Genomic DNA, 47,165 nt, shown 5'->3' on the forward strand with positions numbered 1-47,165 from the left:
CACAGATAATGAAAAAGTAATTTTGGATCAGTACATCATGAACGGTGGAAAAACGCTTTGGATGATTGATGCGGTAAATGCTGAAATGGATACTTTGACGAAGTCTAAAAAAGTAATGCCTTTCCCAAAGGTCAATTTTACCTGCTGGAAGAGCAAAGCAACCTGATAGTCATCTCTTCTGCCTGCATGTACTACAATGTATTTCATATAGCTCTTTTTTTTAAAAATTTCGCAACTCAATTTCAAAATAAAGTATTAACAAAAACCAAGCAATCATGCACACTAATTTTCCTATTCCAGAATAAAATTCTGTTATTTTTAATGATATATTATATAAATCAGATAGTAAAAACATCATCGGAAATTTAGAAAATTAAACTTTATTATTTATTAAAACTTTTTGATAAAATTCTACTGTCTTATCTGTCATTAAAGAAATAGAAAACTTTTTTGAGTTCTGAAAAGCATTTTCACTGTAGATTTTCCACCGTTCTGTTTTAAAAACATCGTCAATTTTTTTTGCTAGGCATATAGGATCATCTATCATTATACCAGTAAAATTATTTTCATGTAATTCACTTAATCCCCCTTCAACATTAAAACTAAATATAGGCAACCCAACCGACATGGCTTCTAGTACATTATATCCAAAAGATTCTTTTTGTGAAAGCATCAAAAATCCCTGGGCATTTATAAGATATTTAAAAATTTCATTTTGCCATCCTTCAAAGAAAACTTTATCTGAAAGGTTATATTCTAAAATTTTGCTATTTATTTTTTCTATATATTCCTTATCATCAACATCAGGGGCTCCTACAAATGTCAAAGTATAATTTATATCTGAGTTAGTGTTCAGGTAATTCAAGATTTCAATTGCATAATGCGGTTGTTTATCTTGTGCAAGTCTACTCACCATTATTAAATTTACCGAATCACCTTTGATATAATCTTTTATTTTATGAAGATTATTATTTTGAATACCATTGTAAATAACTTCCCACCAACTTTTATTCAGGAAATTATGGCTTTGCAAATGCGATTTTACTTTTTCACTTACTGCAATAACTCCCTTTATAATTGGTTTATAGAATAAATCATATACAGAAATATAATCCATTTGATGAATTGTATAAACTGTAATAGGCTTTCTGTAAAACATATGAACAATACTTCCTAATAATGGTAATATATTCAAATGTACAATATCAGGTTTAAATTGTCTTAACGTCTTAAAGTATTTGTAAAGCATCATCAAACTTCTTCCATTATTTCCTTTAAGTTCTATTACCTCAATTCCATGAGACTTAAAATCATCTATGTCATTACTTTTTAAGTAAAAGAAAACAAGAATTTTAACTTCAATTTTTTTTTTTGAGAGTTCTATGGCTAAATCGTGTACATACTTCTCTATGCCCCCCATATAATATCTTCCTGTACAAAGTAACACTTTCATAACTAACTAATAATTAATTCGTTAATAAATTTGTTCAATTTTTGAACTATTTTCGGTAATGAAAATAAATCTGATACAGAAGCTCTATCATCATATTTAATTTCTGTATTACGAAGAATTGTAGATTTCATTGCTGAATATAATTCTTCGGAATTATGATGACACTGTATTATCGAGTTTATATCTTTAAATAACAAACGGGATGGACTATTGTTCCCTGTTTCAGAAATAATAATTCTGTCAACCTTCAGATAATTAACTATTTTACTGGAAAGAAAAAGATCATTTTCTATGTCAGCATCAATATCAATCAAGGCAGTTGCCGATTCATAATACGGAAACAAATCTTTTGTAAATGGATAAATTTTAACTTTTTCTAGGGTTTCACTTTTATAGTTTTTTAATAAAGAACTATCGATAGTAGAACCAACAAAAATTAAATTAGATTCAGGAAATTCTAATAGTAGTTTTTCGAACCCTTCAAGTAAATAATTTACCTTTCTTACACCGTAAATTCCACCTGTAAAAACAAAATTATTATTCGGATCTTTTTTCTCTGGAAGATATGTAAAATGATCAATTATTGCAGGCGTATAAATTACACCATTCATAATTTTTTTATTTGTCTTTAATAAGTTCAATTGATATTCCAACATAATCTCATTTGAAGAAAACAGAGCATCAGCTTTACTTAAATATTTATGCATTATTTTTTCTACTGCCCTGAAGTATAGCTTATTTTCTTCCCATCCACGCGGGGGTAAAGCATCTATCGCGTACACAGCTAACTTTGAATTAAAATGAGATGACAAATCAATACCTGCTATTAGAGGGGTATACTGGTGGCTGTGCAAAAAGCTAAAAACGAGATCGTAAGATTTGTTCTTATCCTTAAGATTTTTTTTTGCATTTTGTGTCCAAATAAAATCGATAGGATTAGCATGAAACAGTGAAATAAGCCCCTTTACAATTCTCGGATGAATATATTTTTTTTCACAAACAATAACTTCATGAACTTGATCCATATTATTCAGAGGAGCATAATCATATGTTAAGACATCGATCTCATTATATTGAGATAGTTCTCTAATTATTTTCTCGAATACAAATCCTGATGCATTTCTTCCGACACAGGGTGTTATTACAAGTAACTTCATAAATAACAGTCTTTTATTTTTTTATAAACGGTAATTTTTTATAAATCAATTCCATTAGCTGAATTCGTTCATCTTTATTAGTTCCAAAAAAATAAGTTGTAAGAATTACTAAAAGGACTGATAAGAAAGTAACTATAAAAAATCTTTCTAAAGAATCATGCATTAATGACGATATAAAAAAAGATGCCGAAAAAGAAATAACAGAAACCAATACAACAGGCAGCAAAACCTCTTTAATGAAAATTTTAAAAGGAAATTTTGCTAAAATATTTAGGATTACCACACGCGAGATCATCGCAAAAAAAGATATAAATATTGAGACAATAAAGACAGATTGCGGCTGTAAACCAAGATGTAAAAATAAATAAGCTATAGGCAAATTGAGTAAGAGTATACCACTTACTACAATCTGGTAAATTTTCACTTTACCAGTTGCCTGAACATAGGTGTGAAGAGATCCTGAAAGAGAACAAATTAAAACATCAAGTAATGTTAGCCGCGTAAAAATTACGGAGTAATCAGGAACTATCTTAAGCCAAAGTAATAATACATATTTTGTTTCTACCAAAACTGGTAATGATAGTAATAGTAATAAAAAGAAAGAATATTTTGATGATTTTATTACAAGGGAAAGCACATGCTCTGTATCACGAGCCGCATAAGATTTTGTAATTTGCGGGTTTACTGCAACCTGAAAATTTGAAACAAATGCATTGACTGAACCCTGAATTTGAAATGCAATTCCTCTTGCAGCATTTACTGTAGGACCAAAAAATATATTTAGTAAAACACTCACTCCTTGATTAAGCCCTAGTCCAGCAAAGACACCAATAAGATTCCACGAAGCAAAACTAGACATTTTAGAAAATTCTTCCTTATCCATCAAAAAACGATAATTACATTCTTTAAAGTTTTTAATGCAGTATATTGTATAAAAAAGACTAACGATTGTGGTAACAAAAAAGATAAGGAATGCATAAGTAATTAGTTTATCAAATTCTGTCCAGCCTAGAATGAAAACAATAATTAGTTTAAAAATGGCTTCTACAATACTAATGTAAGCATAAATACTCATCCGTTCATGCGCTATTAATATGCTGCTATTTGGAATATTTAGCACAGATACAATAAAACTAAAGACTGAAAACTGATATACCCAATTTGCAGCTATCATTCTGTCTGAAGGAATATTCAATTGTGTATTAAGAAACCAGAGACCAATGGTTTCGGCTAAAATCAATATTAATATAGCAATAATAAAGTGGATTGTAAAGCTGATTCTAAAAACTTTGATGACATTTTGTAAATTGGCTGTACCCATTTCGAAACTGAGAAATCGTAAAGTAGAAGCAGATAATGCACTATTCAAAAATCCCAACATAATGACGATACCCCCTACAACATTATATATTCCAAAATCCACAACACCTAAAGAATTTAATACGATCCGGGAAGTATATAAAGATACTCCCATTGTTAGGATTAAACGGAAATACAGCATCATTGTATTTTTCGCGATAGTTTTATTATTCCGAACTTCTTTCAAAGTATTTTAAATCTTTTTACAATTAAAAAATCAATTATTTTTTACTCAGTTTTTATAAATAAACAATTTTATTATTTCACCAATGAATTTATAAGTAAAATATTTACTCACCGTTTTTTATCTTAAAGTAGATTTATATTTTTCAAGTTGGTTATACACCTTTTTTACATCTTGCGATTTCTCTTTGTGAAGAATCAACAATGCATCTGGTGTATGAACCAAAATAGAATCTTTAAGCCCTACAAAAGCTGTAAAAATCTCTGTTCCGATGACCATATTACCATTTTCGTCGACAGGATGACCTGTAGAACGCAAATAATCATATAAAGATTCGAAAGATCCCAAATCATTCCATCTGAAATGAGCCGGAACAACTTTTATTTTCTTTGATCTTTCCATCACAGCATAATCAATACTGATGGAAGGTATCTGAAGTGATGCATCAATATTCAGACATTGATTTTCTGATGTTTGCCATACTTCATTACATTTATCAAATATTTCAGACTGATAATTTTTCAATTCTTCTAAAAGCACGCCCGCTTTAAAGCAAAACATACCAGAATTCCAAAGGAAAGTTCCTCTTTCTAAAAATTCCTGAGCAGTCTCAGTATTTGGTTTTTCCCTGAATGAAAGTACATCTTTACCTTCGTATTCAATGTAACCATATCCTGTTTCCGGTTTTGAAGGCACTACTCCAAAAGTTACCAAAAAATCTTTTTTTGCTAATTCAACAGCTTCTTTTATTGCTTTTTCATAAGCATCCTGATTCTGAATCAAGTGATCTGAAGGTGTAATAATCAATATATCATCGTGATCAACTGCCAAAGCTGAAAATGCAATTGCGGCAGCTGTATTTCGAGCGGCTGTTTCTGTAATAAAAGTTTTTGGCAGAGCAATATCACTTAGAAGCTGTTTACTCCATTCAATATGATCTGTATTGCCCACCACCATAATCTGATCAACAACCTTCTGATTACGTTCAGCAGTTAATTCAAACAATGCTTTACCAGAAAATAATTTCAGAAACTGTTTAGGATGTTGTTTACGTGAAAGAGGCCAAAGTCTGCTTCCTACACCTCCTGATAAAATTACGTTGTATATTTTCATACGAGATGTTTATTTTTTAAGGCCACGTGGAATTGTCCACTATCAATTATGTTAATTTTAAAGTTTACCAATGATAATTGTTTCATGCGCGATTGTAATCATCTTCAACTCTTACAATATCGTCCTCACCAAAGTAAGTTCCATATTGTACTTCTACGAAAATAACCGGTTCATTAGTTTTATTTTCAATACGATGATGTGCACCTAAAGGAATCTGCGCAACTTCACCTGTTGTGTAATCCTTTATTTCATCATTAATTGTAATGGTACCAACACCGGAAACTATAGTCCAAACTTCAGCTCGGTGATGATGGTATTGAAGAGAAAGTCTTCCTCCCGGATTAACCAGAATTCTTTTTACTTTGTGAGTTTCAGTATCTTCCAAAACCCAATATTCTCCCCAAGGTCTTACATCGTGTTCTAACATTCTTTTTCTATTTATGCCTGACCTGCAAATATACCACGATTTCTACAGGAATTATATTAATAAAATTTAATTATAGTCTTTTGTCTACGTCTTCTTTTGAAAACACTCCTTTTACATCATAAACTACCCCATTTTCTTTAATTAACTGATTCAAGTTAAGAGAAAGAAACTCCTGATGAGCAACTGTAACAATTACAGCATCATATTTCTGATCTTCTTGCAATTCATTTAGCAGTAGTTCAGAATAACAATTTATACCATATTCATGAGAAACTTCTGAAGGATTTGCCCAAGGATCAAAAGTTGTTACATCAGCGCCATACTCTTGTAAATTTGTAATAACGTCTATAGCTTTTGAATTTCTAATATCCGTGCAGTTTTCTTTAAAAGTAATTCCTAAGTTTAAAATTTTTGCTCCTTTTACCTTAATGTCTTTTTTGATCATTAGCTTAACAACCTGCGAGGCGACAAATGCTCCCATAGAATCATTCAATCTTCTTGCTGCCAAAATAAGCTCTGAATAATACCCTATTTCCTGTGCTTTCTGAGCCAGGTAAAATGGATCAACCCCTATACAATGACCACCAACCAAGCCTGGTTTAAACTTCAGAAAGTTCCATTTTGTACCTGCTGCTTCCAGCACGTCATGGGTATCTATATCCATCAACGAAAAAATTTTTGCCAGTTCGTTCATGAAGGCTATATTCAGATCTCTTTGAGAATTTTCAATAACCTTAGATGCTTCAGCAACTTTTATAGTTGGTGCTAAGTGAGTTCCTGCTGTGATAACAGATTTATATAAATTATCTACTGTTTTTCCTATTTCCGGTGTAGAACCAGAAGTAACCTTTAATATTTTTTCTACAGTATGTTCTTTATCTCCAGGATTGATTCTTTCCGGTGAATAGCCTACATAAAAATCTTCATTAAATCTGAGTCCTGAAATTTTTTCTAAGACTGGAACACACTCTTCTTCTGTTACCCCTGGATAAACGGTAGATTCATAAATTACAATATCACCTTTTTTCAGAAATTTTGCGACTGTTTCGCTTGATTTATACAACGGAGTTAAATCTGGTCTGTTGTGTCTGTCTATTGGTGTAGGAACAGTGATGATGTAGATATTAGCATCACAAATATCTTTTACGTCCGAAGTACAAAATAAGCCCTTCTTTGTTTCTTGTGAACCTATTAAAGGATTAGAGTCTACAGTAACCTCACTCAAAACGTCACTTTCCAATTCCTGAGTCGTATCAACAGCGTCTTTTAATTCTGAAATTCTTTTTTTATTAATGTCAAAACCAACTACTGCGTATTTTGTTGCAAATAATCTGGCGAGTGGTAACCCCACATATCCCAAGCCAATTACAGAAATTTTATACGTACTATCCATTATTTTTATTCATCTTGAATTTTCAAAGGTCAAACTCAGAAGCATTCAAAATTATTTACTAAAAAGTTTTTTCCAGAAAGATTGATTTTCTTCCGCTGAATATCCGTAACCATATTTATATCCGTAACCATATCCACTGTTCATCTTATCAACATCATTAAGTACCAAACCTACATTTTTAATTTTTTTATCTCTAATCTGTTTATTAATAAAAGTTATCAATTCCTTTTCTGTATAACCAGAACGCGTCACATAAATCGTCATATCTGCCACATCCGAAATTAAGAAAGAATCCGTCACTAACATGAGAGGTGCCGTATCTAAAATTATATAATCATAATCTTCTTTTAGGCTTTCGATAAGCTCTTGATAACGACCGTTAGACAATAATTCAGTAGGATTCGGTGTAATTGCCCCAGAATAAATTACATCACAAAAGGGATTAAACGATGTAGGATGAATAATTTCGGAGGTCTTCATTTCAGAATCATACATAAATTCCGATAATCCGATTAATCCTCTCCTACTCTCATTATATCTTTGCAGCTGTGGATTTCTAATATCCGAACCTATAATTATTACTTTTTTTCGGGGAGTAGCTAATGTAAGAGCTAAATTAACAGATGTAAATGTTTTTCCTTCTCCCTTCACTGTAGAAGTGACAAATAAAACATGCCCTTTTTTATTCTTCGGCAACATGAAATTGATGTTGGTAATCAAAATTCTGAATGCTTCTGCTAAAGGCGACAAATCGTTAACCTGTACAATTTCAGGATCCCCCTTCTGTAGAGAAGGCAATTCACCTATAACTGCCGCACCTTCAGCTAATTTTTCAAGATCATTTTTGGATTTAATTTTATTATTAAATAGTTCAACCAAATATATAATTGCAAAAGGTATTAACAAACCAACTATCATTGCCCCGAGATAAATCATCATTCTTTTGGGTGACACCGGAGATAGATTTGTTAATGCATCATCTACGATTCTGGCTTTTGGGGCTGCAATTGCTAAGGATATTGCTGCCTCTTCTCTTTTTTGTAGTAACAATAAATATAGTTGTTCTTTTATATTTTGCTGTCTCTCAATGCTTCTAAAAAGTTTTTCCTGTAAAGGAACTTTTGCAATCCTGTCAGACAACCTAGTTTGTTCAGATCGAATTGCATTTCTGCTAATCTCTAAAGCTGTTCTGCTTTTGTTTAAACTTTGCTGAACAACGTTGCGCATGCTGTTTATCTGCCTTGTGATATCCTGCACTACAGGATTCGCTGTCGTAGAATTCTCCAGCAAACGCCCTCTTTCAACAACTAATTGATTGTACAACGAAATATTAGAAGAAGTGTCAGAATCTGAAAGCCCTACATTTAAAGGCAGTACTTGATAAACACCTTGTTTATTGACGTAAGTAATTAAGCTATTAATTAAGTCCAATTGAGATTCGTTTTCGACCTGCTTTTGCCGAACTTCCATTACACCTTCCAATGATAATCCTGCTTCAGCTTGAATGTCTGAGATATTATTCTTAAGTTTAAAATCTTCTTTCTCAGTTTCTACCTTACCCAGTTCTGATCCAATTATATTTATTCTATCATTAATAAATGACGCAGTCTTTTGAGCTTCAGAATTTTTGTCTATAATAGCTTCGCGATTATAATTAACTGCTAAACGATTTAATATATCTTCTGCCTTTTCTGGTAAAGGATAATTTAAGCCTAACCTTAAAACAGTAGCATTTTCCTGTACTAAACTCACATTTAATTGAGATAGCAGTGATATTGCTCTATTCATTCCAGACATAAAATTTAGTCCATATATAGCCTTATCATCTGTAACTTTAAAATTATTATTTCTTTGAAACATAATAACTCCAAAAGGCATCTGTAAAGATTTTCCAAAAACAGTTTTTATAGGTTGAGGAAAGCTTTCAGACTCTAGTATAATTTGATTCTTATATATTTTCGCAAAAATTGGCTTATTAGGATATTGACCTTTTATTTTTTCACTGATAACTCTTACTGTAAATGGTGCAGATTCTTTATAAAGCTCTGTATCTTTTAGTTGACCTTTTGAGTATATGTTTGTTTCCAAACCTAATTCCCTAACCACTGAAAGCATTAGTTTTTTAGATTTGAAAATTTCTATTTCATTATCTACAGAGTTAGTACCCATGCCACCAATACCTCCGATCTCAGAAATCACAGACATTTCGGGTTGAGAGGAGGTTGACTTTTTAACTTCTTTAATTAGGACTGTTGACTCTGTTTTGTAAACGGGTACACTATATCGTAAAAAAAACCAAGCACAAAGGAGAGCTATAATTGCTGCTATAATAAACCAGTACCATCTATAAAGATATGGTTTTAGAATTTCTCGTATATTTAAAGACTCTTTCGAAGTGTCATCTTGTTGATTATAATCCATTATTTTGTGATTATTCTAAAGATATTAATTTTTTGTCAGTGCTAAAACTCCAATAACCAATGATGCAATTACTGAAGCGACAGAAATGTACAATCCTGTATTAGGATCAACTCTAGCTGATTTTTCTCTCACGCTATTTGGCTGTACATAAATTATATCGTTTTGTTTTACGTAATAAAAGGGAGAATTGATAAATTGTGCACTCGTGATATCTATTCTCTCTTGTGTAAATTTGCCATCAACATTTCTTACTATTAAAATATTATGTCGAAGACCAAAAGTAGTTAAATCACCTGCTAAACCTAGAGTCTGTAATAAGGTAGCATTTCCGTCCGGAATCACGTATGTTCCCGGTCTTGCAACTTCACCCAAAACAGATACTTTAAAATTAATTAGTTTGACATCAACAATAGGGTTCTTAACATAATCAGAGATAAGAACAACTAATTTATTCTTCAAAGTTTCAATATTTTCACCTTTAGTATCAATGTTACCAATTTGAGGAAAATCAATAGATCCATTTGTATCTATAATATAAGTAGGACCCGACGCTGGTACCGGTTGAAATTGAGAATTTCCTGCAGGCGCTGTGTATTGTGCTACCGTCATAGTAGAAGAGTAATTCTGATTAAAAGGTTTTACTACATCCATATCTTTTGCAGTAACTGTAATAACCAACTGATCTCCTGGCTGCAAAGTGCTACGACTGTTTTTGATTGAATTATCGAGAGAAATATTCTCAATATCCTTCATATAATTAATTTCCTGTCGGGGTGCGCAAGAGAATATCATTATTCCTAATGCTCCACCCATCATATATTTCTTAAAATTCATTTTCGATAATTTTTTCACAAAAATAGGATTATTATTTTCTAAACAAAATTTGTTTTTAATTATATTAAAAATCTACTGTTACAATCTGTTAATATAAACTGGATTTACAGCTCTATCACATCCAGGGAATCATTTTTTTTATCTAAGACCTCAAATTCTGAATTATTGCTTATAAACTCAGGAACAATAGCTTTTAGAAGGGTTACTACCTGTATTTTATCTCTTTTAACAGCCGATTTGATTATTTGTTTACACAATATTTCAATTTCATTAAACCCTATATTCGGATCTTTAGAAATCATGATTTTTTCATGATGGGTAGGAATTGTTGTCGCATTGTTACTCAACAATTCTTCATACAACTTCTCTCCCGGTCTTAAACCTATAAATTTAATCTTTATATCAACATCCGGTGTATATCCCGACAGTTTAATCATTCTTCTGGCCAAATCTAAAATCTTTACTGGTTCTCCCATATCAAATACATAGATTTCTCCACCAGCACCCATTGTTCCTGCTTGAAGTACCAATTCACACGCTTCAGGAATAGTCATAAAATATCGGATGATATCAGGATGGGTAATTGTTACAGGACCTCCTTTTTCAATTTGTTTTCTGAAATGTGGGATAACAGAGCCATTAGAACCTAAAACATTACCAAAACGCGTTGTGATAAACTTTGTCGTATTGCCATCAGAATGCTGCAAAGACTGTACGAAGAGCTCAGCAGTTCTTTTGGATGCTCCCATTACATTGGTCGGATTAACCGCTTTATCTGTTGAAACCATCACAAAACGGTTTACCTTATACTTTTTAGAAAGTATGGCGACATTTTTCGTCCCCAAAACGTTAACAAAAATTGCTTCATGCGGATTTTCTTCAATTAAAGGAACGTGCTTGTAAGCTGCAGCATGATAAACCATTGAAAACTGATATACTTCAAAAAGTTTTTCCAGCCTGTAGCTATTTGAAATATCTGCTAAAATAAACTTGAATTTTTGATCTGGGAATTTTTCTAATAATTCTAATTCCAATTCGTATAATGGAGATTCTGCCTGATCTAAGACAACAATTAAAGAAGGATTAAACTGCGCAACCTGTCGTACAATTTCACTCCCTATAGAACCTGCTCCGCCAGTCACTAAAACATTTTTTTCAACATGCCTTTTTGTGACCTCTTCATTTTCAATTTTGATAGGTTTCCGGTTTAAAAGATCTTCAATCTGAAGCTGACGAATTCCGCCTACCAAATCAGAATCACGCATTTTGCTTACCGTAGGTGCTTTAAGAACTTTCAGGCCATTATCTAACGCACAGGTCATCCATTCTTCCAATTCCTGCTTTGTCATTATTTCTTTAATGATTAAAACAGCATCAAATTGTGCTACTAAAGCTTTATCACTAAAAAACTTATCTATATTATAGATCTTATGCCCCAATAAAAGCGCTTTATGCGAGTCTGATCTCTTTGTAAGAAAGCCTTCTAAACGGTAAGGATAATTGGGATTGTGCAAAATAGCCCTTGCTAAAGAAACAGAGGCATCGCCGACACCTACTACTGCTATTCTTATTTTGGATGACGAACCTTTGTAATCTACCAGAATATTAAAAAACTGTTTGGTAAACATTCTGAAAAAAAACATGGCAGAAACCGAAATAAAGAAATAAAGAAATAAATTGGGATACAAAAATAAAGATTTACGCATCAAAATTTCTGTTCCGAAATTGATTATAAGTAAGGCAAATAAAGTGGTTCCAGAAGAAAGAATAATTTTAAAAAAATCAAAGAATGTAGAATGCCTGATTATTCCCGCATATGTTTTAAAAACAAACATAAACAGAATATTTACAGCAATAACTAAAATTCTCAATTGCAAAAGATACTGTGGAAAGTTTACTTTCACATGAAGCTTCTCGAGAAAAAAATCTGAAAGAAGAATCGATAGCAGTATAATCGAGATATCTAAAAGAATAACGATCCATCTCGGTATATACCTTAGCTCCGTGAGTTTCACGATATTATCTCCGTTATAAAGGGCAGTAAAAGCGTCATTAAGCTTTTTCATTCAACATTTTGGGTGTTTTACTTTTATTTTGCAAATGTAATCATAATATATCTATAAAAAAATTTCATTTTGATTATATTTTGTTATTGGTCATAAGATATAATCTGCCTCTTGCCATAAAGATATAAAATTTAAATATTTCATAAATATTCAGACTATAATATTACAAATAATTAATAAATACAGAGATCAATTAAGAATAATATTAAACAACATTAATTTTATTTAACAATTGTATTTAAAAAAATCCCGAAGCTGTTCACTTCGGGAAAATTTTATTATTGACTTTTATTTTTTAATTATTCTCAGTCAATCTTTTTTTGTTAGCATAGGCAAATGTCAAAGCAGTTGCGAAAAGTAACAAAACAGGGATATACTGATCGATAGGAGATGAGTTTACCGGATCTCCTGGTCCTGCAGGATTATCTCCGACGTCCATCGTTGTCAATTCAGGCTCATCATATACGTAAATATTATCTGATTGTGCAAGAGCCACCCCTGAAACAATCAATGAAAACATTAATATTATCTTTTTCATTATTTTCTTATTTAATTATTTTTTGAGAATATTCCTGGCCTTCAGAAACTGCTTTTAGAATATACATTCCTTTTGTCTGAATTTTCACATTAACTGATTTTGAATTTGATTTAATTTCCTGAATTTTTCTACCTGCAGCATCAAAAATTTCAACAGCTTGGATATTTTTATGATTTCTTACCACAAAATCTTCACCGTCTCTATACACTTCAAAATTTCTTTTTTCAGTTTCAGTTGTTGACAAAAAGTTTAATTTGTATACAATTTCAAATCTGTTTGTAAAGTCTCCTGCATTTGCAGAGAAATTATACGCACCTGTCTGAAGATTTGTGTAAGTTCCTAATTGCTTATCGTGTAAGTAGATCTCCTGGCCATTTGTAAACAAACCTTCTTTGTGAGATAAAGAGATTGCAAAGTTTCCGTTTTCAAAATGCTTATTTCCTAATGGGACAATATCATTTACATGGAAAGGTGCTCTACCCTGAATTACTAATTTTTCAGTTCCTACTACACTATAGAATGCATCAGAACCCATACCCATTGCTTTTGAATCATATACATCATAAGAATCTGAAGCACCCTGATTGTAAGTAATTGCCTGAGTAACCGTATTGCCATAAGACGTTGTCAACTTAATCCAGAACTTACCTTCTGTTGCATTTACGTTTTTATTTAAGGTAACCGCTGTATTTGAAGAACGAATCGCATTGGTAAATGTAGCAGATCCTGCAGCAGTAGCTTTTACAATAAATCCCTGACCAATTTTAGCAAATGCTCCAATGGTATTAAGAGCTGCGCTATTATATCCTGGCCCGGAAGTATTCGGAGCTTCAGTCCACGTTCCAGATGGCCCGTTGAATGTAGCATATCCTACATTTACTGCCGTATTACCGTTTTGTGTTGTTACGTTCCCGGTTGTATTGTCCCAGAACCACATTGTCGGTGATATTAAAGAATTGTTTGCATTATAAAAAGATGTCAGATTGATATTTGAAGGATACGGATTACCAATAAGATTATATCCGAAACTTGCCGTACTCAGAGCAACATCTACATTTCCATTGTTAGGAACTTTAGCAGAACCTCCAAAAGAAACACTTGCATTCACTGCAGGTACCTTTACTGAATATCCTTTTCCTGCATTAACCGTAAAGTTTGCATCAGTGTTTGATACAGCAGGATAAAGGTTTGTAGCCGTATCGTAAGTCATTACATAAGCCGGAGCAGTTGCAGAAGAACCGTTTGCATAAGCAGTAAACATATTCTGATTAGCTACCGGTGAAGACCAGAAAACATATTTATCTGCAACACTTGCACTGTTTCTCAATACATTGAAACTAGAAGATGTAAGAGTAGAACCATCTCTTTGGATAAGATTACCACCATCTTCCACTACTACTTCTGCACCTGTAATTGCATATGTATCTGTAATTTCTAAAGCTGCACCACTTTTGACAGTGATATTCTTAGCAATAAAACCAGGTGTTGTAGAAGTAGTTGTATAATTACCATTGATAATTGCGTTCACATTAGAATTGGGAACTCCTTCAGACCAATTACTTCCATCCCAAGTTGTCAAATTGGTTTCTCCATAAATTACCAAATTATCAATATCAACAGTTGCGTTACCAGCTGAAAAAGCAAATTTAAAATCTGTAATGGATTGCGATGCAGTTGTTGCAGCTATATTTTCTAATGCTTTCACATTTCCAACCCATAAATCTGCTCTGTCATTTGCTAAGGAGACAACTGTATTATTTGGCGACATGTAGGTTTTTGAAGCACCTGAATTATTAACCACCCAAAATATCTTTTGCTCACCGCTAAAAACAGCCGAATTTTCTGAGCCACCAATATCTCTTAATACAAAATTGCCATTTGTAGTTGTAAAATTCAATCCAATTCTAGAGTGCGTTGATGCATTAGACTCAGTACTATTTGAAGTACCAAAACCGCTGCCAAGCTGCCAAGTAGCACCATTTGTAATACTTGCAGTATTACCTGAAATTGCCAAATCAAATTGATAAATTACAAATGTGGGTGTAGGAGAAAAGTCAGTAGTTCTTGCATAACTTCCTGCATTTCCTGTTCTTGCAAATCTTAGTTTTCCGTTTGTGATTGAGACATTCATCCCAGAGCCGGAGCTTCCAATTGAATTAAATTGTCCAGCATTAGGATTACTTGATGACACGTAAGAACTAACTGTATTAGAAGAGTTGAAATCTTGCTGAAAAATCTGTCCCCAACTTGCAGTGGAAAATAAGGACGTCGACAGTAAGAGTACCGTTCTTGAAAATTTTTGTAGTTTTAAATTCATATAAATTATTTTTTTCGTCTGACAAATCTAAAAAATATTAATGAATGTTAAAATTACATATATGTTAATTTTCAATTACTTGCAAAATAACTTCGTATTCGAAGCCTCTGCTTAGAAGATATTTAATAGTCTTTGTTTTTTTTTGATAATTCTGCAAACCTTTCAATTTACTCTCGTAATTTTCGTAGATCTTATTTATTATCTTTACATAATCATTTTCATCAATTTCATCAAAGCAGGTTGAGATTAGTTTTTCTGTGATTCCTTTTTGCTTTAAATGTATTTTTATTTTCGTCTTACCCCAGTTTTTTATATAAAATTTTCCTCGAATATAGCTTCTGGTGAAACGCTCTTCATTCAGATAATTTTCTTTCATTAAATAAAGAAGAATTTCTTCTTTCGCTTCGGGAATTAAAACAAACTCTCTCATTTTTTGTTCTACTTCTGCATGACAACGATCCTGATAAACGCAATAGTTAACCAGTTTCTGCTTCGTTTCTTCAAATGTGAACAATTTTTTCTCAGAATTCATTGTTTAGTTGATAGTTGATAGTTGATAGTTGATAGTTGATAGTTGATAGGTCAAAATTACGATTTACAAAAAAGAGGCACAAAATATTTGCACCTCTTTCTGATCTATTTTTTTAGGCTAAAAGCTAATTGCTAATATCTAAAGCTTACTAATAATTGAATAAAGCCTTACCTTCCATTAATCCGTTAACTTTCTTTCTAACGTCAGCGATTACTTCTTCATTTTTAATATTATCAACCACTTCAGAAATTAATCCTGCGATAGTTTCCATATCATTTTCTTTAAGACCTCTTGTCGTAATAGCAGCAGTTCCCAATCTGATACCCGAAGTGGTAAACGGAGATTTATCATCAAAAGGAACCATATTTTTATTACAGGTAATATCTGCTTTCACTAATGCCTTTTCAGTTTCTTTACCATTAACGCCTTTGTTTCTAAGATCAACCAGCATCAAATGATTATCTGTTCCGCCGCTTACAATATCAAATCCGTTACTTATCATTGCTTTAGATAAAGCCTGAGCATTAGATTTCACCTGTTTAGCATACGTTAAGAACTGATCGTCAATCGCCTCAGCAAAAGCAACTGCTTTACCAGCAATGACGTGTTCCAATGGTCCACCCTGAATTCCCGGGAAAACAGCTCCGTCAAGAACCTGACTCATCTGCTTGATTTCTCCTTTCGGAGTTTTATGTCCGTACGTGTTTTCAAAATCTTTCCCCATCATAATCATTCCTCCTCTTGGACCTCTTAAAGTCTTGTGAGTTGTCGTTGTAACAACATGACAGTGCTCGAATGGAGAATTTAATAATCCTTTAGCAACCAAACCTGCAGGATGTGCAATATCCGCCCAAAGTGTTGCTCCGATTTCGTCTGCAACTTCTCTGAATTTAGCATAATCCAAATCTCTTGAATATGCAGAGAAACCAGCGATCAGCATTTTTGGTTTTTCTCTCAACGCCACTTCTCTCATCTGATCATAATCAATCAAGCCAGTTTCCTGCTGTACTCCGTAAGAAACCACATCGTACTGGATTCCTGAGAAGTTTACGGCAGAACCATGAGTAAGGTGACCTCCCATTGAAAGATCCATTCCCATGATTTTGTCTCCAGGTTTTAAAACAGCCAAGTAAATTGCAGCATTTGCCTGAGAACCGGAATGCGGCTGAACATTTACATAATCAACTCCGAAAAGCTGTTTTGCTCTGTCAATAGCCAAAGTTTCAACCTCATCTACCACTTCACAACCTCCGTAATATCTTTTTCCGGGATACCCTTCTGCATATTTGTTGGTCAACACACTTCCCATCGCTTTCATTACATTTTCAGAAACAAAATTTTCTGATGCAATAAGCTCTAAACCGTGAGACTGTCTTTCTCTTTCTTTTTCGATAAGGTCAAAAATAATGTCCATTTACTTTTAGATTTTAAAAATTCAAGCCCAAATATACGGAATTTCCCAGAGGATTTCACTAATGACCCAAATGATAAATTCCATTATTTTAGATAATATTTTTTCTTTAAAAACAAACTCAATTTAACTAAAACAATCAAAACAGGAACTTCCACCAAAGGACCAATAACGCCCACAAAAGCCTGTGCCGAATTGATTCCGAAAACTGAAATCGCAACCGCAATCGCCAATTCAAAATTGTTTCCGGTTGCAGTGAAAGCAATGGAAGCGTTTTTATCGTAAGGAACTTTCATTGATTTATTAACGAAAAAACTGACAAAAAACATCAGCACAAAATAAATGATGAGAGGCACAGCAACTTTTACAACGTCCATCGGCAATTCTATAATTTTATCGCCTTTCAGACTGAACATTAAAACAATCGTAAACAGTAGAGCATAGAGGGTAATCGGTGAAATTTTCGGAACAAATTTTCTGTTGTACCATTCTATACCTTTAGCTTTTATTAAAAAATATCTAGATAAAAATCCTGCTAAAAAGGGAATGCCAAGATAAATCAAAACACTTTGCGTCACATCACGCATCGGCACCGAAACATTAAAATTTCCGAAGCCTAATTTTTGCGGCAATATATTAATGAACAGCCAGACGAAAAAACTGTATGAGAAAATCTGAAAAATACTGTTCAGAGCAACCAGAAGTGCAGCATATTCACGGTTTCCTTTTGCAAGATCATTCCAAACGATGACCATTGCGATGCATCTTGCAAGACCGATTAAGATAAGTCCGACAAGATAATCTGGTTCATCTTTGAGAAAAATAATCGCAAGAATAAACATTAAAACCGGACCGATAATCCAGTTAAGGATCAACGAAATAGAAAGCACTTTTTTATCCTTGAAAGCTTTTGGCAACAGTGAATAATCTACTTTTGCAAGCGGCGGATACATCATCAGGATCAAACCAATCGCTAAAGGAATATTGGTGTTTCTTACGGAAAGATCTTCTGTAACTTTCGATAGGCTTGGAAAAAAATATCCAATTCCGACTCCGATTGCCATTGCCAGAAAAATCCAGAGTGTCAAATATCTGTCGAGGAATTTTAGTTTAGGTTGCATTTTATTTTTTTAATAATGAAAAAACGTAAAGACATTCCATTGCAATCTGGTTGCTTCGTTCAATATATTTTTCGTTCTGAAGGATTGAATTATCGTAAGATTTCGGATCGAAATACGTTGTTCCGATGCGCAATTCACATCCCGGAATGAAAGGGCAATTTTCATCTGCATCGCCACAAGTCATCACCGCAACAAAATTTTCTTTGGGAAGACTTTCATCATCAATGGTTTTAGAAAAACAAAGAGTAGATTTTCCTTCGCCAAATAACACTTCATATTTCGGATTGTCTGTTTCGTTTGATTTTTTAACCTCGAAACCAGAAGCAATCAAAGCATTGATGGCATTTTGATTAAAAGCCGTAGCTTCAGTTCCTGCCGAAAAGCTTCGTATATCAAACCCATAAAAATCTGCTGCTACTTTTGCCCAAACCTGTCCCAAATGACTTCTTCGCGAGTTGTGTGTACAGACATAGACCAGATTAATCTCTTTCTTCTCATCAATCTTTCCCTGAATATGAGTCGCCAGTTTTTCCAGCAAAGCTTTTCTTTCAGGATTGATTTCTTTAAAATTGTTGCTGAGAATTTCGCAATGCTCTTTAATTTTCGGATTCATTTTTAGTTTTAATATTTAATTTGTTATTGTTTAATTTTAGTTTAAATCAGAAATAATAAATATCCCAGCAAAGCTCCACCCAGAACTACAAAAGCACTGTTGATTTTCGGATATTTAAAAACGACAATTGCGCTCAAAACAGCAATCAGAACCGTCTTCCAATCTGAAAGTGAATCTTTTGCCATTGTAAAACACACGGAAGCAATAATGGCAACAGAAGCTACATTGACCGCATCCAGAAAAGCCGAAAAACTTTTAGAATTTCTAAGTTTTTTCATCAGCGGATTGATGAGCGCAACCAGAATAAACGAAGGTGTAAAAATGGCAACCGTAGAAACCACCGCACCCGTAAAACCATTAATCTGATAACCAATAAATGTCACCGAAGAAAAAACCGGACCTGGCGTAAACTGTCCTACGGCAATAGCATCAATCAACTGTTTTCTGGAAAGCAGACCTTGAGCAACGAGCTCCGAATCCAGAAAAGCAAACAGAACGTAACCGCTTCCGTATAAAATCGCTCCGATTTTGAGGAAAATACCGATTAGTTTTAAATTGGTTTCGGAAAAAAGTGCGTTAGAATTGCTTGTAAAAAACAAAAAAGGAACAAAACTTTTAACCGAATTCTGATTGCTTTTCTGAATATAGAATAAAATCAACGCAAAAACTCCTGATCCAAACATCAAAATAATTTCGCTGATGCCGAAAAGTGATAAGACCAAAACAGAAATCCCGATCAAAACAAGAAAAACTGTTTTCATCGATTTTTTAGCCAAAGGAAAAACTGCACCAAGAATAATGGCAATAATCGCTGGTTTTATACCATAAAGAAAAGGCTGAACTTCAGGGAGATTTCCGTATAATTTATAAAGCCATGCAAAAATCCCGGTAATGAAAACGGCGGGCAAAATAAAACACAATCCGGCAACCAAAAGCCCTTTCCAACCACCTTTGTCATAACCGATGTGGATTGCCATTTCCGTACTGTTGGGACCGGGAATCAGATTGGTTGCGCCCAGCAGATCCAAAAAATGCTGTTCGCTCATCCATTTTCTTTTGACCACAACTTCGCGTTGCATCATCGCAATATGTGCAGCAGGACCGCCAAAACCGATCACTCCGAGTTTCAGAAAAAGTTTTGCAATTTCGCCAACCATCATATTTAGCTTTTAGAATTAAAAAACAAATGATCCAATCCCATTTTTTCACTGCCTTTCAGAAGTAAAAACAAACTTCCCATCATCATTGCCCAGTCGGTTCGGCTGTCGTGGAGAAAATCCCAGAAACCTTTTTCCAATAAAATCGGAATTTTTGTGGTGAACAACGCAACCGCCATTATGATTACCAAAATAAAGGCGGATATTCTGGTAAATAGTCCGAGAATGAGCAATAATCCAAATAAAATTTCAAAAGTTCCCACGAAATTTGCCCAAAACTCAAAAGCATCAAAACCTATCTTTTCAAATCTTCCACTTCCGACTGATTCCGGGCGAAGAAATTTCTGTAAACCTTCCGAAAGAAATACCAAACCAACCATCAAACGAATAATAATGGTCGCTTTTGAATTGTCAGTTTTCAATATGTCTTTTAGCATTTTCAAATTTTTTTTTAGCAACATCCGCTTCCCGGTGAACAAGAATCAGCAGAATTTGATTGTAATTCGGATAATTTTATTTTCGGTTTTTCTGCAGAAATTCCACAAGCATCTTCAGCCAAACAAGCAGTTTTTTTATTTTTCAGAATGAATTTTTTTTCGTTAAATTCCAAATCGTATTTTCCTATTGTTTCGGTTTGATATTCTACTTCGATCTCAGCATTTTCGATGCCTAGTTTTTCTTCAGAAAGTTTGATTATATTCAATAATTTTGATGGTTTTAAGCGGTGTTCAAAATCATCTGCATTCCAAAGCTGTAAATTCACGACTTTTTCTTTGCGAATGATCCCACCACAATCGATAAAGTTTCTAGTAATCTGTCCCACTTCTGTCACGTGGAAATGTTCAGGAACAAAAGTTCCGTTTTCCAGTTGAAATTCTACATTTTCCAATGTTTGCAGGATTTCTTTAATTTGATTAAGATTCATTTTTATGTATTTTTAATTTATTAAAATCGCAATATTACGATTAACTAGTCCAATTTTTTTTAACAGCATTTCGATTTGGAAACCGTATCAATAATGTTTGAAAAATAAGAATTAAGAATTTCTATGGTTTTTTCGTCGATACAATAGCAAATAGAATTTCCTTCAATATTTCCTTTGATGATTCCTGCGTTTTTAAGTTCTTTCAAATGTTGGGAAACAGTTGGCTGAGCGAGAGGAAGTTCATTCACAATATCGCCGCAGATACATTCATTTACTTTTAATAAATATTCTATGATAGCAATTCTTGCAGGATGCCCCAACGCTTTGGCAATAATTGCGATTCTGTTTTGCTGTTCTGTGAAATGTTCTGTTTTAGTAGCGCCCATTTTATTTAATTTAATATTGCAATATTACGATATAAATTTTATTTTAATATTAATTTTTAGTATTATCATATTAAAAAAAAGTATTATCTTGAAAAAAGTATATTTGCATCATTAAAGAAAAATAACGAACTTGATATTATGGGAAAGAAAAAATATAAAAAACAACTGATTAACACCTTAAAATCTTTAGAAAACTCTGAACATTACGTTCTTGAAAGTATGACCAATCTCATGCTTTTGGGAGAAATGAAAAAAAACAATATCGAGTTTAAAGATGGTGACACTTTCAGTTTTAAAGACAATATTTTTGATTACAGCGAAGATAAAAACATCAGAAAATTGGCTAAACTTCGCAGAAAAATGATGAGCACGATGAATAAAATTGTGGAGAAAAATGATTTTAAAGATAAAGAAATCAAATTTTTAAGCTAATTCTCAACTTCATTTTTAAAGCTAAAACAATAAAAAAGTCCCAATTAATTTGGGACTTTTCGATTTATCTAAAAGAGAAACTGCTTATTTCTTCTTAGCCTTTTCTTTCAATTCTTCTTTGTCTTTATCGGAAGGATTCCAGACTTTCACATCTGCATTTTTATCGATTCCTGAAAGAATCTGAACATTAATTCCGTCACTTGCGCCAAGCTTTACATTCACTTTTTTGAATTTCCCGTCTTTTTGTTTTACTTCAACGAAAGGAACGTCTTTTCCGTTCTTCTTTTCATACTGAATTAAAGATTCATCCAAAAGCAATGCATTTTTTTCAGATTTTAAAACAATTTCGCCATTCGCAGAAAATCCGGCTCTGATATATTCGTTGTTTGGGTTTTTTACATCACCTTCTACAGGGAATTTTATTGTTCCGTTTTCATCTTTTCCTTTCGGAGCAATCATGGTAAGCGTGCCTGGGAAAGATTTGTTTTGAAGAGCACCAATTACGATTTTCATATCCATTCCCTGCTTTAATTTTCCTGCCTGAGCTTCGTCAATTTCTCCCTGGAAAATCAATGAATTCAAATCTGCAATCGAACAAATTGTTGTTCCTGCATTGAATGAATTTGCTTCAATTACCTGACTTCCAACTTTTACCGGAACTTCAAGAACAGTTCCTGCAGCTTTGGACCGAATCTGTGTTGTCGCTAAACCTTGCAACTCCGGAATAGCACCGGTTTTCACAATCTGTAAAGATTTTTGCGCAGTGACCAATTGCTGATTAGCATTTTTAAGTGCCTGTTGCTGTGTATATAATTGCTGTTGAGCCGTTAAATACTCCTGTTTTGAAATTACACCTTGTTTATATAATTTCTCAGACATTGCAAATTGAGTCTGCATATTAGAAACATTAGCTTTGGCATTATTGATTTGAAGCTGTGCATTCTGAACATTTTGCGTTGCATTGTTTACCTCCGCAATATTTGGAATAATTCTTACTGTAGCTATCAATTGTCCTGCCTCTACTCTATCTCCTTCATCCACCAAAATTTTATCAATAATTCCTGCAATGTTGGGTTTGATTTCAATTTCTTCTTTAGGAATAATTTTTCCGGTTGCCATTACCTTATCTTCCATATTCTGAATGGTTGCTTTTCTTGTAAGGAAAGCTTCAGTCTGCTTCGAATTTGATTTCACCAAGTAGCTGATTCCCATCACAAGTACACCTAAGAAAACAACTCCAAGGATAATGTAAATTGCTTTTTTCCAGCTGAACTTCTTTTTCATATGTAGTTTATTTTTTTAATTTAAATCGTAACCATTTTTCAGACGGTTGTGTTTTTACTTGATTCTTTTTACTTTTTATTTGGCTCTTTCCAATCTATTCAGATCTTAAAGCCTCAATTGGTCTAATTTTCACCGCTCTCTGTGCAGGAATCATCCCAATGATCAATCCTAAAATAACCATAATCGTCATTGCACTGAAGACATTCCCATAATTCACTGTAGGATTATAGAACGGAAAATTATCCTGTCCTTGTGTAGCCATATCTAATCCCATCAATAACATAATTCCGAACAAAAATCCTAAAAGACCGGACGAGAGCGTAATGACAACACTTTCCAGCAAAATCTGATTACGTACCTCTGCAGGTTTTGCACCTAAAGCTCTTCTGATTCCTATTTCTTTGGTTCTCTCTTTTACCGTAATCAAAAGAATATTTGAGATTGCAATTACTCCGGCAAGAATCGTTAATGTTCCAACAATAATCGTAAGAAGCTGCATTCCATCAAGAAAACCAGTCAGTTTTTTAAATTCTTTACCGAGATTAAAACTTCCGAAAGCATTGGTATCGTCTGGTGACACTTTATTTTTAGTTTTTAAAACATCCTTCACTTTAACTTCAACATCACTCACTTCAGCATCTGGTTTACTTACTACAGAAAACACATCGATCTTATCACCGTTATTAAACAGTCTGGTAAATGAAGAAAGCGGAATGTACGCTGTACGGTCATTTTCCATGGGACCGCCTCTTTTCACTCTGAAAACCCCAATCACATTAAAGAAAACACCTTTTACATTGATTGATTTTCCGAGAGGATCTTCCTTCTTTTTAGCATCAAAAAAGTTTTTATAAATCTCTTCACCTATTACTGCCACATTTTTATTTTGCGACATATCGGCATCATTTAAATAACGCCCGAAAATCAGCTTTTTCTCTGAAATTTTATTTCCGATTGGTGAATCTCCGGTTAAGGTATAAGTTGCATATTTTCCGTTTCTGGACATTTGCTCACCGGCACTTCCGAAGTTTCCGCGTGAGTTTTGGGGTGAAATATAATCAACCTGAGGAACTTTTCTTTCTAACAATTCAATATCAGAAAGACGTAAATTCATTTGTCGTCCTTTGGGAAAACCGTCATATGGAATTGAGGTATTTTGTGCCCAGAGAAAAATAGTATTGGTAGCAAAACCTGAAAACAGTTTATCAAAACCATTCTCCATTCCTTTGGCAGCTCCGAGAAGACTTACGTAAAGGAACATTCCCCATCCCACACCAATCATGGTGAGAAAGGTACGAAGCTTATTATTCCGGAGAGAATAATAAATTTCCTGCCATGTATCTTTGCTAAATAAAATGTTCATCTTTAAAATGTCAATTTTTTACTTTGTAAAAGTGAATATGCTTCGCTTGTCAATTATTTTTAATGTGAATTAATATGAGTCAATTGTCAATTTCTTCAAGTCAATTGTGAATTAATTATATAAAAATTCACTTGCGAAGCAAAATTGAAGATTCACCATTCACTTTTCTCCTATTCCGTTCTCAACGCTTCAATCGGTTTAATTTTCGAAGCTCTGTAAGCTGGAACAAATCCTGCAATTAAGCCTGAAAAAACCAATGCTACAAATGCCATTACGATTTCCGTAGTTCCAACACTTGGATTTTTTATAAAGTACGTTTCAAGACTGTCTCCAATCAGATGCAATGTTAAAATTCCGATTCCTACTCCCACTAAACCAGAAACTACAGTGATGACAACGCTTTCCTGAACAATCAATCCGACAATACTTCCCGGTTTGGCTCCGATAGCTTTTCGTACTCCAATTTCTTTGGTTCTTTCTTTTACAATATAAACCATGATATTGCTGATTCCGATAATTCCTGCCAATAGAGTTCCAAGACCGATAAACCCTACAATTGCCGTTAAAACTGCCATAAAAACAAACGTATCACTCATGTTCTGGGCGTTATTCCAAACACGGACTCCATTTTCGTCATCTGGCGATACACTTTTTCTGGATTTTAACCTCTCTTTTAGCTCGTCTCCATATTTTATAGCTTGATCGGGGGTCAGTTTTTCATCATAGGCAATAAAAGCTGTACTTACTGTATCTGAACCTTTTTTCATTTGCTGTAATGTGGAAATTGGTATAGAAATATGCCTTTCATCCCAATCACCACCATCATCTGAAAAAACGCCAACCACTTTGAACATTGTTCCGTTTATGTCGATATCTTTTCCTACAGGATTTCCGTTTTTAATTAAATCTCGCTGCACCATTCTACCGATTACCGCAACCTGTTGTTTATTTTTTAGATCATTTGGTGAAAGATATCTTCCATCCAAAAGCTTCCTGTTTTCAATGAATTTTTCATCGGGCACTGCACCGTTGATTTGATAATTACCGCTTTCTTTACCATACTTTACCAAAAGACTGGCTGTGTATCTTGGGCTTGCATAGCCCACTTTTTCTTTATCCGTATTAACCAAAAAATCGTAATCATCATTATTCATCGTTACTTCCCGGTCAGATTGCAAACCATTATAGGCAATCGTCGTTTTACCAGTGACAATAGTAATCAGGTTTTGAGCGTCTCTTGCGAAGCCTTCGGTAAAAGCATTCTGCAAACCTTTACCAATCCCGAAAAGAACGATAAAAATAAACAGTCCTAATGCTACAGTAAAGCCAGAAAGAACCGTCCGCAATACATTACTGCGAATCGAACTGAATATCTCCTGCCAACGATCTAGGTCAAACATATTTTTTGGTTTGTAGCGGGAAGCCGGAAGCTGGATGTTTCCAAATTTACCGCTGATATTTAAACTTCATGCTGGAAGTTTGGTGATAAATGTCTCCAAACTTCCCGCTTATTTTTTTATTTTTTACATCGTTTCTTTGCTATTCTGACAGACTCTGAAAATAATGAAGTCGTAAAACTTCCAACACCCAGCTTCCATCTTCCTCCTACAAAACAATCTGCTTTATAAACTCGTCACTCTCAATAATTCCGTCTCGTAAAATGACGTTTCTTTTTGTTTGTGCTGCGACGTCGTTTTCATGAGTTACCACGATGATGGTTTTGCCTTCGTTATTGATATCCTGAAGCAATTTCATAATGTCGTGCGTAGTTTTGGAATCCAGTGCGCCGGTTGGCTCATCCGCCAAAACCACTTTCGGATTGGTAATTAAAGCTCTTGCGATGGCAACTCTTTGTTTTTGTCCACCTGATAATTCATTGGGTAAATGATTTGCCCATTGTGCTAAACCTACTTTTTCAAGATATTCCATAGCCTTAATATTACGCTCCTTTCTTGAAACATTTTGATAGTATAAAGGAAGCGCAACATTTTCTATCGCTGTTTTATATCCTATCAAATTGAAAGACTGGAACACAAAACCCAAAAATTTTGAACGGTATTCTGCAGCTTTCACTTCATTAAGGTGCTCAATAGGAATTCCGTCCAGCTCATACACTCCTGAATCTTTCTCGTCCAGAATTCCGATAATATTCAGTAATGTTGATTTTCCTGAGCCTGAACTTCCCATAATAGAGACAAATTCACCCTCAGAAATATTGAGGTTAATCCCTTTGAGAACGTGAAGTTTACTCTTCCCTGTATCGTATGATTTATGTAGATCCTGAATTACTAACATTAAGCTTTGGATGTTTTTATACCCTATAAGTAGCCATCACAATCATTTTGTTACAAGTTTGGAAAATTCTTTTTATTTTAAGCATGTTTAATACATTATCAATTATAAATCAAATACTTAAAAACTTATGTTTAATTAAAAATCACGTAAGCAATTTGTTTGAGGTGGTTAAGTTCCTCTAATCCAATAGTAAAGGGAGTTTCATGTAAATGTGGAAAACTTTTAGAGTTAAAAGTCAACCAATTAGTCTTTACCCCTTTCAAAATCAGTGTTCATTTTCTAACTTTGTAGGTATATTCTGAAAGAAAGTAATGGGGATTTAAAATCAATTCATCACATTATTAACTTTCAAAAAATCAAACATTTATCAATTATTTGAAAGTGTTTACAAAATTCTATTTTTTACAAAAACAAAAGACATAATATTTACAATATGGGAATTTTCGACAAAAGAGTAAGCTACAAGCCATTTGAGTATCCTGAAGTTCTTCAGTTTACAGAAGCCATCAACAAGTCGTTCTGGGTGCACTCAGAAGTAGATTTTACGGCAGATGTACAGGATTTCCAGTCGCAGCTGGAGCCGCACGAAAAAAATGCAGTGAAAAATGCACTTTTGGCAATTGCTCAGATCGAAGTTTCGGTAAAATCATTTTGGGGAAACCTTTACAACCACCTTCCAAAGCCGGAACTGAACGGTTTAGGATCTACTTTTGCAGAATGTGAGTTCCGTCATTCGGAGGCGTATTCTCGTTTACTTGAGGTTTTGGGGTACAATGAAGAATTTATGCACGTTGTGGAAGTTCCTGCTCTGAAAAAGAGAATTGATTTCTTAGGAAATGTTCTGAAACACGCCAATTCTGCAACTCCGAAAGAGTATGTTTCTTCTCTTTTATTGTTCAGTATTCTGATTGAAAATGTGTCTTTATTCTCTCAGTTTGCCATTATTCTTTCGTTTACAAGATTTAAAGGTTACATGAAAAATGTTTCCAATATTATTGCTTGGACTTCAATTGATGAGCAGATTCATGCAAACGGTGGAATTTATTTGATCAACAAAATCCGTGAAGAGCAGCCTGATCTTTTAACTGATTCTGACATCGAAGATATTTATACTTTGGTAGACCAATCTATCGAACTGGAAGGAGAAATTCTGGACTGGATTTTTGAATTAGGTGAACTTGATAAATTCTCAAAACAGGATTTGATCAACTTTATGAAATACCGTGTGGACGAAAGTTTAACCAAAATCAACATGGAAAAACGTTACAACACGACGGCAGAACAATACAGCCCGATGAAGTGGTTTGAAGAGGAAGTTTTCGCTAATTCTATGGATGATTTCTTCGCAAAAAGACCAGTGGATTATACGAAGCATGATAAGAGTATTACGGCGAATGATCTTTTTTAAATAAAATGAAGCTAAGTAATAACCAATTCAGTCTACTTGAAGAATCTTGTCTGTTAGGTATTCAGCAATATGATTCTGAAAAGACAAAAGAAGAAGGGAGAGTTATTGTAGATCAAATTGAAAAAAATAATTCTGACTTTATTTTCACTCCTAAACAGACTAAATTAATTGGAAGCTTTTTAGCTAACTGGTATAATCAAAATACAGAAGATTTAGTTGATTTACAAACTATAATGTTTAGTGAAAATTATGAAGCTAATTCATTAATTCATTTGCAGTATAAAATTAAAAAACTAAACACGTTTATTGATTTATTGAAAATATTTAATAATAATTTTTATAAATCTTTTTTGAAGGGACTGACGAAAACTATAGACAGAAATTGTTAGAAGCTCAAATTAATTAGAGTACAAGCGATAATTAGAGATGTCATGCTGAGCGAAGTCGAAGCATCTTTGTGAAGATGAGATTGCTTCATTCCTTGCAATGACAGAAATGATTGATAGCCCTGAAAAAAAACCTCATAGGTTTTGGAAACCTATGAGGTTTGAGGGACAATTCAATAGGAACGGGCTTTAGCCCGTTTGTAAAAAGAAGAAATTCATTTGGCTTTAGCCAAAACTTATCAACAGATTGCTTCGTTCCTCGCAATGGCAGGGTAAAGAAGGACGAAAAGTGAAAATTAGCCCTGATTGAGCGGCATGTCTGAGCTCTTTTTCTTTGCAAAAGAAAAAAGCGAGTAGCGAAAGCAGGTAGACAAGCGAACAGAAAGATAAAATTTTCTGCTCCTAAAAAAATTAACATAACAATGCACAAGTTGCATTTTACAATATAAAAAATGGAAGAACAAAACAACAATATCTGGTGGCTCAACGAAGAGTCTGAACAAATGCTTAACAGAGGCTACCTTCTGAAAGGGGAAACCGTAGACGGAGCGATCGACAGAATTACCACCGCAGCAGCAAAAAAATTGTATAAACCTGAGCTTCAACCGGCTTTCAAGGAAATGATTATGAAAGGCTGGATCAGTTTTTCTTCTCCTGTTTGGGCGAATATGGGAACGCAGAGAGGTCTTCCAATCTCTTGTTTTAATGTGCATATTCCGGACAGTATTGAGGGAATTACCCACAAAATGGGTGAGGTGATTATGCAGACGAAAATCGGGGGTGGAACTTCGGGTTATTTCGGGGAACTTCGTAATAGAGGGACTGCCGTTACCGATAACGGAAAATCTTCAGGAGCGGTTTCGTTTATGAAGCTTTTTGACACTTCGATGGACGTTGTTTCGCAAGGTGGCGTTAGAAGAGGTGCCTTTGCAGCGTATCTGGATGTTGATCACGGTGATATTGAAGAATTTTTATCCATTAAAGATATTGGTAGTCCGATTCAGAACCTGTTTACAGGAATTTGTGTGCCGGATTACTGGATGCAGGATATGATCGACGGTGACGCCGACAAACGTAAAATATGGGCGAGAGTTTTGGAAAGCCGTCAGCAAAAAGGTCTTCCATATATTTTGTTTACTGATAATGTGAACAGAAACAAACCTCAGGTGTATAAAGATCTTGGTTTAACCATTAATGCGAGTAATCTTTGTTCGGAAATTATGCTTCCTTCTACAAGAGAAGAATCTTTTATCTGCTGTCTTTCTTCGATGAACTTAGAATTGTATGACGAGTGGAAAGATACGAATGCCGTACAATTGGCGATCTATTTCCTTGATGCTGTTTTATCTGAATTTATCGAAAAAACGGAAGGAAATTATTACCTGAAAGGAGCGAGAGACTTTGCCATGCGTCACAGAGCACTTGGTTTGGGAGTTTTGGGCTACCATTCTTACCTGCAGAAAAATATGATTCCGTTTGAGAGTTTTGAGGCAACGCAGTTTAATGCAAGAGCTTTCAAACACATCAGAACTCAGGCAGATATTGCTTCGAAAGAACTGGCAAATATCTACGGTGAACCTGAATTGCTGAAAGGTTACGGAATGAGAAATACAACGGTAATGGCGATTGCTCCTACCACTTCAAGCTCGGCGATTTTGGGACAGACTTCTCCTGGAATTGAGCCTTTTGCATCGAATTACTACAAAGCTGGCTTGGCTAAAGGTAATTTCATGCGTAAGAATAAATATCTTGCTAAATTATTGGAAGAAAAAGGCCTTGACAACGAGGAAACGTGGAGAACAATTATGTTGAATCACGGTTCTGTACAGCATTTAACTGAACTTACTGACGAAGAGAAAGCGGTATTCAAAACCTTTAAAGAAATTTCTCCTATGGAGATTATTTCTCAGGCTGCACAAAGACAGCAGTATATCGATCAGGCTCAGTCACTGAACTTACAGATTCCTTCTACAATGCCTGTGAAGGACGTAAATTATCTTTATATCGAGGCCTGGAAGAAAGGCGTTAAAACTTTGTATTACCAGAGAAGTTCGTCTGTTTCTAAGGAAATGATGGTGAATTTTGTGAGCTGTTCGGCTTGTGAAGCTTAATTTAGAATATTATGAACAATAATTTCGATTTATTTGCTGGAACAGAAAAATTCGATTTAATTTAAAAAAAATCGAAGAAGATAACAAAGAAATTTTTAAGGAGGCAATGGTTAGTTACGATGAATGTTGTATATTTTCCTCTCTAAATAATAAAATTTTTCTTGCTGAAGTAAACAATAAACTGCCTAATTCAATAAAAAATCTTATTGATGTTGAATGGGAAAGATTTTGTAATAATTAATCATTCATTAATATAAGAAAAACCGTAGAAATTTTTTCTGCGGTTTTTTTTGATTTAAACTCAAAATTCTTAACCACAAAAGTCATAAAAGAGAAGTTTAAATGAGGACTTTTGAAAGAGCAAATAAGCTGACCGTATTACACTTTATAAATTTTAATGACCATTCAATCTCTTAGGTCGCTTTTGTAAGCTTCTTGATTGAAATCTTTCACTAACAAAATCAAAAAGGGAATTAAAAATCTTTTGAAAATATCTGCATTTAGCTTATCTGAACTTTAATACCAATAAATATTTCTCTAAAACTTTTGTGGTTAAATACAAAAAGTAAAATAAACTTTACATATTGTAAAATATTTTTTACATTTGTTGAAATAAAATTTTACAACATGAAAACATTACAACTTTTCCCGAACCGTTTTAAAATCATCGGTTGGTTTATTTTTCTCCCATCAATGATTTTGGGAATGATTTCCCTCTCAGGAATTATGGATTTTCAAATCTCATTGCCCGTTGTTTATAATTCAGGATTTTTTGGCGATAAAAATCAAGGTTTTTTGAAAACTACTGAAATAGATTTATTTCCAAATCTTTTTGGGATTTTAATTATCATCGGCGGAATATTGGTAGGATTTTCGAAAGAGAAAATTGAGGATGAATATATTTCAAGTCTTCGTTTACAATCAGTTTTCTGGAGTTTAATTGTCTCCTACTCTATTGTTCTTTTATTATTTCTGACTGTTTTTGGAAGTCTATTTTTAACCGTGATGATTCTGATTATGTTTCTGCCATTGGTTTTGTATATTTTCAGATTTAATTATTTATTGCTGAAAAAATGAAAAATACCATTAAAATTGAACGGGCTTTAAAAAGCATTACGCAGGAAGATTTAGCAAAAGTAATTGGCGTTTCACGACAGACCATCAACGCTATGGAAGCCGGAAAATATGTTCCTTCGACAGTTTTAGCTTTGAAAATTGCGAAGCATTTTGGGAAGAAGGTGGAGGATATTTTTGAGCTGCAAGAAGGAGATTGAATTTAATTAAAAACCTTACATGTTTAGCCGCAGATTATTTCTGCGGTTTTTTTGTGCTTGATTTTAAAAATTACACAAATAGGTAATTGCGATGTTTAAAAGTAAACAGCAACTTTGAAAGGTAATTAGACAGTTTCAATTCAAAATAATTATCAAAAAATGTAGTGAAATAAAAACCTAAAAAATAAAAACTATGAGCTTAAAAGAACAAATTACAACGTATGCAATTGAAGAATGGATTTTTTTCAATCAACAGGAAATCAATCAGGCTGGTCATTTTATAAAAAAAGGGAAAACAGAAACTGATGAAGGATATTGGCAAAGAGTAGGAAGATATTGGGATTTTGGCGTTAACAACAAAAAACTTACCGGTAAAAACACTGATTACGCATGGTCTGCTGCATTTATTTCCTACATTATGAAAAAGGCAGGTTTACAAAATCACTTTTTATACTCAGATGCACACTGCGATTATATCAACAAGGCGATAAAAGCGAAACAACAGAATGATGCTGAATTTGCATTTTGGGGACACAAAATTTCAGATTACAAACCCAAAGTTGGTGATTTGGTATGCTACTCCAGACAGTCTGGAGTAGATTATGACAACCGCCCAAACTGGTATCGTTCTCATTCAGATATCGTGGTAGAAGTAAATGCCAACGAGATCATCGTAATTGGAGGGAACGTTGATGATTCAGTTTCTAAAAAACACCTGCAAATTACAGATGGTAAATTGACAGACCAACGCTTTCAATGGTTTGCCGTTTTGGAAAATAAATTGAAAGACAGCAGAAAATCTGAACTTCCAATTAGTGACAATTCCCAAAAGTTTACGGTAACCGTAGATAACTTAAATATAAGAAAAAAACCTTCTATAAATTCTGAAATCGTAGGAACTTTAAACAAAAACTACTCGCTTACTTTTTTAGACAAAATAATTGTTGAAACAAAAAGTAAAGATGAAAAATACTATTGGTTTGAAATTAAAAATGAAAATTCCTCGGCCTGGGTTTCAGGAAAATATTTAAAATTTGAGATCCTTCAGCCTTTATTAGATAAATATAGAGATCTTCCCAATGATGCTGTATTAGATATTGTACAAAATTCCGGAATTGCAGGTACAAACTGGGCAAACGGAACTGCAAAGCTCGGCTATTATCAGGGTATGGCATTGATGTACGGAAGATTATACTGTCGATTGAAAAAAAATGATGTGATTGTAAAAGAAATGGCAAAACCTGTTTCCGGAAACAGCAGCAAAGATTCTTTGAAAAAATTTCAGTCAGAATTCACTTCTGTAGATATTGATATTATTTCTGCAAATGAAACTGAAAGATTAAGATATTTGTTCGTTCTTATGTTTGGTTTAGGACTCAGAGAAAGCAGCGGCAGACATTGTTGCGGAAAAGATCCGGGAGCAAACAACACCAGCGCAGATACTACAGAAGCAGGATTATTTCAGACAAGTTATAACGTAAGAAGTGTACACCCAATACTTCCACAAATTTTCAAAAATTACATTCAGAATCCCAAAGGTTTCTTAGAAGTTTTTGCTAAAGAACAAAGCTGTAGTGCTGCAAATTGGGCAAATTACGGAGTTGGCGAAGGAAGATATTTTCAGCAATTATCTAAAGAATGTCCTGGTTTTGCTGTAGAATTTACTGCCGTTGCCATGAGAAATACAAGCACACATTGGGGACCTATTAAAAACGAAAAATACAAAGCCGAAATTAAAATAATCTGTAATAAACTTTTGATGGAAGTTGAAAAATATATAACGGATAACAACATTCAGGAAATTTAATTGAGGTAAAATATTTATCCTGCTATGATACTTTAAAAACATTTTCACTCACCTCCCAAGCTTTTAATTTGGGAGGATTTTATTTTTAATTTTTAAACTTAAATAACAGAATTCTGCTATCTTTGTTATTAGAAAAACCATCATAAAATGAAATTCGGACAAGTAGAAGACCCTTCAAAAATAGATTTTACACTACCAAAAGATCATCCAAGAACGAAAGAAGTTTTAAAACAGAACAAAAAAGGACTTGAAAATATTTCTATCGGATGTGCAAAATGGAATAAAACAGATTTGAAAGGCTTTTACCCGAAAGGTACAAAAGACGAATTAACGTATTACGCAACGCAGTTCAATTCCATTGAATTAAACGCTACGTTTTACTCTTTGCCGAGTTCAGAACAGGTTCTGACCTGGAAAGAAAAAACACCGGCAGATTTCAAGTTTTTTCCAAAAATTACGAATACGGTTTCACATTTCAGAAGACTTTTAAATATTGATGATGTTGTTACGCAATTTGCAACGGCAGTTTTGAATTTTGATGAAAAACTGGGAATGGTTTTCCTTCAGCTTCATGATAACTTTAAACCTAAAGATTATGAAAGACTGGAGCAATTTGTTAGTAAATGGCCAAAAGAAGTTCCTTTAGCCATCGAACTCAGAAATACGGAATGGTTTACGGATGAAGAAATTTTTGATAAAACCTGTCAGCTTTTTGAGGACAATAATATCACCAATATTATCGTAGATACCGCAGGAAGAAGAGATATGCTTCACATGAGACTGACGACGCCAAATGCGTTCATAAGATACGTTGGAGCCAACGCAGAAAGCGATTACGAAAGATTAAACGATTGGCTGAAACATCTTACAACATGGAAAAAAGAAGGTCTTCAGAATCTCTATTTTTTCGTTCACCAGAATATTGAAAAAGCATCACCATTACTTTCAGCTTATTTTATTGAAAATTTAAATAAAGAATGGAAAACTGAGCTTTTAATTCCTAAAATGGGACAGGAAAATATGCCAAGTCTGTTCTAAACTTTATTTCTTTCTGACTAGTAAAACAAAATTCAGGAACAGCAAAAGAAAACAAAGCGTTACCCAGATTCCCATCAACATATTTTGATAACCGTCTTCCTCAATTTCTTTTTTTGCAATAGCGGATAGTTTTTCGCTTTGAATAATATAATTCTGAACTTCAATCATCTGATCCATGTTTTTATTCGGAACAGAATGCTGGGAAAAATAAACGAGATTTTTTTTGCCTAAATATCCTGCAATCCAGTATTCATCAGATTTATTCATTTTCAGATATTCAATTCTGTAATATTCGGGGCGTATTTTCCCGATATGCTGGGTTTCTAAAGGTGTATTTTTATCGAGATTATTAATGTTAATGACATAGAAATCTAAAGGTTGCGGAAGTTTATTGATCACCTGCAAAGACAGGGAATTATTAACAATTCTCACCGCCGATTTTTGGATGAACCAATACGTAAAAACAGAAACTGCAAAAACCACGCTCGCAATTCTGAAAAGCTTCGCCAACTGACCCAACTTTCCTTTTTTCAGTTTTGAAAAAAAGAGAGAGAAAACAAGTGACAGAAAAATAACAAAAATGATAAATCCCATACCGCAAAGATACTTATTTCGAGAGAGTTTTTCAGAACGTTAATCTACATTCCATTCTTTCAAAAACTGGTCGAGGAAAGTCAGCATAAACTGATGTCTTTCTTCGGCTAATTTTTTGCCTTCATCGGTGTTCATTAAATCTTTCAAAAGCAATAATTTTTCGTAGAAATGGTTAACCGTCGTTCCGTTTGACTTTTTGTATTCTTCCTTCGACATATTTAGCTTGGGCTGAATGTCGGGATGATACATTAAATTATTCTTAAAACCACCAAAATTGAACGTTCTTGCCACTCCAATCGCACCAATGGCATCGATTCTGTCGGCATCCTGAACTATTTTCAATTCAATTGGTACATCTTTAGGTGCTTCTCCTCTATTTTTAAATGAAATATTCTGAATTACAAATAAAACCTGCTGAATAATTTCTTTATCTACATTCTGATTTTCTAAAAATCCTCTAGAAATTTTTAAAGCTAAAGTTTCGTCTCCGTCATGAAATTTCGGATCGGCAATATCGTGTAACAAAGCTGCAAGTTCTACAACTTCAAAATTACATGCTTCAGTCTGAGCAATTTTTTTAGATATTTTCCACACTCTTTCGATGTGAAACCAGTCGTGACCTGCTTCGGCGCCTTCCAGCTTTTCTTTCACAAATTGTATAGTGTTTTGTATGATATTGTTCATTTTTAATTTAAATTATATTGAATTATTTTTTTGCCACGAATGCACGAATTTATTTAAACAATCAACTTTAATATCATTAAAATTCGTGCATTCGTGGCTGATTTTTTAAATAAATCTTAATCAGCGAAAATCCATCTAAAGAATTTCATTTAAAATAACACTCCAAAGTTTTTTATTATAGCTTCTAAAGAAATTGATGTGACCGATTTCTCCTCTTTCAGACTCTGAAGTTTTTAAAAATCTATAATCTGGTTTTAGATTAGGATAAGTTTCGGTAAGAAGATTTTTTACCCCTTTTTCGGTTAACCAAACATCATCTTCAGCATATAGAACTAAAACTTTTTGATCCAAATCTTTAGAAAAATCTGCAGTTTTAAGCAGTAATTTTCCGGTAGATTTCCTGTTCAAAATTAAGGTTCTCCAGTCATAAGCGCAATTTTTTGGAAGACTTTCTCCCAATCCGAACCAATGTGCTGGAAAATAACCAAATAACTCCGTGAAAAATGGCTGAGCAATTCCGAAACCGAAAAAAGCTTCCAGTCTTGTCTTCCATTTTAGGTTTCCGATGTAGGCATTTTGTGTAGCAACGAAGATGAATTTCTCAAAAATTTTAGAATGCTTATTCATTCCAATAATTAAAGCACCAACTGAATGCCCAAGACAAAATTTCTCATAATCGGCAAAATTTTTAATGATAAATTCAGTAACCGTTTTAAAATCTTCATTTCCCCAAGTTCGCATGGAAGCCTTAAAATTTTTCATTTTCAGCGGTTTTGAAAGCCCGATTCCACGATAATCATAAGTAATTACAGTAAATCCGTTTTCAGCAAAAAACTGAGCAAAAGAAAAGTACACGTGTTGTTTTACACCCGTTGCTGAATTGATCAGAATGATTTTCCCGTTAGATTTTTCAGGCTTAAATAAATGTGCAGCAATTTGAGTTTGATCTTTTGTAATCAGTATGAGTTTTTCCATAATAAGAAATAAAAAAATCCACATCAAATGTGGACTATTTAGTATTATAAATCTTTATTTTAAAGACATTTCAATATGCATTAAATAAAGTTTAAATTAAATCTTTAAGATAAGGCAGTGCAGATTGCGCCCCTTTTCCGGTGGAAACTTTTGAAGAAACCAAATTGCCAAATTTTACGCAGTTTTCAATCGTATTCTGATGACATAAAGCGACTGCAAAACCTGAAGTAAAAGCGTCTCCCATTCCCATTTTGTAGACCATACTCTCATTTTCATTTCGGTAATACTTCATTTCAGTTCCGTCAAAATAAATGGTTGAATTGGTTTCGTCTCTTATAAAAAGCTTATTAAAATATTTTTTCAGAATTTCTTCTCTTTTATCTTCCCCGAAAATGATAGAAAGCTCATTACTTTTCGCCACAATAAAATTAACCTGATCAAGAATCCCTTCGTCGAGCTTTTTACCCGGTGAAGCATATAAACCGACCATTTTGCCTAAATCTTTTGATTTTTTTACCGTATATTCTACCACTTCCATCGGTATTTCCAGTTGCAAAAGAACAAGATCCGAGCTTTGAATATATTTTTCGGCATCATTGATTTGTTTAATAGTCACCGTTTTGTTTGCTGCAGGATCTACAACAATAGAAAAATCTCCGTTGCAGCTCGTAACGTATGCAATTCCGGTCGATTGCTGATCAGTTTCATACACAAAACCAACATTCACATTTTCTGTTACCAGATTTCGCATGATCTGCTGTCCTAAAGGATCAATTCCTACACAGCCGATAAAATAAACGCTTGCCCCTAATCTTGCTGTACCAACTGCCTGATTGGCACCTTTTCCTCCAAAAAAATTTTCAGAGTGATTTGCAATTACCGTTTCGTTGCACAAAGGGATTTTATTCGCATATAATACCAAATCCAGCGAACAACTGCCTACAACTATAATTTTTGGATGCTCTGAAGAAAAATTCATAATTTATCATCTTAGTCTTGTCAATTAAAAACCAAGGCTTTAAAAGTAAGCAATTTTAGTTCACCAATATCTCAATAAATTCAGTAATAATTTTTACCGGATTGTTTTTTTCGTCAAACCCGATGTAACTTGCGTAAAAACCTTCTCCGTAACCGGTTTCGAAAGCAAAAATATTTCCTGGATTTTCTTCATTAGGCTTCAAAAATGAGAACTGATCTATGGCGCCGTTTTCATCAAAGAAATGCTCATGAAAAAATTCTTCATAAATCCCCATAAAATCATCCCCTTTTCTCTGGAAAAGTTTTTGTTCTAAAAGATTAAGCTGTTCTTGAGTCTGAACATCCATAAAACACCCCATTCCGCTTTCTACGGGATAACCGTAAACTTCACCTTCGGCAAGATCTTTTATATTTTGTTCTTTTGTTGTTGCCAATTTCCATGACGAAATTTTTGAATTGCTAAAGATAATTTCAGCATACGCAACACAGTTGCTTTCTCTTTCTTTATGAAGTAAAACCTGAAAATCTCCTTTTGGAAATTCAGTAGAAAACGGCTGCATATCATTTGTAATCAAAGGATCGCAAGCAACCAATTTCCCAGTGGAAAGATATATTTTCCCGACTTCAAAACTCTCCAACAACGGACTTTCAACAAAGTCTTTTGAGAAGAGTTTTTGTATATTTTCTAAGTGTATCATTATTTTTTGCTGGGTGTTTGATGATGGAAGCTGGATGTTTTGATTATGACTTAAAATCATCTGACATCCAGCTTCCATCATCCTACAATGTCTTTAATTTTTCTTCCAGAATAGCAATCTTGTCCTGAGCATCTTTTTGTTTTTTGCGCTCAGATTCTACAATTTCAGGCTTTGCATTGGCAACAAATTTTTCGTTGGAAAGTTTTTTATCAACAGAAATTAAAAATCCTTTTAGATATTTTAATTCTTCTTCTGTTTTCGTTTTTTCTTCTCCTAAATCTAAGTTTTCACTTAATGGAATTGAAATTTCTGTTGAACCTACCAAAAATGTGAAGCTTGGCTTGTCTGTTTTTGTTCCGAAGTGAATTTCTGAAACATTTGCCAGTTTTCTGATAACAGATTCGTTGGCTAATTCTGTAGCATTGGTGTAAATTTCCGCAGCTTCTTTTGGAGAAATTCCTTTCGTCTGACGGTAATTTCTTATTCCGGAGATAAATTCCTGAGCAGTTTCAAATTTCCTGATCACTTCTTCATTAAAAGCTTCAGACTTCTTTTGCTGAGAAATCATCAATGCATCTTCAATTTTTCTTTCTGAAATCGCCTGCCACAATTCCTCCGTCAAGAAAGGCATAAATGGATGAAGCAACTTCATTAGTTCTTCAAATAAATAAATAGTCTTTGTATAAACTTCTTTGGAAATACCTTCACCATAATTAGGCTTAATGGCTTCCAGATACCAACCACAGAAATCATCCTTAACTAATTTTTGAAGTAAATTTAAAGCATCAGAAATTCTAAATTTACTGAATTGGTCATTCACTTCAGCAATCGTTTTATCCAATTGGTTTTCAAACCACTCTATCGTCTGAATTTCAGTTTGGTTTGCAGATTTATCTTCATGATTCCACATGTTGATCAATCGGAAGGCATTCCAGATTTTTGTGCCGAAATTCCTTCCCAGATCGCAAAGAGGCGAAGTATAAATAGCTTCTTTACCTTCTTCCATTCTCTGTTTTACCTGCTTTTCAGTTAAAACATTTCCTTCTTCATCAATCTGCTCAGAATCAAATTTCAAATCGTTTCCGGCTGCAGAGCTCATCATAATACCTACTCTTACTGCATCAGCTCCGTAACGTTCAATTAAATCTAACGGATCTGGTGAATTCCCAAGAGATTTAGACATTTTTCTGCCAATTCTATCTCTTACAATTCCTGTGAAATATACATTTTTGAACGGAACTTCTTTTCTGTACTCCAATCCTGCCATAATCATTCTGGCAACCCAGAAGAAAATAATATCAGGACCTGTTACTAGGTCTGAAGTTGGGTAATAATAATTGATGTCTTTATTTTCAGGATCATTCAATCCATCAAAAACTGACATTGGCCACAACCATGATGAGAACCATGTGTCAAGAGCGTCTTCGTCTTGCCTTAAGCTGGAAGCTGGAAGTTCGGAGTTGGAAGCTTTTTCTCTGGCTAATTTTAAAGCTTCCTCTATGTTTTCAGCGACTACAAAATCATTTTCTCCCTCATCGTAATAGAAAGCTGGAATTTGCTGTCCCCACCAAAGCTGACGGGAAATATTCCAGTCACGGATGTTTTCCATCCAATATTTATAGGTATTTTTGAACTTTTCAGGGTAGAATTTTACTTCATCATCCATTACAACATCTAAAGCAGGTTTTGCTATTTCAGACATCTTTAAAAACCACTGAACAGAAACTTTAGGCTCAATTACTGCACCTGTTCTTTCTGAAGTTCCTACTTTATTTACATACTCTTCTGCCTTTAGCAAAAGTCCTTTTTCTTCTAGTTCTTTTGCAATTTGCTTTCTAACATCAAACCTGTTTTTTCCGGTGTAATGTTGACCGTGATCATTCAAATTTCCGTCATCATCCAAAGAATCAATCATGGGCAACTGATGTTTCTTTCCGATTTCATAGTCATTGATATCGTGAGCCGGTGTAATTTTTAAAGCACCTGTTCCGAATTCAATATCCACATATTCGTCTTCAATAATCGGAACTACTCTATTTACAATCGGAACAATAACATTTTTACCCTTCAGATGAGCATATCTCTCATCATTAGGATTGATACATACTGCGGTATCACCGAAAATTGTTTCAGGACGCGTTGTAGCAACAGAAAGAAACTCTTCCGTTCCCTCTATTTTATATTTAAGGAAATATAATTTTCCGTTTTGTTCTTTGAAGATTACTTCTTCATCAGAAATATTGGTTTTTGCTTCCGGATCCCAGTTGACCATTCTGTATCCACGATAAATTAATCCTTTATTATAAAGATCAACAAAAGACTTAATTACCTGTTGAGAAAGAGATTCCTCCATGGTGAAACGGGTTCTGTCCCAATCACAAGAACATCCTAACTTTTTCAATTGTTCAAGGATGGTTCCGCCGTATTTATCTGTCCATTCCCAAGCGTGCTTCAAAAAATCTTCTCTTGTAATATCAGATTTATTGATTCCTTCAGACTTCAGTTTAGCAACAACTTTCGCTTCTGTAGCAATAGAAGCGTGATCTGTTCCCGGAACCCAACAAGCATTGAAACCCTGCATTCTTGCACGACGAATCAGAATATCCTGAATGGTATTATTCAACATATGCCCCATGTGAAGAATTCCTGTGACGTTTGGCGGCGGAATTACAATCGTATAAGGTGGCTTTTCGTTGGGCTCTGAGTGGAAATATTTGTTTTCCAGCCAGTAACTGTACCATTTTTGTTCTGTTTCCTGTGGATTATACTTTTCTGAAATCTGCATAAATTCTGGTTTCTTTAACTTATAATTTGCAAAAATAGTTTAAAGTAAAAAAATGTAAGCATTAATTAAAATAATTTTTAACTTTGTTTCTCAAAATTTATCTAACAAACATATTAACATTCAAGAATATGAAAAACTTATTTGCAGGAATTGCATTATTCGGAACATTTGCATTAGCAACTGCGCAGACGATTACATTCGACAGAACTACTTATGAATACGGTACAATTAAGCCAAACGCTGACGGTACAAGATTCTTTACAGTAACGAATACGGGTGATAAGCCTTTGATTCTTTCAAACGTAAAACCATCTTGCGGATGTACTACTCCTGAATTTAGCCAAGATCCTATTGCACCTGGAAAATCTGCTAAAATTAAAGTTGGATACAACACAGCTAATCCTGGAGCATTCAACAAAATGATTGAAGTATTTTCTAATGACCCGGTAAACAGCAGAAGCGTAATCTACATTAAAGGGGATGTAAACGCTAATGCTCCAGAACCAAAGCCATTAACTGCTGCAGAACAAAAAGCTAAAGCAAAGGCTGATAAAAAAGCAGCGAAACTTGCAGCTAAAAAATAATTTTTACTCAAAAAAATCTTAAACCGTCTCAATCGAGGCGGTTTTTTTGTTACATTTATGTTTGATTTAGTTGATGGTTGATCGATTTCAGCTGATGGCATCTGTAAACATTAAAAATTTAATTCTAAACTTTAATATAAAAAACATGAGTAATAATTTCTCTGACGACTTTCAGATAAAAGGAAAATTTTCAATAAAAAAAACTTCGACAGAATATAAAGGAAAACTTACTAAAGAGGAAGGTATACAAATATTAATTCAGGAAAAAGAAAAACTTCGTAAACTTCAGGAGAAATTGTATGCAGATGGAAGTAAATCTCTTTTGGTTGTACTTCAGGCAATGGATGCAGCAGGAAAAGATAGTTTAATAGAACATGTTTTTGGTGGCGTAAATCCGCAAGGCTGTAATGTGACAAGTTTTAAAACACCAAGTTCTAAAGAATATTCGCATGATTTTCTATGGAGACATTATTTAGCTTTACCACAAAAAGGAATGATTGGGATTTTCAACCGTTCGCATTATGAAAGTGTTTTAGTTTGTAAAGTGCATCCCGAATATAATTTAAGCGAAAAAACCTGGAGCTCTGTAAAAGATTTCGATAAAAAATTCTGGGAAAACCGATACGAAAGCATCAGAAATTTTGAAAAACATTTGGCTCAAAACGGAACTACGATTGTGAAAATATTTCTTCATGTTTCAAAAGACGAGCAAAAGAAAAGGCTCTTAGACAGGATTAACGAACAAGAAAAAAACTGGAAATTCTCTGCTTCAGATCTTCCGGAAAGAGCTTTGTTTGATGAATACATGAATTGCTATGAAACTGCTATTAATGAAACTTCAAAAGATGAAGCACCTTGGTATGTAATACCTGCTGACAATAAATGGTTTGCAAGACTTTCGGCAATTCAAATCATCATTGATACTTTAGAAAAAATGGATTTGAAATTTCCGGAACTTTCCAAAGAAGACAAAGCTGGTTTGGATGATGCCAAAAAACAATTGGAAAGTGAATAAATTTTGATGGAAGACGGGAGCTTGAAGATGGAGATTTACAATCATTGCGTTAAAAAATCTTCCCTCTTCCAGCCTCTAGCTTCCAACTTGGAAAAAAACACGAGAAAATCTATAAGCCGGATTTTGTTTCCCGAAAATTCGGGATGCCTGTTATTTATCTACGCTTTACATTGCTGCAAAACTTGAGCTGATTACCCCTCGGTTTTCAGGACGAGCCGCCCCTATTTTCATTGCTGAAAAGAACCGATATACTTATCATTGCACCGCAAAGAGTTTACCTGGTTTCACTACAGCCGAACTGTACCTGCTTTCTGTTGCACTTGTCCTATCCTCACGGATGACGGATGTTATCCGCTTTGCTGCTCTATGGTGTCCGGACTTTCCTACCCTTACCGAAATAAGAATCAACAAGCCGATTTTCTCATGGCTGCAAAGATAAGGAATTACATATATAAAAAGTGAACTGTGAGTGGTCAATTCTCTTCGTTGTTAATTTTTGAAACTTTGTAATTAAACTTTCAAAAAATAAAATTCACATTTGACTTACAAAGTAAAATTCACAATTGACTAATAATTATTATCTTCGTGCCGTTATACATTTATTTTGATTTCTAAAGAGAAAGAATTTGCGCAGCTTGTAAAAGATAATCAGGGATTGATTATCAAGGTTTCGCGTCTTTATACCAATTCTCTGGAAGATGAGGAAGATCTTTTTCAGGAAATTGTTTTACAGCTTTGGCGAAGCTATGATTCTTTTAAAGGAAATTCAAAAATTTCTACATGGATGTACCGTGTAGCGCTTAATACAGCAATCACTCTTTTCAGGAAAAAAAGTAAAAGTTTACAAACCAACGAGCTCGACATTAATCACAGAGATTTTATTGAGGATGACGATGACAAGCAGCAGCAAATTTCACTTCTTTACACCGTAATCAAAACTTTGCCGAACGTAGAAAGAGCCATTGTAATGATGTACCTTGATGATTTGCCTTATAAAGATATTGCTGAAAATTTAGGCATCACTGAAGTGAATGCGCGTGTAAAAATGAACAGATTAAAAAAAATCCTTAAAGAAAAAATGGAAAAACATGCCTGAATTTGATTTAGACAGCTTTAAGAAAACCTGGCAGGAACAACCGGTTCAACCGAAATACGATAATAATGAGATTCTGAAAATGCTCAATAAAAAGTCACGCAATTATATGAAATACATTTTCTGGATTAGTGTGGTAGAATTTTTATTTTTTAGCATTTTGGGTGTATTTTATCTGATACAAAGTAACGAATCAGACAGCTTTCTGAATATTTTAGAAAAAATGGGCGTTCAGAAAGATAGTCAGCTTGTTAATAAGCTTGACAATATTTATTTAATTATAAAAATTGTAAGCCTCTTGGTTACAGGTTTTTTTGTATTTAAATTCTATCAAAACTATCGTAAAATTAAAATCGAGGAAGATCTTAAACTGTTTATTTTAAGAATAATTACTTTCAAAAAAACAGTAAATGCATTTATCCTAACCAACATAGGATTATTATTAATTTTAATAACCGCATTAATAGGATTTACTTTTTATATCCTGAATGCTCAAAACATTGAACTCAACAGCTCATCTTTTACCGGATTTATTGTCGGAATCGTTGTAAGTACAATTTTATGTGTTATTCTTATTTGGATCTACTATCGTTTAGTTTACGGAATTATTATGAGCAGACTCGATAAAAACTTAAATCAGTTAAAAGAAATAGAATCTCAGGAAGATTAAGAATGATATTAAATATTTTGTATAAAAAAAAGCATTTCAAATACGAAATGCTTTTCTATTTTAAAGTTCTTTTCTCAATCTTGCAACCGGAATATTTAGCTGTTCGCGGTATTTTGCAATTGTTCTTCGGGCAATATTATAACCCTGTTCTTTCAGAATAACGACCAAAGCATCGTCCGTTAAAGGTTTTCTCTTGTTTTCTTTACTTATTACTTCCTGGAGATGATTTTTAATTTCCTTTGTTGAAACTTCTTCACCATCATCATTAGTTAAACTGTCAGAAAACAAATCTTTAAGATAAAGAATACCGTTTGGTGTATCTGCATATTTACTTTTTACAACCCTTGAAATGGTAGAAATATCAAAACCGGTAATATCGGCAATATCTTTTAGAATCATTGGTTTTAACGACTTCTCGTCACCAGTAATAAAATAATTATACTGGAATTTTACAATAGCAGTAATGGTCTGCAGCAAAGTATTCTGGCGTTGATTAATTGCATCAATGTACCATTTTGCAGCGTCCAGTTTTTGTTTAATAAATAAAGCAGCTTGTTTGTGTTCCGAAGATTTCTTATCGTGGGAATATGTTGTTAAAATATCTTTGTATTCCTCAGAAACTCTTAAAGTCGGTGCATTTTTGCTATTCAGCATCGGAATAACCTGCCCTTCTTTCACCTGAATAACAAAATCGGGAATAATCTCCTGATTGATAGTAATGGTTTGGGTATCAAAGTTGCCGCCAACTTTCGGAGACAATTTTGCAATTTCTTCCAAAGCATCCTTCAAATCTTCTTCCTCAATATCATATTTTTGAATAATCTTGCTGTAATGTTTATTCGTAAGCGCATCAAACTGAAATCTCAGAATATTAGCAGCCAGAGAAACGGCTTTGTCAGAGCTAACTTTTTTTTCAATTTGAAGCAAAAGACATTCCTGCAAACCTCTTGCTCCTACTCCCGAAGGATCTAGTTTCTGGATATAATTTTCAAGAATATCCTCTACCTTTTCTTTGGTCGTATAAATTCCCTGTGAGAATGCTAAATCATCTACAATTGCCTTAATTTCCCTTCTTAAATATCCATCAGTATCTAAATTTCCTATAATATATTCTGCAATTTTCAGATCTTCTTCATTGATATTTATAAGATTAATTTGTTCCATTAAGTAGTCATACAACGATTGCCCTTCTGTAAGCAAGCTTTCATTGTCGAAATCTTCATCGTCCGCAGAATAATTACTTGAAGCCGTTTTATAACTTGGCTCATCATCATATATATATTCATTGACATCAAAATCTGTTTCGATACTTTCTGTACCTTCACCTTCATAATTATCTTCCAGAGAAGAATATTCATCTTCTTTAGTTTCATCTTTTGCGACTTCAAGTGCCGGATTTTCTTCAAGCTCTCTTTCAAGTTCTTCCTCAAATTCCAAAGTATGAAGCTGAATCAACTTCATCAGCTGAATTTGCTGTGGTGCAAGTTTCTGTCCTAATTTAAGTTGTAAATGTTGTTTTAGCATATTCTACTTTGTGTTTGTTAAACATAACATCTACGAATTTAATAATTTTTTTTCATAAAATCATGATTTTAGCACGATTTTTGTAGTAATAAGTTTAGAAGACCAAAACAAATGTTTTGGTCTTTTTTTTTTAACAAAATCTTATTTGTTTTTTTTAGAATTTGTGGCGATTAAACTTCAACATATCAGGAGTTTCCTATACCTCTCCGGCTATACTTCCTCCTCACTTCAATTTTTGTCATACCAAATCTATTCCTTTCCTATTGCTTGTTGTGAGGTAGTCGTTATTATCCTGGCTGGGTAATTAGGCGTAAAATGATAATTCTTGATTGATGTAAAGTTTAAAGATTTGTATTTTAAGTACAGATCAACACATTGAGATCAATCTTAAATTTGCAGCCGAAAATTTAGAATTTTCACTTTGAGCTCTGAAGTTTTAATTTTGATATTGGTGTTTCAGTTTTGAACTATAAATATTGAACTAAGAATATTAAAACTTGCATTTTGCATGTTGTTTTGCTTTCTTTTTGCATTTGCCTTTTGCTTTTTGAATTTTGCATTTTGCATTTTGCTTTTTGCTTTTTGAATTTTGGCTTTTGCTTTTTGAATTTTGCCTTTTAACTTGTTAATTTAAATTCTTTTTGCATATCCTTTAGTTTAGATCCAAAAAAAGTCTGATACAAAGATGTATGAGACTGTATGAAACTTTATGAGACTGTATGAGACTGTAAAACTTAAAAACAAAAAACTCCTCTAATCT

Annotated in this window: 42 protein-coding genes, 1 other RNA gene and 1 pseudogene; 13 read left to right on the plus strand and 31 right to left on the minus strand. The window is 33.7% G+C overall.

Annotation, left to right across the window (positions count from 1 at the left end; translation table 11 throughout):
- Positions 1-127 (plus strand): annotated as a pseudogene (locus ACOOWA_RS17500) (Gldg family protein); the annotation flags it as partial.
- Between the two features lie 246 nt (positions 128-373).
- Here ACOOWA_RS17500 and ACOOWA_RS17505 read toward each other — a convergent pair.
- The 19 genes from ACOOWA_RS17505 to ACOOWA_RS17595 all read right to left on the minus strand — a co-directional run bounded on the left by ACOOWA_RS17505 (position 374) and on the right by ACOOWA_RS17595 (position 21,407).
- Entirely contained in the window at positions 374-1,453 is a 1,080-nt protein-coding gene (locus ACOOWA_RS17505; RefSeq protein WP_421377160.1) for a glycosyltransferase family 4 protein, read from the minus strand.
- 2 nt (positions 1,454-1,455) lie between these two features.
- On the minus strand, positions 1,456-2,610 hold the full coding sequence (locus tag ACOOWA_RS17510) for a hypothetical protein (RefSeq protein ID WP_421377162.1): 1,155 nt from the start codon (positions 2,608-2,610) through the stop codon (positions 1,456-1,458).
- A gap of 13 nt (positions 2,611-2,623) precedes the next feature.
- Positions 2,624-4,084, minus strand: a complete 1,461-nt coding sequence (locus ACOOWA_RS17515; protein WP_421377164.1) for a lipopolysaccharide biosynthesis protein — start codon at positions 4,082-4,084, stop codon at positions 2,624-2,626.
- Between the two features lie 189 nt (positions 4,085-4,273).
- Complete coding sequence (locus ACOOWA_RS17520; RefSeq protein WP_421377166.1) at positions 4,274-5,266, minus strand: mannose-1-phosphate guanylyltransferase; 993 nt, start codon at positions 5,264-5,266, stop codon at positions 4,274-4,276.
- A gap of 82 nt (positions 5,267-5,348) precedes the next feature.
- Positions 5,349-5,693: a phosphomannose isomerase type II C-terminal cupin domain gene (locus tag ACOOWA_RS17525; protein WP_421377168.1), complete on the minus strand. Its 345-nt coding sequence runs from the start codon at positions 5,691-5,693 to the stop codon at positions 5,349-5,351.
- Between the two features lie 70 nt (positions 5,694-5,763).
- The gene (locus ACOOWA_RS17530; protein ID WP_421377170.1) at positions 5,764-7,086 is read right to left on the minus strand and encodes a nucleotide sugar dehydrogenase; all 1,323 of its coding nucleotides are present in this window, start codon (positions 7,084-7,086) and stop codon (positions 5,764-5,766) included.
- 51 nt (positions 7,087-7,137) lie between these two features.
- Entirely contained in the window at positions 7,138-9,507 is a 2,370-nt protein-coding gene (locus ACOOWA_RS17535) for a GumC family protein (protein ID WP_421377172.1), read from the minus strand.
- A gap of 24 nt (positions 9,508-9,531) precedes the next feature.
- On the minus strand, positions 9,532-10,341 hold the full coding sequence (locus ACOOWA_RS17540; protein ID WP_421377174.1) for a polysaccharide biosynthesis/export family protein: 810 nt from the start codon (positions 10,339-10,341) through the stop codon (positions 9,532-9,534).
- Positions 10,342-10,445: 104 nt separating this feature from the next.
- The gene (locus ACOOWA_RS17545; protein WP_421377176.1) at positions 10,446-12,407 is read right to left on the minus strand and encodes a polysaccharide biosynthesis protein; all 1,962 of its coding nucleotides are present in this window, start codon (positions 12,405-12,407) and stop codon (positions 10,446-10,448) included.
- Between the two features lie 295 nt (positions 12,408-12,702).
- A complete protein-coding gene (locus ACOOWA_RS17550) occupies positions 12,703-12,945 on the minus strand; it encodes a hypothetical protein (protein WP_421377178.1) in 243 nt (80 codons plus the stop codon).
- Positions 12,946-12,952: 7 nt separating this feature from the next.
- Positions 12,953-15,262, minus strand: a complete 2,310-nt coding sequence (locus ACOOWA_RS17555) for a T9SS type A sorting domain-containing protein (RefSeq protein WP_421377182.1) — start codon at positions 15,260-15,262, stop codon at positions 12,953-12,955.
- A gap of 64 nt (positions 15,263-15,326) precedes the next feature.
- Positions 15,327-15,794: a regulatory protein RecX gene (locus tag ACOOWA_RS17560; protein WP_421377184.1), complete on the minus strand. Its 468-nt coding sequence runs from the start codon at positions 15,792-15,794 to the stop codon at positions 15,327-15,329.
- Positions 15,795-15,942: 148 nt separating this feature from the next.
- Positions 15,943-17,208 carry a serine hydroxymethyltransferase gene (gene glyA / locus ACOOWA_RS17565; protein ID WP_421377186.1) on the minus strand — a complete coding sequence of 422 codons (1,266 nt, stop codon included), beginning with the start codon at positions 17,206-17,208 and terminating at the stop codon, positions 15,943-15,945.
- Positions 17,209-17,291: 83 nt separating this feature from the next.
- On the minus strand, positions 17,292-18,326 hold the full coding sequence (arsB, locus tag ACOOWA_RS17570; protein WP_421377188.1) for an ACR3 family arsenite efflux transporter: 1,035 nt from the start codon (positions 18,324-18,326) through the stop codon (positions 17,292-17,294).
- 1 nt (position 18,327) lies between these two features.
- Positions 18,328-18,939, minus strand: coding sequence for a protein-tyrosine-phosphatase (locus ACOOWA_RS17575; RefSeq protein WP_421377190.1), 612 nt, complete (start codon positions 18,937-18,939; stop codon positions 18,328-18,330).
- Positions 18,940-18,980: 41 nt separating this feature from the next.
- Complete coding sequence (gene chrA, locus ACOOWA_RS17580) at positions 18,981-20,099, minus strand: chromate efflux transporter (RefSeq protein ID WP_421377192.1); 1,119 nt, start codon at positions 20,097-20,099, stop codon at positions 18,981-18,983.
- A gap of 2 nt (positions 20,100-20,101) precedes the next feature.
- Complete coding sequence (locus ACOOWA_RS17585) at positions 20,102-20,533, minus strand: DoxX family protein (RefSeq protein WP_421377194.1); 432 nt, start codon at positions 20,531-20,533, stop codon at positions 20,102-20,104.
- Between the two features lie 14 nt (positions 20,534-20,547).
- Positions 20,548-21,021 (minus strand): DUF6428 family protein, encoded by a 474-nt coding sequence (locus ACOOWA_RS17590; RefSeq protein WP_421377196.1) that lies wholly within the window; start codon positions 21,019-21,021, stop codon positions 20,548-20,550.
- 59 nt (positions 21,022-21,080) lie between these two features.
- Positions 21,081-21,407, minus strand: coding sequence for an ArsR/SmtB family transcription factor (locus ACOOWA_RS17595; RefSeq protein ID WP_421377198.1), 327 nt, complete (start codon positions 21,405-21,407; stop codon positions 21,081-21,083).
- A gap of 138 nt (positions 21,408-21,545) precedes the next feature.
- On the opposite strand from ACOOWA_RS17595, the gene ACOOWA_RS17600 reads away from it, so the two are divergent.
- Positions 21,546-21,839: a hypothetical protein gene (locus ACOOWA_RS17600; protein ID WP_421377200.1), complete on the plus strand. Its 294-nt coding sequence runs from the start codon at positions 21,546-21,548 to the stop codon at positions 21,837-21,839.
- A gap of 84 nt (positions 21,840-21,923) precedes the next feature.
- Here ACOOWA_RS17600 and ACOOWA_RS17605 read toward each other — a convergent pair whose 3' ends face one another.
- From ACOOWA_RS17605 to ACOOWA_RS17620, 4 genes are all read right to left on the minus strand, one after another.
- Positions 21,924-23,123 (minus strand): efflux RND transporter periplasmic adaptor subunit, encoded by a 1,200-nt coding sequence (locus ACOOWA_RS17605; RefSeq protein ID WP_421377202.1) that lies wholly within the window; start codon positions 23,121-23,123, stop codon positions 21,924-21,926.
- A gap of 94 nt (positions 23,124-23,217) precedes the next feature.
- Positions 23,218-24,486, minus strand: a complete 1,269-nt coding sequence (locus tag ACOOWA_RS17610; RefSeq protein ID WP_421377204.1) for an ABC transporter permease — start codon at positions 24,484-24,486, stop codon at positions 23,218-23,220.
- Positions 24,487-24,656: 170 nt separating this feature from the next.
- Positions 24,657-25,886: an ABC transporter permease gene (locus ACOOWA_RS17615; protein ID WP_421377206.1), complete on the minus strand. Its 1,230-nt coding sequence runs from the start codon at positions 25,884-25,886 to the stop codon at positions 24,657-24,659.
- Between the two features lie 205 nt (positions 25,887-26,091).
- Positions 26,092-26,781, minus strand: coding sequence for an ABC transporter ATP-binding protein (locus ACOOWA_RS17620; RefSeq protein ID WP_421377207.1), 690 nt, complete (start codon positions 26,779-26,781; stop codon positions 26,092-26,094).
- A gap of 433 nt (positions 26,782-27,214) precedes the next feature.
- On the opposite strand from ACOOWA_RS17620, the gene ACOOWA_RS17625 reads away from it, so the two are divergent.
- The 7 genes from ACOOWA_RS17625 (at position 27,215) to ACOOWA_RS17655 (ending at position 34,805) form a co-directional block, all read left to right on the plus strand.
- Positions 27,215-28,189: a ribonucleotide-diphosphate reductase subunit beta gene (locus ACOOWA_RS17625; RefSeq protein ID WP_421377208.1), complete on the plus strand. Its 975-nt coding sequence runs from the start codon at positions 27,215-27,217 to the stop codon at positions 28,187-28,189.
- Positions 28,190-28,194: 5 nt separating this feature from the next.
- Positions 28,195-28,578, plus strand: coding sequence for a hypothetical protein (locus tag ACOOWA_RS17630; protein WP_421377210.1), 384 nt, complete (start codon positions 28,195-28,197; stop codon positions 28,576-28,578).
- A 449-nt stretch (positions 28,579-29,027) separates the two neighbouring features.
- Complete coding sequence (locus ACOOWA_RS17635) at positions 29,028-30,686, plus strand: ribonucleoside-diphosphate reductase subunit alpha (protein WP_421377212.1); 1,659 nt, start codon at positions 29,028-29,030, stop codon at positions 30,684-30,686.
- A 627-nt stretch (positions 30,687-31,313) separates the two neighbouring features.
- Positions 31,314-31,763 carry a hypothetical protein gene (locus ACOOWA_RS17640; protein ID WP_421377213.1) on the plus strand — a complete coding sequence of 150 codons (450 nt, stop codon included), beginning with the start codon at positions 31,314-31,316 and terminating at the stop codon, positions 31,761-31,763.
- Positions 31,760-31,960 carry a helix-turn-helix transcriptional regulator gene (locus ACOOWA_RS17645; protein ID WP_421377214.1) on the plus strand — a complete coding sequence of 67 codons (201 nt, stop codon included), beginning with the start codon at positions 31,760-31,762 and terminating at the stop codon, positions 31,958-31,960. Before ACOOWA_RS17640 ends, ACOOWA_RS17645 begins: the two co-directional genes overlap by 4 nt.
- A gap of 193 nt (positions 31,961-32,153) precedes the next feature.
- Positions 32,154-33,767, plus strand: coding sequence for a DUF2272 domain-containing protein (locus ACOOWA_RS17650; RefSeq protein WP_421377216.1), 1,614 nt, complete (start codon positions 32,154-32,156; stop codon positions 33,765-33,767).
- A gap of 147 nt (positions 33,768-33,914) precedes the next feature.
- Positions 33,915-34,805 (plus strand): DUF72 domain-containing protein, encoded by an 891-nt coding sequence (locus ACOOWA_RS17655; protein ID WP_421377217.1) that lies wholly within the window; start codon positions 33,915-33,917, stop codon positions 34,803-34,805.
- A 3-nt stretch (positions 34,806-34,808) separates the two neighbouring features.
- Here ACOOWA_RS17655 and ACOOWA_RS17660 read toward each other — a convergent pair whose 3' ends face one another.
- From ACOOWA_RS17660 to ACOOWA_RS17685, 6 genes are all read right to left on the minus strand, one after another.
- Positions 34,809-35,399: a hypothetical protein gene (locus ACOOWA_RS17660; RefSeq protein WP_421377219.1), complete on the minus strand. Its 591-nt coding sequence runs from the start codon at positions 35,397-35,399 to the stop codon at positions 34,809-34,811.
- Positions 35,400-35,438: 39 nt separating this feature from the next.
- Positions 35,439-36,083, minus strand: a complete 645-nt coding sequence (locus tag ACOOWA_RS17665) for an HD domain-containing protein (RefSeq protein ID WP_421377221.1) — start codon at positions 36,081-36,083, stop codon at positions 35,439-35,441.
- Positions 36,084-36,218: 135 nt separating this feature from the next.
- Positions 36,219-37,058: an alpha/beta fold hydrolase gene (locus tag ACOOWA_RS17670; RefSeq protein WP_421377223.1), complete on the minus strand. Its 840-nt coding sequence runs from the start codon at positions 37,056-37,058 to the stop codon at positions 36,219-36,221.
- 91 nt (positions 37,059-37,149) lie between these two features.
- Positions 37,150-38,037 carry a ribokinase gene (locus ACOOWA_RS17675; protein ID WP_421377224.1) on the minus strand — a complete coding sequence of 296 codons (888 nt, stop codon included), beginning with the start codon at positions 38,035-38,037 and terminating at the stop codon, positions 37,150-37,152.
- A 55-nt stretch (positions 38,038-38,092) separates the two neighbouring features.
- Positions 38,093-38,734 carry a DUF4241 domain-containing protein gene (locus ACOOWA_RS17680; RefSeq protein ID WP_421377236.1) on the minus strand — a complete coding sequence of 214 codons (642 nt, stop codon included), beginning with the start codon at positions 38,732-38,734 and terminating at the stop codon, positions 38,093-38,095.
- 82 nt (positions 38,735-38,816) lie between these two features.
- Entirely contained in the window at positions 38,817-41,519 is a 2,703-nt protein-coding gene (locus ACOOWA_RS17685; protein ID WP_421377226.1) for a valine--tRNA ligase, read from the minus strand.
- Between the two features lie 128 nt (positions 41,520-41,647).
- Between ACOOWA_RS17685 and ACOOWA_RS17690 the strand changes: the two genes are divergently transcribed.
- Positions 41,648-42,103 (plus strand): DUF1573 domain-containing protein, encoded by a 456-nt coding sequence (locus tag ACOOWA_RS17690; RefSeq protein WP_421377228.1) that lies wholly within the window; start codon positions 41,648-41,650, stop codon positions 42,101-42,103.
- A 145-nt stretch (positions 42,104-42,248) separates the two neighbouring features.
- A complete protein-coding gene (locus tag ACOOWA_RS17695; protein WP_421377230.1) occupies positions 42,249-43,118 on the plus strand; it encodes a polyphosphate kinase 2 family protein in 870 nt (289 codons plus the stop codon).
- Positions 43,119-43,214: 96 nt separating this feature from the next.
- Here the strand turns inward: ACOOWA_RS17695 and rnpB are convergent.
- Positions 43,215-43,542: RNase P RNA component class A (gene rnpB / locus ACOOWA_RS17700), an RNA gene on the minus strand.
- A 180-nt stretch (positions 43,543-43,722) separates the two neighbouring features.
- Between rnpB and ACOOWA_RS17705 the strand changes: the two genes are divergently transcribed.
- Both ACOOWA_RS17705 and ACOOWA_RS17710 read left to right on the plus strand, forming a co-directional pair.
- The gene (locus ACOOWA_RS17705) at positions 43,723-44,214 is read left to right on the plus strand and encodes an RNA polymerase sigma factor (RefSeq protein ID WP_034674450.1); all 492 of its coding nucleotides are present in this window, start codon (positions 43,723-43,725) and stop codon (positions 44,212-44,214) included.
- Positions 44,207-44,881: a beta-carotene 15,15'-monooxygenase gene (locus ACOOWA_RS17710; RefSeq protein ID WP_421377232.1), complete on the plus strand. Its 675-nt coding sequence runs from the start codon at positions 44,207-44,209 to the stop codon at positions 44,879-44,881. The genes ACOOWA_RS17705 and ACOOWA_RS17710 overlap by 8 nt, the downstream gene beginning before the upstream one ends.
- Before the next feature lie 60 nt (positions 44,882-44,941).
- On the opposite strand, the gene rpoN is transcribed toward ACOOWA_RS17710, so the two are convergent.
- Positions 44,942-46,405 (minus strand): RNA polymerase factor sigma-54, encoded by a 1,464-nt coding sequence (gene rpoN / locus ACOOWA_RS17715; protein WP_421377234.1) that lies wholly within the window; start codon positions 46,403-46,405, stop codon positions 44,942-44,944.
- Between the last annotated feature and the right edge of the window lie 760 nt (positions 46,406-47,165).

This window comes from Chryseobacterium sp. GP-SGM7 (genome assembly GCF_049166575.1).
Lineage (GTDB): Bacteria > Bacteroidota > Bacteroidia > Flavobacteriales > Weeksellaceae > Chryseobacterium.

Coding starts and splice junctions, on each gene's coding strand:
- ACOOWA_RS17505 (WP_421377160.1), bottom strand. CDS start 1,453: ATGAAAGTGTTACTTTGTACAGGAAGATATTATATGGGGGGCATAGAG.
- ACOOWA_RS17510 (WP_421377162.1), bottom strand. CDS start 2,610: ATGAAGTTACTTGTAATAACACCCTGTGTCGGAAGAAATGCATCAGGA.
- ACOOWA_RS17515 (WP_421377164.1), bottom strand. CDS start 4,084: ATGGGAGTATCTTTATATACTTCCCGGATCGTATTAAATTCTTTAGGT.
- ACOOWA_RS17520 (WP_421377166.1), bottom strand. CDS start 5,266: ATGAAAATATACAACGTAATTTTATCAGGAGGTGTAGGAAGCAGACTT.
- ACOOWA_RS17525 (WP_421377168.1), bottom strand. CDS start 5,693: ATGTTAGAACACGATGTAAGACCTTGGGGAGAATATTGGGTTTTGGAA.
- ACOOWA_RS17530 (WP_421377170.1), bottom strand. CDS start 7,086: ATGGATAGTACGTATAAAATTTCTGTAATTGGCTTGGGATATGTGGGG.
- ACOOWA_RS17535 (WP_421377172.1), bottom strand. CDS start 9,507: ATGGATTATAATCAACAAGATGACACTTCGAAAGAGTCTTTAAATATA.
- ACOOWA_RS17540 (WP_421377174.1), bottom strand. CDS start 10,341: ATGAATTTTAAGAAATATATGATGGGTGGAGCATTAGGAATAATGATA.
- ACOOWA_RS17545 (WP_421377176.1), bottom strand. CDS start 12,407: ATGAAAAAGCTTAATGACGCTTTTACTGCCCTTTATAACGGAGATAAT.
- ACOOWA_RS17550 (WP_421377178.1), bottom strand. CDS start 12,945: ATGAAAAAGATAATATTAATGTTTTCATTGATTGTTTCAGGGGTGGCT.
- ACOOWA_RS17555 (WP_421377182.1), bottom strand. CDS start 15,262: ATGAATTTAAAACTACAAAAATTTTCAAGAACGGTACTCTTACTGTCG.
- ACOOWA_RS17560 (WP_421377184.1), bottom strand. CDS start 15,794: ATGAATTCTGAGAAAAAATTGTTCACATTTGAAGAAACGAAGCAGAAA.
- glyA (WP_421377186.1), bottom strand. CDS start 17,208: ATGGACATTATTTTTGACCTTATCGAAAAAGAAAGAGAAAGACAGTCT.
- arsB (WP_421377188.1), bottom strand. CDS start 18,326: ATGCAACCTAAACTAAAATTCCTCGACAGATATTTGACACTCTGGATT.
- ACOOWA_RS17575 (WP_421377190.1), bottom strand. CDS start 18,939: ATGAATCCGAAAATTAAAGAGCATTGCGAAATTCTCAGCAACAATTTT.
- chrA (WP_421377192.1), bottom strand. CDS start 20,099: ATGATGGTTGGCGAAATTGCAAAACTTTTTCTGAAACTCGGAGTGATC.
- ACOOWA_RS17585 (WP_421377194.1), bottom strand. CDS start 20,533: ATGCTAAAAGACATATTGAAAACTGACAATTCAAAAGCGACCATTATT.
- ACOOWA_RS17590 (WP_421377196.1), bottom strand. CDS start 21,021: ATGAATCTTAATCAAATTAAAGAAATCCTGCAAACATTGGAAAATGTA.
- ACOOWA_RS17595 (WP_421377198.1), bottom strand. CDS start 21,407: ATGGGCGCTACTAAAACAGAACATTTCACAGAACAGCAAAACAGAATC.
- ACOOWA_RS17600 (WP_421377200.1), top strand. CDS start 21,546: ATGGGAAAGAAAAAATATAAAAAACAACTGATTAACACCTTAAAATCT.
- ACOOWA_RS17605 (WP_421377202.1), bottom strand. CDS start 23,123: ATGAAAAAGAAGTTCAGCTGGAAAAAAGCAATTTACATTATCCTTGGA.
- ACOOWA_RS17610 (WP_421377204.1), bottom strand. CDS start 24,486: ATGAACATTTTATTTAGCAAAGATACATGGCAGGAAATTTATTATTCT.
- ACOOWA_RS17615 (WP_421377206.1), bottom strand. CDS start 25,886: ATGTTTGACCTAGATCGTTGGCAGGAGATATTCAGTTCGATTCGCAGT.
- ACOOWA_RS17620 (WP_421377207.1), bottom strand. CDS start 26,781: ATGTTAGTAATTCAGGATCTACATAAATCATACGATACAGGGAAGAGT.
- ACOOWA_RS17625 (WP_421377208.1), top strand. CDS start 27,215: ATGGGAATTTTCGACAAAAGAGTAAGCTACAAGCCATTTGAGTATCCT.
- ACOOWA_RS17630 (WP_421377210.1), top strand. CDS start 28,195: ATGAAGCTAAGTAATAACCAATTCAGTCTACTTGAAGAATCTTGTCTG.
- ACOOWA_RS17635 (WP_421377212.1), top strand. CDS start 29,028: ATGGAAGAACAAAACAACAATATCTGGTGGCTCAACGAAGAGTCTGAA.
- ACOOWA_RS17640 (WP_421377213.1), top strand. CDS start 31,314: ATGAAAACATTACAACTTTTCCCGAACCGTTTTAAAATCATCGGTTGG.
- ACOOWA_RS17645 (WP_421377214.1), top strand. CDS start 31,760: ATGAAAAATACCATTAAAATTGAACGGGCTTTAAAAAGCATTACGCAG.
- ACOOWA_RS17650 (WP_421377216.1), top strand. CDS start 32,154: ATGAGCTTAAAAGAACAAATTACAACGTATGCAATTGAAGAATGGATT.
- ACOOWA_RS17655 (WP_421377217.1), top strand. CDS start 33,915: ATGAAATTCGGACAAGTAGAAGACCCTTCAAAAATAGATTTTACACTA.
- ACOOWA_RS17660 (WP_421377219.1), bottom strand. CDS start 35,399: ATGGGATTTATCATTTTTGTTATTTTTCTGTCACTTGTTTTCTCTCTC.
- ACOOWA_RS17665 (WP_421377221.1), bottom strand. CDS start 36,083: ATGAACAATATCATACAAAACACTATACAATTTGTGAAAGAAAAGCTG.
- ACOOWA_RS17670 (WP_421377223.1), bottom strand. CDS start 37,058: ATGGAAAAACTCATACTGATTACAAAAGATCAAACTCAAATTGCTGCA.
- ACOOWA_RS17675 (WP_421377224.1), bottom strand. CDS start 38,037: ATGAATTTTTCTTCAGAGCATCCAAAAATTATAGTTGTAGGCAGTTGT.
- ACOOWA_RS17680 (WP_421377236.1), bottom strand. CDS start 38,734: ATGATACACTTAGAAAATATACAAAAACTCTTCTCAAAAGACTTTGTT.
- ACOOWA_RS17685 (WP_421377226.1), bottom strand. CDS start 41,519: ATGCAGATTTCAGAAAAGTATAATCCACAGGAAACAGAACAAAAATGG.
- ACOOWA_RS17690 (WP_421377228.1), top strand. CDS start 41,648: ATGAAAAACTTATTTGCAGGAATTGCATTATTCGGAACATTTGCATTA.
- ACOOWA_RS17695 (WP_421377230.1), top strand. CDS start 42,249: ATGAGTAATAATTTCTCTGACGACTTTCAGATAAAAGGAAAATTTTCA.
- ACOOWA_RS17710 (WP_421377232.1), top strand. CDS start 44,207: ATGCCTGAATTTGATTTAGACAGCTTTAAGAAAACCTGGCAGGAACAA.
- rpoN (WP_421377234.1), bottom strand. CDS start 46,405: ATGCTAAAACAACATTTACAACTTAAATTAGGACAGAAACTTGCACCA.